Raw genomic sequence first — 56802 nt, forward strand, 5'->3', positions numbered from 1 at the left:
CGTACATGCGTGCATGCAGGAAGTATTGATTGATCGCGACCAGTTCATTGGCAAGGATTTTGTTGAGATGCTGGATGACTGTAACGTCGCCTTTCATGATGGGGTCCTGCCCTAAGTAGCTGTCAATAAGGCAGAGTCTGAGCCGCGACATTAAGAGTGTCAAACCTAAGTTATTGAAACTTAAGTGAAAATTAATCTGAATAAGAATGTTTGTGTTCCGCGTCTAGCGCGTAAGCGATTGATTTTCAGACATAAAAAAACCGGACATCAAGTCCGGTTCTTTGAAATACGTTAATTACGCGGCAGTAAATTCTACAGGGTAGGGAATCGCGGCCTGGGCCGATTGCAGTTTGGTCAGGGTTTCGCGGACCACTTCCTTGGCAAGGCAGGCACATTTACCGCATTGGCTAGCTACGCCGGTGGCCTGACGGACTTCCTTATAGCTGCAGCAACCTTCATAGATCGCTTCGCGGATTTGACCGTCGGTGACGCCAGTGCAGAGGCAAACATACATAAGTGAAAACCGTCGCTGGTTGTGACTCAATTGCGATGGATCTTAATGTTAACGAGAATGATTGTCAAAGTGGTTTCTGAAAGCTTTGATCAGGGCTGACGAACGGTTTCCTCTCAGCTTCGATCACGAGGAAAACCCGTCGACTGCATTTCCCCTGTCAAAAAAACCGTTAAGGACAGGGTAAAAACGCAGTGTATGATGGCCGGTCCTTATGAAGCGGGTTCGTGTCACAGGGCTGTCGCCTGAAGGTGGCAGGCTGGCGCAAACCCGGAACTTCACGTTTTTACACCAGGAGATATCCAATGAGCGTACTCGTAGGCAAACAAGCCCCTGACTTCACCGTACCGGCTGTACTCGGCAATGGCGAAATCGTAGACAGCTTCACCCTGTCGTCGGCCATCAAAGGCAAATACGGCCTGGTGTTCTTCTACCCACTGGACTTCACCTTCGTTTGCCCGTCCGAGCTGATCGCTCTGGACAACCGCATGTCTGACTTCAAGGCACGCAACGTTGAAGTGGTCGCCGTTTCGATCGACTCGCACTTCACCCACAACGCCTGGCGCAACACCCCGGTCAACAATGGTGGTATCGGCCAGGTCCGTTACACCATGGCTGCCGATATCAAGCAGGAAATCATGAAGGCTTACGACGTTCAGTCCGCTGACGGCGTAGCTTTCCGTGGTGCGTTCCTGATCGACGACAAAGGCGTTGTCCGCTCGCAGATCATCAACGACCTGCCGCTGGGCCGTAACATCGAAGAGCTGGTTCGTCTGGTCGACGCGCTGCAATTCCACGAAGAGCACGGTGAAGTCTGCCCTGCCAACTGGAAAAAAGGCGACAAAGGCATGACCGCTTCCACCGAAGGTGTTGCGGCTTACCTGACCGAGCACGCTGCTGCGCTGTAAGGCACGTTTGAGGCATAAAAAAAACCGGCCGTTGAGGCCGGTTTTTTTATGGGCGGGGTAAGTCCAGCGACCGGGATCAGTCGTTGAAGTCTTCCCAGCCGCCCATTTGTTTCCAGCGATTGACGATGCCGCAGAACAGCTCGGCCGTCTTCTCGGTGTCGTAGCGCGCCGAGTGAGCCTCGCGACCGTCAAAGTCGATGTCTGCTGCCTGGCAAGCCTTGGCCAGTACAGTTTGACCGTAAGCCAGACCGGCCAGGGTCGCGGTATCGAAGCTGGAGAACGGATGAAACGGGTTGCGTTTCATGTCCAGACGCGCGACAGCGGCGTTGAGGAAACCCAGGTCGAAGCTGCTGTTGTGTCCGACCAGAATCGCCCGTTTGCAGCCATTGGCTTTCAGGGCCTTGCGGATGCCGCGGAAGATATCGGTCAGGGCCGTTTCTTCGCTCACCGCCATACGCAGCGGGTGATCGAGTTTGATCCCGGTGAATTCCAGCGCGGCCGCTTCAATGTTCGCGCCTTCAAAAGGCTCGACGCGGAAGAAATAGGTGTGATCGGGATACACAAACCCTTTTTCATCCATGGCGATAGTGGTTGCGGCAATTTCCAGCAAGGCGTCAGTGGCAGAGTTGAAACCACCGGTTTCAACGTCGACAACGACTGGCAGGTATCCACGGAAGCGCTCAGCCATCGGGTGGCGCGAACCACCTCCGCCGCCTTGACCGTCCTGTTCGTCGTCGAAATGGTCTTCACTCACGCGTGTTCCTCCAGCAGGCGCCAGCGCAGTTTTTCACCGGCGCGCAGCGGGATTACGGTCAGCTCGCCAAATGGCAGGCTGGTTGGGGCGGTCCACTCATCGCGGACCAGGGTGATGCGATCGGTGTTTACCGGCAGGCCGTAGAAACGCGGGCCGTTCAGGCTGGCGAAGGCTTCGAGCTTGTCCAGCGCGTTGCGCTGTTCGAAGGCTTCGGCATACATCTCGATCGCTGCATAAGCGGTGTAGCAACCGGCACAGCCGCAAGCGGCTTCTTTGGCGTGTTGGGCATGGGGCGCCGAGTCGGTGCCGAGGAAGAACTTGTCGCTGCCGCTGGTGGCGGCGTCGAGCAGGGCTTCCTGATGGGTGTTGCGCTTGAGGATCGGCAGGCAGTAGAAGTGCGGCCGAATCCCGCCCACCAGCATGTGGTTGCGGTTGTACAGCAGGTGATGCGCGGTGATGGTCGCGCCAACATTGGCCGAAGCCTCGTTGACGAACTGCACGGCGTCGGCGGTAGTGATGTGTTCGAACACCACTTTGAGGCTCGGGAAGCGCTCGACCACACGACGCATGTGCTCATCGATAAAGATTTTTTCGCGATCGAACACGTCGACATCGCCACGGGTGACTTCACCGTGAACCAACAAGGGCATCCCGACTTCGGCCATGGCCTCAAGTGCAGGGAAAATCTTGTCGATGCTGGTGACGCCAGAGTCCGAGTTGGTGGTCGCGCCGGCCGGGTACAGCTTGGCGGCGTGAATGAAGCCGCTGGCCTTGGCCTCGCGAATTTCTTCGGGCTGGGTGCGGTCGGTCAGGTACAGCACCATCAACGGTTCAAAGCGGCTGCCAGCCGGGCGTGCAGCGAGAATCCGCTGGCGATAGCCGTCGGCTTCAGCGGTATTACGCACCGGAGGTACCAGGTTGGGCATGATGATGGCGCGACCAAAGGTGCGCGCGACATCCGCGACTGTATTGGGCAACACAGCACCATCGCGAAGATGAATATGCCAGTCGTCGGGACGCAGCAGGGTCAGGCGGTCGGACATGAGGGGATTCCAGGCGGGTCAAACTGAGGGGAATGCTACCGGAAAAGACTCTTCCAGGCACTCGCTATCAAGTTTTGCAGGAAGCTTCCGATATCCAACAGGTATGCCGTAAACATCTGTGTGTCGGTCTTTTTGTTGTAGAAGCCAGTGGAGCCTCCCGTGCGCCAGCGTTATTTAGCCTTGCTCAGCGTGTTTGCCAGCCTTCCTGCGATGGCGCTCACTTTCCAGACCCGTCTGGAGAGCATCGAGTGGACGGTCGAAGGAGACAAGTTCGAGTGCCGCCTGGCTCAGCCGATCACCGATTTTGGTTCGGGTGAATTCGTGCGTCGCGCTGGCGAGCAAGCGACGTTCCGTCTGAAGGCCTATAACTCGATGATCGGCGGCGGTTCGGCCACCTTGCTGGCGGCGGCTGCACCCTGGCAGCCGGGGCGTGGCGACATCAACCTCGGTTCTGTGCGAATCGGCAGCGGCAATGTGTTGTTCAACAGTTCGCAAGTTCAGGCGGGCCGCTTGATCAGTGGCCTGATGGATGGCCGCAGTCCGGTCGTTCGACATGACTCGGGCGATGGCCGGGTGTCGGAAGTGCGTCTGTTGCCAGTCAAGTTCAGCAAGGCATTTAACGACTATCAGGGCTGCGTGGCGAAGCTGCTGCCGAAGAATTTCGAGCAGGTCAAGCAATCGCAGATCGGCTTCCCCGGCGAAGGCATCGAACTCGACACGCAGGCCAAGGCGCAATTACAAGTAATGCTGGAGTTCATGAAGGCTGATCCGACGGTCAACCACATCGAACTCGATGGCCACTCCGATAACAGCGGCAACCGCCTGACCAACCGTGACCTGTCGCGGCGTCGGGCCCTGGCCGTCATGGAGTTCTTCAAGGCCAACGGCATTCAGGAATCGCAGATCACCGTGCGCTTTCACGGCGAGCGTTATCCATTGGTGCCCAATACCAATTCCGCCAACCGGGCAAAGAACCGTCGGGTCAATGTGCACCTCGCGCGCGTTGCGCCCACCGAAAAGCCGGTTCCTCAGGCCACTGCTTCGGCGAGCGCCGCATCGACCTCCTGAACCCGCTGTTTTCGTCGCTCACTCGACATAATCTGTCGCTTCGTCGTCATAAGCTGTCGCGCCTCTGTAAATTATCCTGCATGACCGGTAGACTTGACGGCTTTCCGTAGAACCCCGTGGAGTGATGGCATGGCGGACGTAAACAAGGTCGTTCTGGCGTATTCCGGCGGCCTGGACACTTCGGTGATCCTCAAGTGGCTGCAGGATACTTATAACTGTGAAGTCGTGACCTTCACCGCTGACCTGGGTCAGGGCGAAGAAGTCGAACCTGCACGCGCCAAGGCACAAGCCATGGGCGTGAAAGAGATCTACATCGACGACTTGCGCGAAGAATTCGTGCGCGATTTCGTTTTCCCGATGTTCCGCGCCAACACCGTTTACGAAGGCGAGTACCTGCTGGGTACTTCCATCGCTCGTCCGTTGATCGCCAAGCGCCTGATCGAAATCGCCAACGAAACCGGCGCTGACGCCATTTCCCACGGCGCCACCGGCAAGGGCAACGACCAGGTTCGTTTCGAACTGGGCGCCTACGCCTTGAAGCCAGGTGTGAAAGTGATCGCTCCGTGGCGCGAATGGGACCTGCTCTCCCGTGAAAAGCTGATGGATTATGCTGAAAAGCACAATATCCCGATCGAGCGTCACGGCAAGAAAAAATCCCCGTACTCGATGGATGCCAACCTGCTGCACATCTCCTATGAAGGCGGCGTGCTGGAAGACACCTGGACCGAGCACGAAGAAGACATGTGGAAATGGACCGTCTCCCCGGAGAAGGCTCCAGATAAAGCGCAATACCTGGAACTGACCTACCGCAACGGCGACATCGTTGCACTGGACGGCGTCGAAATGACCCCGGCTACCGTGCTGGCGACCCTGAACCGTATCGGTGGCGAACACGGTATCGGCCGTCTCGACATCGTTGAGAACCGTTACGTGGGCATGAAGTCCCGTGGCTGCTACGAAACCCCAGGCGGCACCATCATGCTGCGCGCCCACCGTGCGATCGAATCGATCACCCTGGACCGCGAAGTGGCTCACCTCAAAGACGAGCTGATGCCTAAATACGCCAGCCTGATCTACACCGGTTACTGGTGGAGCCCTGAGCGTCTGATGCTGCAACAGATGATCGACGCGTCCCAGGCCCACGTGAACGGCGTTGTGCGCCTGAAGCTGTACAAGGGCAACGTGATCGTCACCGGTCGCAAGTCCGACGAATCGTTGTTCGATGCCAACATCGCGACCTTCGAAGAAGATGGCGGCGCCTACAACCAGGCCGACGCGGCGGGCTTCATCAAGCTCAACGCGTTGCGCATGCGTATTGCGGCGAACAAAGGCCGGAAGCTTTTCTGAGATCTTTGAAACCGTAGAGTTGTGGCCTTGTCGGTGACAAGGCCACAATTTCTGAATAGGGGGAGTTTTCCTGCCGGACATCGTGTTATTAGCGCTTTTTTTGTATCTGTAATACCTTCCTACTGTTTCCTCTTCTGAATGCTCTTCAAGCGTTACCTGCTGCATGTCAGGTAAAAAGAGTGATCAAGAATCGTCAGACCGTGTGAATTCAAATTGTAAGCAATGCAAAGCGTTGGGCCGTTGCGATTCTTTGCCTGTTTTGATTGCTTGCTTGCGCTTTCCTTCAGTAGTGCCTCCGAATCGGTACAGGTGAGAAATACGATCACTTGTGCAGGGCTTCCCTGTGGGTGCCGGTTTTTTTCAATCCAGGCGCCGAACTCCATTTTCTTGTGTAGCCACCGCGCATCGACGATGTGCAGGTTTTTTAGCTGCTCGGCCATGCAAACGTGCTGTAGAGCCGAGAGGCCCGTCTGAATACTGATCCGGGCGGGAGGGTCCTTCAGGTTGTCGGGCCGCTGACCGCGTTCTGCGTTGTCCATCACTTTTATAAAATGCTTTCCCTTGCCGTAATCGGATGGCGCATACAGCGACCGGTAGTTGAAGTTGAGTGTGGCGAAGAAAAGAAAAAGCAAATAAAAAGGGAAACTAATCAGGAACCAGACATAGAGCTCCCGCTCCTTGTTGTCGAGAAAGGGCAGTGAAACGGCGGCCGATGTTTCAGAAATAGCGGCAAATATCGCAATGACGGTCATGGGGTTGATGATTTTTTTCTTTTGTTTGTTCATGTTTTTTGCTCATAAAATATTGTCTTTTCTCGAATGATTAGTGTTTTTGGTTTTGATTTTAATAACTAAGTGGTCGGTGTTTATATTGGTGTGGCACTCCTTTTTAAGTTATGGATTTTGAAGGTTTGATAGTAGCGGTATTGAGTGTGTGGCGGGTACCTCTGTTGATGAGTTTTAAGTGGTGATGGGTTGAGTTTGTTGATGAAGTGTTGCTTGGTGTGATTTTTTATTACAATCTTGATGTCCAGTGTTTGTGGTATGGGGGGTTCAAGTGGTAAATATCAGTTACTTTTAAGGGTAGCTCAATAGTCAGTATTCGTTGGATCGTCTTGCGACGATCCCTGCTATTTGGTTTTCTGGTTGTAAACAGAAACAAAAAACTGCGGATAATCGAAATGTTTTCAGGTCGATAAAATTTTTACCCCCTCGGTATTTTTGGGAGTTTTGTAAGATAATTCTCTAATGTCTGTAGGGAATGTCTCTCGGTGTGGGTGGCCGAGGGGGGCGGCATGCCATGGGTGAAACGACTAGGCTATCGTGCGGGCTCTAAAAATTCGAACAGCGAAAATTGGACTTGCCCATGAATAAAGTGCTGATCGTGGATGATCACCCCGTCATTCGTCTTGCGGTACGTATGCTAATGGAACGTCACGGCTACGAGGTTGTTGCAGAGACAGATAATGGCGTGGATGCGTTGCAACTTGCCCGTGAGCATATGCCGGATATTGTTATCCTGGATATCGGAATACCAAAACTCGATGGGCTGGAAGTCATTGCGCGCCTGACATCGACAGCAATGCCCATGAAAGTACTGATACTAACTTCTCAGGCGCCCGGGCATTTCTCTATGCGTTGCATGCAAACGGGTGCTGCAGGGTATGTTTGTAAGCAACAGGATCTCACCGAGTTGCTCAGTGCAATAAAGGCAGTATTGTCGGGCTACAGTTACTTTCCGAATCAAGCCTTGCATACCGTACGTTCCAGTTTGGGGAACGCCAGTGAAGCCGATATGGTGGATCGGCTGTCGGGACGGGAAATGATGGTCTTGCAGCAATTGGCCCGAGGCAAGACCAACAAGGAGATTGCCGATGGAATGTTCCTCAGCAATAAGACTGTCAGTACTTACAAGACGCGTCTGTTGTTGAAACTCAATGCCCGCTCCCTGGTCGACCTGATCGAATTGGCTCAACGCAATGGTCTGGTGTGACTGCCTCGGCGTTTGACGAGGCGCGATGAGCGGGGGGCGGGCATCAAGCGGCACTTAGTAAAAAGCCTCCGTTTCGGGAGGCTTTTAGGTGTCATAGGTCAAAATCGTAATCGGCCAATTGCTTTTGCAGTCGGCGCTCCTCCAGCAGATTGTCGATGGTACGGCGTTTGCTCAGGTTGGTCTTCGCCACTTCAACCACTGGTTCAGCGTCATCAGCCTCAACAGGGGTGAAGTCGTCTTCTACGTCCAATTGCTCTTTGCCAGTGCTCATAGTGTTACTCCAGGCTAAGGCTGCCTTTGGCGCTCCTTATATCGATAATCTCCCGGCGGGTAAAAAAGATTTTTTCAATCGATAAATTGAAAAACCTAATAGCGCCTCAATCGTCCGACGTTTTTTGCTTGTATTCGCACAAGTCTTCGATCCGACAGCTGCCGCAACGAGGCTTGCGGGCCAGGCAAACGTAGCGTCCGTGGAGGATCAGCCAGTGATGGGCATCCAGCAGATATTCCTTCGGCACGAACTTCATCAGTTTTTGCTCAACCTCGACCACATTTTTGCCGGGAGCAATGCCGGTACGGTTGCTGACCCGGAAAATATGCGTGTCCACGGCCATGGTCAGCTGACGGAATGCGGTATTGAGCACCACGTTGGCAGTCTTGCGGCCGACGCCGGGTAACGCTTCCAGCTCTTCACGGGTTTGCGGGACTTCGCCTCCATGACGTTCCATCAGTAAGCGACAGGTCTCGATCACGTTTTTCGCTTTGCTGTTGAACAGGCCGATGGTCTTGATGTATTCCGACAGTCCCTCGACACCCAAGGCATAAATCGCCGCCGGTGTATTGGCCACCGGATAGAGTTTCGCGGTGGCCTTGTTGACGCCGACATCGGTCGACTGCGCCGAGAGAATCACGGAGATCAGCAGTTCGAACGGCGAGGAGTAGGCCAGTTCGGTCTTCGGTTCCGGGTTGTCTTCGTGAAATCGGCGAAAAATTTCCAGACGTTTTGCGGCATTCATGGGCAGTGCATTTCCTCGAAGGCGGTCAGTGTGAGGGCGTCGAGCGGGTCCAGGCCTGACGTGCGGCGATCAGCAGTCCCAGCAGAATGAATCCACCAGGGGCCAGGGTGGCCAGGCGCAAGCCGCCGTCGGTGGTCAGCACCCAGCCTTGCCAGTCCGCTTGCGCAGTGCCAGCCAGCCATGGCAGATGGCTGCCGAATGTTCCGTTGCCGATGAATTCGCGTAGCACGCCAAGGCCCGCCATCAACGCACCGAACAGGCCACACAGGCGCAGGCGATCACGCCAGACGCTCTGTTGAAAACCGGTGTGTTCCAGCACAACACATTGCAAGGCAATCAGTCCTGCATAGAACCCTACCTGTTGGTGCCATTGCAGCGACCAGATTTGCACGGCGAGTTCCGTGCAACTGGTCAGTGTGGCCGCCAGCAGGACGCTGGCAAGCAAACGTGTCTCTGGGACAAGTCGGGATCGCAGGGCGCCCATGCTCACTCCAAAGGCACTGATCACCACGATAAACATCAGCCACAAGCCCAGAGCGGACACCAATGAATCCGTGGCACCGATCAGTGGTGCAAGCATCAGCGAATGCTGCAGCATCGATGACTTATTCATGAGCGCTGCTCCCGATCAACTGTTGCTGATGTTCGTCGAAATAGCGCAACGCGTCATGGATGGCGCTGATGACCGCTCTCGAAGTAATGGTCGCCCCCGCCATTTGATCGAATTGCCCCTGATCCTTTTTCAAGGCCCAGCCATTGTCGGCAGGTTCGGTTCGGGACTTTCCGGAAAAAGCCTGAAGCCAGGCATTGGGCCAGTCGGCGAGTCGACCGCCCAGTCCCGGAGTTTCCGATTGCTTGAGCGTTTTTACGCCCAGTACCTTGCCGTTTGCGCCGATGGCGATCAGCAATTCGATGGAACCCTCGTAACCCAGGGTCTGGCTGCGCAGCAACACGGCGCTGGTCTGGCCGGTCTTGGTTGCCAGGTAGCCACCCAGCAGCGTGCTATTGGCTAACCCAGTGTTTTCGAGGGCGAGTGGCTGTTCCAGTGGCTGATTGTCGTAGCTTTCAGCAGGAAGCAGGTCCAGCAGGTTACGACTGTCGAGCAGGCGCTGTTCGGCCGCAATGCGCGGCGCGCTGGTGTGCTGCACGAGGTAAGTCGCGCCAATCCCCAGGCTTGCCAGCACCACCAGGATCACAACGCTCGACGCTCGGCTCATGGCGTCCCCCGTTCCTGTCTGGAGCTGGCAAACCGCTCCAGCGCCGGCACACAGAGGTTCATCAACAGCACGGCAAAGGCGACGCCGTCCGGATAACCTCCCCAGGTACGAATCAAGTACGTCAGCAGCCCGACGCCTGCGCCGAACAGCAGTCGCGCGGCGGGGCTTTTTGCGCCGGACACCGGTTCCGTGACGATGAAGAATGCGCCCAGCATGCTCGCGCCAGTGAGCAGATGAAACAGCGGCGAGCCATGGGAGTCGGAGCCCGAGCCGTTCCAGCACAGCAGGCTGATGATGAACAGGCTGGCCAGCATGCCGACCGGCGCATGCCAGCTGAACACCCGCCGTTGCAGCAAAAATGCGCCGCCCGCCAGAAAGGCCAGGTTGACCCATTCCATGCCTCGGCCGCCGAAATGACCGAAGGCCGGGTTAGCGGCAAACAGTTCGTCCATGGTCAGGCTTTTGTTGATCCGCAGGCTGTCCAGCGCTGTGGCCTGGACCCAGGCATCCGGAGTCTGGCTGAGGCTGAACCCAAACACCTGCTGCAAACCGCCGAGCAGGTCCAGTCCATGGGACGACGGCCAGTGGGTCATCTGTTGGGGAAAGGTCACCAGCACCAGGGCGAAGCCCAGCATTGCCGGGTTGAACGGGTTCTTGCCAACACCGCCATACAGGTGTTTGCCGAACACCATCGCGAACGCTGCGGCACAGACCGTCAGCCACCACGGGCAATAAGGCGGCAAGGCCAGCGCCAACAGCGTCGCGCTGACCAGTGCGCTGCCGTCGCTCAAGGTCGGCTTGAGCGGTTGCTCGCGCAAGCGCAACACGGCCGCTTCAACGGCCAGTGCGGTAACACACGTCAGAATCAGGTTGATCAACACGCCCCAGCCATACAGCCAGAAAAACACCAGCATTCCCGGCACGGTGGCCAGCAATACCAGCTTCATGGCCTGCTGAAGGCGCTCGTCGACCGATTCAAGGGGCGGCATAGGCATCTACCTGACGCTCGGCTTCAATTACCGCGAGTTCCAGGGCTTCAATCTGCTCAGCCGTCGCTTCGCTGGCCTGGGCTTTCTTGAGTTCGGCGCGGCGCATGGCCAACTGGATCTTTGCCCGATTCAGCTGCGCATTTTTCGCCGGAACGACGGGTGCTGCGACTGGTGGTGCAGTGCTTTCCAGTTGCGCCAACGCCTGTTCGCAAGCCTCGAATTGCTGTTGCAAGACAATCAGTTGTGACTGCTGTTCGAAGGTCGGCGGATGCCCGAACGCCTTGAGTGACTTATTCAGTTGCGCCCGACTCATCGCCAGATCGATCTTGGCCTTTTTCAACGCCGCATCGGCATTGGCTGCCTTCTGCGCGCGGACGCGCTCAAGAGCGGCCTGAACCGGATCGAGCGTTGCGACCTCACTGTGCTGGACGGCGCGCTGGGCCCGGGCCTGACGTTCGGCGATTTTCTGTTCTTCTTCGCGATGCAGGCGAGCGTTGCGCTGTTCGAATCGGCGCCGTGCGTGATCGCGCTTGGCCGCCCGGGCGCGTTGTTCCTCAAGGCTGAACGCCAGGCCGCCGACAACCGGCAGCACAGTGTCCAGCGGCAACGGCCGCATTTCGATGCAATCCACCGGGCAGGGCGCTACGCACAAGTCGCAACCGGTGCATTCGTCGATGATCACCGTGTGCATCAGTTTCGCCGCGCCGACAATGGCATCCACCGGGCAGGCCTGGATGCACTTGGTGCAACCAATACACTCGGCTTCACGAATATAGGCGATCTGCGCCGGGGCCGAACCACGACTGAGGTCCAGTTCCAGCACCGGCACTTTCAGCAGTTCGGCCAGGGCCGCGATGGTTTCGCTGCCGCCCGGCGGGCACTTGTTGATCGGTTCGCCGCTGGCAATGCCTTCGGCGTACGGTTTGCATCCGGGGTGGCCGCACTTGCCGCATTGGGTCTGCGGCAAGAGGGCATCGATGCGTTGAATCAGACTCATGTTTTGATCAGTCCGCTGAATCCGAGAAAGGCCACTGCAATCAGTCCGGCGCCGATCAGGTCGATGGGCAGGCCGCGAAAGGGCAGGGGGATATCATTTTCGAGGGTGCGTTGGCGCAAGTCGCTGAACAGGCTCAGTACCAGCCAGAATCCCAGCCCGGCGCCCAGGCTCAGGGCCAGGGCGTGGAAGAAGCCTTTGTCGTCCTGAGCGTTGAGCAGCGTCAGCCCGAGTACGCCAGCGTTGCCCAGCAGCAGGGGCCAGAGGCCATCGAACGCAAATTTTGGAAGTAACCGGGAAAGCACTTTCAGCAGCGGGCCAATCAGCAGAACGCTTAATGGCAGGAACACGAAAAGGCGCAGCGACGTCAGCTCCAGCGGGACCAGCAACCAACGGTAGGCCGAGTAGCCCAGCGTGCCGACGATCAGCATCAAACACGTCGTCGCAAGGCCCAACGCGTGGACTTGTCGATGCTCGTTGCCCAGCAGCGGATCGACGCCCAGCGGCCAGTGCAACACGAGGTTGTTGATCAGGGCAGTGCTGATAAGCGTAAGAACAATTTCGGTCATGATCGTGCCGGCAAGAACGGGGCTTTTTAACGGAGCGGTCTAAAAAGCTTAGGCATTATCCGGCAAGGACGGAGGGTGGGCCAGACATGAAAATCCCACAGTCGTGCGAGGCACGACTGTGGGATCGGTTTACTGCAGAGCCTTACTTGATGCGCTGACCAGGCTTGGCGCCGCTGTCAGGGCTGAGCAGGTAGATTTCCTCACCGCCAGGGCCGGCCGCCATCACCATGCCTTCGGAGATGCCGAACTTCATTTTCCGTGGTTTGAGGTTGGCGATCATCATGGTCAGGCGACCATTGAGCTTGGACGGATCCGGATAAGCGCTCTTGATCCCGGAGAACACGTTGCGTTGCTCGTCACCGATATCGAGGGTCAGGCGCAGCAGTTTGTCGGCGCCTTCCACGTGTTCGGCCTTGAGGATCAGGGCGACGCGCAGGTCGACAGCGGCAAAGGCATCGAACTCGATTTCCGGCGACAGCGGATCCTTGGCCAGTTCGCCATTGCCGGCAGGTGCAGCGTCGCCGGTGTCGGTAGCGCTGGCGGTCAGGTCTTCTTTCGAGGCGTCGCTCATGGCTTGCACTTTTACCGGATCGATACGGGTCATCAACGGTTTGAACTCGTTCAGCTGATGGTTGCTGAGCAAGGTCGCGTGGTCGTTCCAGGTCAGCGGCGCGACGTTCAGGAACGCCTCGGCGTCGGCGGCCAGCAGCGGCAGCACCGGCTTGAGGAAGATCACCAGCTGGCGGAACAGGTTGACGCCCAGGGCGCAGATGGCCTGGACTTCGTCTTGCTTGCCTTCCTGTTTGTTCAGCGACCATGGGGCCTTGTCGGCGATCCAGGCATTGGCACGGTCGGCCAGGCCCATGATCTCGCGCATGGCACGGGCGAAGTCGCGAGCCTCGTAGGCTTCGGCGATGCTCGGCGCTGCGGCCAGGAACGCTTCGGTCAGTTCCGGCGCGGCATTGCCCGCCACCAGTACACCGGCGTTGCCTTTGTGGATGAAACCGGCGCAACGGCTGGCGATGTTGACGACTTTGCCGACCAGGTCGGAGTTGACCTTCTGCACGAAGTCTTCGAGGTTCAGGTCGAGGTCATCGACGCCACGGCTCAGCTTCGCCGCGTAGTAGTAGCGCAGGTATTCCGGCGACAGGTGGTCGAGATAGGTCCGGGCCTTGATGAAGGTGCCGCGGGATTTGGACATTTTCTGACCATTGACGGTCAGGTAGCCGTGTACGTTGATACCGGTCGGTTTACGGAAACCGGCACCTTCGAGCATGGCTGGCCAGAACAGAGCGTGGAAGTTGACGATGTCCTTGCCGATGAAATGGTACAGCTCGGCGGTGGAATCCTTGCCCCAGAACGCGTCGAAATCAAGTGCAGGCGTGCGGTCGCAGAGGTTCTTGAAGCTGGCCATGTAGCCGATCGGCGCGTCGAGCCAGACGTAGAAGTATTTGCCTGGCTCGTCGGGGATTTCGAAACCGAAGTACGGCGCATCGCGGGAGATGTCCCACTGTTGGAGGCCGGCGTCCAGCCATTCGGCGATTTTGTTCGCCACGGCTTCTTGCAGGGTGCCGCTGCGGGTCCAGGCTTGCAGCATTTCCTGGAAGTCCGGCAGCTTGAAGAAGAAGTGCTGGGAATCCTTGAGCACCGGCGTGGCGCCAGAGATCGCCGACTTCGGATCCTTCAGGTCGGTCGGCGCGTAGGTCGCACCGCATTTTTCGCAGTTGTCGCCGTACTGGTCTTCGGTGCCGCATTTCGGGCAGGTGCCCTTGATGAAGCGGTCGGCCAGGAACATTTTCTTTTCCGGGTCGAAATATTGCGTGATCGAGCGCTGGGCGATGTGCCCGGCGTCGCGCAGCTTCAGGTAGATCTGGCTCGACAGCTCACGGTTTTCTTCGGCGTGAGTGGAGTGGAAGTTGTCGAAGTCCACTAGGAACTCGGCAAAGTCGGCGCTGTGTTCAGCCTGGACGTTGGCGATCAGTTGTTCCGGGGTGATGCCTTCCTTTTCCGCGCGCAACATGATGGCCGAACCGTGGGCGTCGTCGGCGCAGACATAAATGCATTGATTGCCGCGGTGCTTCTGGAAGCGCACCCACATATCGGTCTGGATGTATTCCAGCATGTGGCCAAGATGGATCGAACCATTGGCATAGGGCAGGGCGCTGGTGACGAGGATCTTGCGTGGCTCGGACATGGGGCTCGGCTACTTGATGAAACGGAGGTCGGCCACTATAAAGCGCCAGCGCATATTTTTCACCCCCGCGGCCTGCAGGCTTATTGTCACAATAATTTTTTTGTGTAGAGAGGATTAATCTGTGGCGAGGGGATTTATCTGTGGCGAGGGGATTTATCCCCGTTGGGTGGCGAAGCCGCCCCCAAAATGGTCTACATCGGCATATCGGCACATTGTGTTCGATGGTTTTACGACTGCTGCGCAGTCGAACGGGGATAAATCCCCTCGCCACAGATAAATCCCCTCGCCACAGGCAAGCTCTCCAGCCACAGTAATCTGTTCGCCACAAATGTGTGTCCGGCGTAGGATACCCGCCTGATTTTCCAGTCTTGCTATCGGAGTTGCCCATGAACGCCGTCAATCGCGCAGCGGTGGAAGCCGTCCTTCGCCAATACACCGACCCTTACTTGAACCAGGACCCGGTCAGCGCCGGGTGCGTACGCGGCATCGACATTCAGGGTGATCGCGTCAGCGTCCAGCTGGAGCTGGGTTATGCCGCCGGCCTGTTCAAGAGTGGCTGGGCGCAGTTACTGCAAATGGCCATTGAAGGGCTGGACGGCGTGACCATCGCGCGCGTCGAGATCACCAGTGTCATTGCCGCGCACAAGGCTCAAGCGCAGATCCCGGGGCTGGCCAACGTCAAGAACGTGGTGGCCGTGGCGTCCGGCAAGGGTGGCGTGGGCAAATCAACCACCGCCGCCAACCTGGCCCTGGCCCTGGCCCGCGAAGGCGCCAAGGTCGGGATTCTCGACGCGGACATTTACGGACCGAGTCAGGGCATCATGTTCGGTATCCCTGAAGGCACCCGGCCCCAGGTCAAGGATCAGAAGTGGTTTATTCCGATCGAGTCCCACGGTGTCGAAGTCATGTCCATGGCGTTCCTGACCGATGACAACACGCCGATGGTCTGGCGCGGACCGATGGTTTCCGGCGCCTTGTTGCAACTGGTCACTCAAACCGCCTGGGGCGACCTGGATTACCTGGTCATCGACATGCCACCAGGCACCGGCGACATCCAGCTGACCCTGGCGCAGAAAGTCCCGGTGGCCGGCGCGGTGATCGTTACCACGCCGCAAGACCTGGCATTGCTGGACGCACGCAAGGGCGTGGAGATGTTCCGCAAGGTCAACATCCCGGTACTGGGCGTGGTGGAAAACATGGCCGTGCACATCTGCTCCAACTGCGGGCATGCCGAGCATCTGTTCGGTGAGGGCGGTGGTGTGAAGCTGGCCAACCAGTACGGCGTCGAGCTGCTGGCTTCGTTGCCGCTGGCGATGGCCATCCGCGAACAGGCCGACGGCGGCAAGCCAACGGTAATCGCCGAGCCTGACAGCCCGATTGCAATGGTTTACCAGGAACTGGCCCGCCATGTCGGCGCGCGGATCGTGTTGCAGGAAGCGGCGACACCGGCCATGCCGAACATCACCATCAGCGACGATTAATGAGCTGAAATACGATTCCCTGTGGGAGCGGCTGTGGCGAGGGGATTTAGCGAAACGTCGCACCGCCCCGTTGGGTGGCGCAGCCGCCCCCAAAAAACTGGGCCTGCTTCGCAGTCCAACGGGGATAAATCCCCTCGCCACAGCCGCTCCCACATTTGTTTTGCGGTGGATTTAGATGCGCAACCCGCCATCCAGCTCCAGAATCCGACCATTGATGTAGTCGTTCTCGAAGATGTACGCCGCCGAATGGGCAATCTCTTCAGGCGTGCCCATGCGCTTGAGTGGAATCACCGACGTTATCTTCTCCAGCGCCTCAGGCTTCATGCTCAGCGTCATTTCGGTTTCGATAAAACCCGGTGCAATGCCTGCCACACGAATACCGTAGCGTGCCAATTCCTTCGCCCAGGTCACGGTCATCGCGGCGACACCGGCCTTGGCGGCGGAGTAGTTGGTCTGGCCGGCGTTGCCAGCACGGGAGATCGACGAGATATTAATGATCGTGCCGCTGTTGTTCAGCTCGATCATTTTGGCCGCGACTTCACGGGTGCACAGGAATACGCCGGTCAGATTGACGTCGATGACCGACTGCCACTGGGCCAGACTCATCTTGGTCATCTCGCCGTCCTTGACCTTGATGAGCAAGCCATCGCGCAGGATCCCGGCGTTGTTGATCAGGCCATGGATCGCACCGAAATCTTCGGCCACCTGGGCGGCCATATGAGTCACTTGCTCCTCATTGGCGACATTGCACAGATAAGCGCGAGCCTCGACGCCTTTAGCCTTGCAAGCGGCGACGGTGTCGTCGAGCTTTTCCTGGTTCAGGTCCACCAGCGCCAGCTTCGCGCCTTTGCCGGCGAAATACTCGGCCATGGAACGGCCTAAACCCTGGCAACCGCCGGTGATAATGATTACTTTGTCAGTGAGTTGCATTCGCATGCCCCCAATAGCAGGTCAGAGGAGTGGTTTCCTTTTAGAGAGTAGCCTCTCGATCTGCACCTGATGGCCTGGCTGCACATGAGAACTGCCCCGATAGCGTGCTGGAACTTATCCCCAGGCGCCTGTCCGTTTTTTTGACGGATTCTAATAAGGAGTCATAAATTGAGCGTTGAAGCGGCCAAGAATGCCCGAGAATTGCTTCTCAAGGAATACCGTGGAGTGCTCTCGACGCACTCCAAGGCGATGCCCGGTTTCCCGTTTGGCTCCGTGGTTCCGTACTGTCTGGACGAACAGGGTTGGCCGCTGATCCTTATCAGCCGCATCGCCCAGCACACCCACAACCTGCAGAAAGATCCAAAATGCTCACTGTTTGTGGGTGAGCGCGGGGCCGAAGATGTGCAAGCCGTTGGTCGCCTGACCTACCTCGCCGAAGCAGAAAAGCTCGAGGACGAGTCAGCCATCGAAGCGGCAGCTGAGCGTTACTACCGCTATTTCCCTGATTCGCAGAGCTACCACAAGGCCCACGATTTCGATTTCTGGGTGCTCAAACCGGTACGTCACCGTTACATCGGCGGTTTCGGTGCGATTCACTGGGTCGATCAGTTAACGCTGGCCAACCCGTTCGCCGGAAAAGCCGAAGCAAGCATGGTCGAGCACATGAATGCCGATCACGCCAAAGCCATCGCCCATTACGTCGAACTGGCGGGCCTGCCGAAAACCGAGCCGGCGCAACTGGCGGGTATCGACACCGAAGGCATGCACCTGCGCATTGGTCAGGGGCTCTATTGGTTGCCGTTTCAAGCGCCGTGTAATACGCCGACACAAGTGCGCGAAGCCTTGGTTTTCCTGGCTCACGCCGAACATTGGCCGAAAAATGAAGTGGCCGACGCTTGAATTCACGAATCGGCGACGTCATCTAGGGAAGACTGGCAAGGCATTCTTGCGTTGAGGAACCATTTGATGCGCCCTTTTTTATTGCTCTTTGTACTGTTTCCGGTGTTGGAGCTGTTCGTATTCGTCAAGGTCAGCGGGGCGATCGGGTTTTTCCCGGCCCTGCTGCTGGTCATTCTCGGCTCGATGCTCGGCGTGTTCGTGCTGCGTATCGCTGGTCTGGCAACTGCATTGCGTGCGCGTGAAAGCCTGAACCGCGGCGAGTTGCCGGCCCAGACCATGCTCGAAGGTTTGATGCTGGCGCTGGCGGGTGGTCTGTTGATCCTGCCGGGCTTCGTCACTGACGTGCTGGGTCTGATCATGTTGCTGCCGATCTCTCGTCGACTGTTGGCCAATAAAATGCGCCAGCGTGCCGAAGAGGCGGCAATCCGTCAGCGTGCATTCGCCGACGACCTTCAGCCACGTGGCGGTCCTGCTCCACGCGAGCCGCTGGGCCGTGAGCCCAATGTGATCGAAGGCGAATTCGAACACCGCGATACCAAGTAGTCCGCACCACCGGCACGGCACCTTCGGGTGCCGTGTTCGTTTGTGGGGCAGCAACCTGAAAAAATTTGCTTCCTCGCCCTTGTAATAAGCTTATGCGCCCTTATGTAACGGTCACCGCAAGGTTTCTGGCGATTGCGCCAGACAGACTTCCGCGGTTCGCTCGACGAACCGCACCCGGCACCGCCGGATTTGTTAAACCCGCCGGGAATACACCGGCCGATGAAAACCACAATTAGGAGAGATCGACAATGAAGCTTCGTCCTCTGCATGACCGCGTCGTCGTCCGTCGCAGCGAAGAAGAAAAGAAAACCGCTGGCGGTATCGTCCTGCCAGGTTCGGCTGCTGAAAAGCCAAACCAGGGTGAAGTTCTCGCCGTAGGTCCAGGCAAAGCACTGGAAAACGGTGAAGTGCGTGCACTGGCTGTGAAAGTGGGTGACAAGGTTGTGTTCGGCCCGTACTCCGGCAGCAACACCGTGAAAGTCGACGGCGAAGACCTGCTGGTAATTGGCGAGAGCGAAATCCTCGCCGTTATCGAAGGCTGATTCCCCGCTCATTTTCCCGCTACTACAAAGTATTTAAGGAATATCGATCATGGCTGCTAAAGAAGTTAAATTCGGCGATTCCGCCCGCAAGAAAATGCTCGCCGGTGTCAACGTCCTGGCTGACGCAGTAAAAGCGACCCTGGGCCCTAAAGGCCGTAACGTGATCATCGAGAAGAGCTTCGGCGCTCCGACCATCACCAAGGACGGCGTGTCCGTTGCCAAAGAAATCGAGCTGAAAGATCGCTTCGAAAACATGGGCGCGCAGCTGGTCAAAGACGTTGCCTCCCGTGCCAACGATGACGCAGGCGACGGCACCACCACCGCTACCGTTCTGGCTCAATCGATCGTCAACGAAGGCCTGAAAGCCGTCGCTGCCGGCATGAACCCGATGGACCTGAAGCGCGGCATCGACAAAGCGACCATCGCTATCGTCAAAGAGCTCAAAGCCCTGTCCAAGCCTTGCGCTGACACCAAGGCCATCGCTCAGGTCGGCACCATCTCGGCCAACTCCGACAGCTCCATCGGCGACATCATTGCCGAAGCCATGGAAAAAGTCGGTAAAGAAGGCGTGATCACCGTTGAAGAAGGCTCGGGCCTGGAAAATGAACTGTCGGTTGTTGAAGGCATGCAGTTCGACCGTGGCTACCTGTCCCCGTACTTCGTCAACAAGCCAGAGACCATGACTGCCGAGCTGGACGGTCCGCTGATCCTGCTGGTCGACAAAAAGATCTCGAACATCCGCGAAATGCTGCCAGTACTGGAAGCCGTTGCCAAAGCCGGCCGTCCACTGCTGATCGTGGCCGAAGACGTTGAAGGCGAAGCCCTGGCGACTCTGGTTGTGAACAACATGCGTGGCATCGTTAAAGTCGCAGCCGTCAAGGCTCCAGGCTTCGGCGACCGTCGCAAGGCCATGCTGCAGGACATCGCTGTTCTGACTGGCGGTACCGTTATCTCCGAAGAGATCGGTCTGAGCCTGGAAAGCACTACCCTGGAACACCTGGGTAATGCCAAGCGCGTGATCCTGTCCAAAGAAAACACCACGGTGATCGACGGTGCCGGCGTTGAGGCTGACATCCAGGCTCGCGTTCTGCAGATCCGTCAGCAAGTGGCCGACACTTCGTCCGACTACGACCGTGAAAAACTGCAAGAGCGTCTGGCCAAACTGTCCGGCGGCGTTGCAGTGATCAAGGTTGGCGCTGGTTCCGAAGTTGAAATGAAAGAGAAGAAAGCCCGCGTTGAAGACGCCCTGCACGCTACCCGTGCAGCCGTTGAAGAAGGCGTGGTACCTGGCGGCGGCGTGGCACTGGTTCGCGCTCTGCAGGCTATCTCCGAGCTGAAAGGCGACAACGATGACCAGAACGTTGGCATCCAGTTGCTGCGTCGCGCTGTTGAAGCGCCACTGCGCCAGATCGTTGCCAACTCCGGTGACGAGCCAAGCGTAGTAGTCGACAAGGTCAAGCAGGGTTCGGGTAACTACGGTTACAACGCTGCTACCGGCGAATACGGCGACATGATCGAAATGGGTATCCTGGACCCGGCCAAAGTGACTCGTTCGGCTCTGCAAGCGGCTTCGTCGATTGCCAGCCTGATGATCACCACCGAAGCCATGATCGCTGAGATCAAGGAAGACGGTCCAGCTGGCGGCGGCATGCCAGACATGGGCGGTATGGGCGGCATGGGCGGCATGATGTAAGCCAGCCTTACCCCTATAAAAAAACCCCGCCTGCGCTAAGCAGGCGGGGTTTTTTATTGCCCGGAATTTACCCTGTCCCGTAGGAGCATAGCTTGCTCGCGATTCAGGCGCCGCGGTGTATCAGTTACACCGCGTTATCGTTCATCGCGAGCAAGCTTTGCTCCTACAGGTTCTTCAGGCATTGACCGGTTGGGCTTCGGACTCTCGATCAGCCTTCGAGGCTGGGCGATACAGGATGTAGTAATACGCCCCCAGACAAATCAGCCAGCAGAAAATCGCCGTCCACACGTTGTGCGAAAAGAAGTGCGCGCCCTGCATCATCCGGCTGATGGAAAACACCGTGCCCAAGGCGAAAGCGAATACAAATGCCTTGCGCGCCAGGCGCGGACGACGGTCACGCAGGACAAAGAACAGCGCAAACAGTGTGAAACCGGTTGCCGCATGACCGCCGGGCCAGCAACGGCCGGGTTTATCGGTGTGCGGGCGAGGGCTGAGCAGTTCGCTATAGGTTTCGTGACCGCCAAACTGCTCAAGGCTCCACGGGCATTGAACGGCCGTCACCGCCTTGACTGGCGTGACAAAGGAGGTTGCCAGCGCCAAAGACAGCACCAGACAGCCCAGTTCCCGTTTGATCGGTTTGAGCCGGTCCATGAAAAAGGAGGCGATGAAACCGAAGATGGCCAACACCGAGAAGGCGATGACCACCTGCTTGGCGCGGTCATGCAGGATGTCTTCCAGGAAGTAACTGTGCCGCCCGATGAATTCCCCCGTGATCGGGTCATAGAGCAGTTTGGCAAGGTCCATGTCCAGGGACGTCAGTTCGAGCAACACCAGAACGATCGCCGCGAAGACGGGAACGCCCAGGCACACCCAGAAATTGAGTGGTCGGGAGGCGGGGCGGACAGCAATTGATGACATGGAGGATCCTGAACAAAGGAAAAAGCCCCGGGGCATCAGCCCGGGGCGATTCGATTAATGTGCGCTGACTTGGTCGGTGCCCTCCATGGGCGTCTTCCAGCCAAGCAGCTGTTGCTTGAAGCCATAACTGGCGGTTTGGTAATAGGTGATCGCTCGGACAATCAATGGATCGCTGGCGGTGGCCTGGGATTCGCGGCTCTCGGTCAGTGCATCATCATGGCGCCGCAGCCCTTGGCGAGGGCTCAGGATCGCCAAATTCTTACCGTCGAACAAGCCCAGATGCTGGTAATTACCAACGACCACGCGAGGCGGCAGTGGATTGTCCTGCAGCAAGTTGCGGCCGAAGAAGGTCGATTGATAATCCAGGTTCAGCAAACCGAGCAAGGTCGGCGCCAGGTCGATCTGGCTGGCCAGTTGCGCGGTTTCCCGTGCATCGATCAGCTTCGGTGCATAGATGAACAGCGGAATCTGATAGTTGCTGATCGGCAAGTCTTCCTTGCCGGCGCTGCCGGCCGTGTGGTCGGCGACGAAGACGAAGATTGTATTGTCAAACCACGGCTTTTGGCGCGCCTGATCGAGGAACTGACCAATGGCATAGTCGGTGTACTTCACTGCACCGTCGCGACCGTTGCCGGACTTGATGTCGATCCGGTTGTCCGGGTAGGTATAAGGACGATGGTTGGAGGTGGTCATCAATTGCAGCAGAAACGGCTGCTGTTTCGCGTAGTCAGCGTCGGCCAGTTTGAGGGTTTGCTTGTAGAGGTCTTCGTCAGCCATGCCCCAGGCATTTTTAAAGTGGATCTCTGATTCATCGACGCTGCTCTGGTCCACCACCCGGTAACCGTTGCCACTGAAGAACGCGTTCATATTGTCGAAGTAACCGCGTCCGCCATAGACGAACACGCTGTCGTAACCCACGGCGCTGAGTTGCTGGCCGAGGCTGGCGAAACCGCTTTCACGCCCCACACGCTTGACGATCGAACGCCCTGGAGTTGGCGGGATCGCCAGGGTGATGGCCTCGAGGCCGCGATCGGTGCGGGTGCCGGTGGCGTAGAAGTTATTGAAGTACAGGCTCTGTTTGCGCAAGGCATCGAGATTGGGTGTCAGATTACGGGTGTCGCCGTTACTGCCCATGTACTTGGCGCTGAAGCTTTCAATCGTCACCAGCACAATGTTGGGTTTGCGCACAGTGCCCGGGTTGTCGATCATCCGGCGAATGTCCTGTGGATCCTCGCCGATGAAATGCGCGTTGGGTTCACTCAGTTCGGCACGAATCTGCTGAGCAACAATTGCCGGCGGCAGGCTGCTGTAGAACTGCGGGTAATCCAGTTCGTTGTTACGGAATGCAGCGAAGAACTGATAGGGACCATTGCTCGCCAGTTCGTTCTGATAGGCGTTACCGCCCTGGGCGCGCGGCGAATCCTGGCTGAGCAGTTGCGAGCTCAGGCCGGCGACAATCAACAGGCCCAGCGCATTCAGCAGGCGCCCGCGCAATGGCGGCAACGGTGCGTCCAGCGCGGCATTGAACGGTTTGCGCAATGCAAAGCTCAGGGCGATGGCCAACACGGCGAGGATGCTCAGCAGTGTGCCGATCGGGTAGGACTCAAGGAGGTTATTCAGCACTTCATCGGAATACACCAGGTAATCGACGGCGATGAAGTTGAATCGCACACCAAACTCATCCCAAAACAGCCATTCGGCCACGGACGTGAACAACATGGCGAACAGGCTGACGGTCAGCAGCCCCTGAAGGAGCCAGCGGTGACCACGGCGACGCCACAAGGCCGGTGGGCAGAGCAGCAAGTAGAGGCCCATCGGCAGCGCTGCATAGGCAATGAAGCCCAGGTCGTACAGCAGGCCGATGCCAAACACTGACAGAAATCCGCTACCGGCCTCGTCCAGATGGGTGAGCAGCAGCACCGTGCGGGTCAGCAAGAAAATGACCAGCCATGCGCCGGTCACGAGCAGGAGAAAGCGCATTGGCGCGGTCTTGAAGAAGTCCATTGTGTGTACATTCCTTAACAACAAATGCATGGGATTTTCGCGCCACCACTGTAGTTGGCTTGTGAATCGATAGTGAAAAACTTGTTAAGCCTAACATTTGGTTGAGCGGATTGATTCCAGGTACCGTAATCCTAGCCCTGAGCCACACTTGGCCTTAAGCTGCGCGGGCCAAGACGGCCGTTACTGTGTATGCAGGAGATAACCATGCGAATTCTATTGGTTGAAGACAACCGCGATATCCTGGCCAACCTGGCCGATTACCTGGGGCTCAAGGGTTATACCGTGGATTGCGCGCAGGACGGTTTGTCAGGCTTGCACTTGGCCGCCACCGAGCATTACGACTTGATCGTGCTCGACATCATGTTGCCAGGCATCGACGGTTACACCCTGTGCAAACGCCTGCGCGAAGACGCGCGCCGCGACACGCCGGTGATCATGCTCACCGCCCGCGATCAATTGGACGACCGGCTGCAAGGTTTCAAATCCGGCGCCGATGATTACCTGATCAAACCCTTTGCCCTGTCTGAATTGGCGGCGCGCATCGAGGCGGTCATGCGTCGTACCCAGGGCGGTGGACGCCGTACGTTGCAGGTTGGCGATCTAAACTACGACCTCGACACTCTGGAAGTCACCCGCGAAGGTCGCCTGCTCAAACTCAACCCGGTGGGCCTGAAGTTGCTGGCCGTGCTGATGCAGAAAAGTCCGCATGTCCTGCGCCGCGAGATTCTCGAAGAGGCGCTGTGGGGGGATGACTGCCCGGACAGCGACAGCCTGCGCAGCCACGTCCATCAATTGCGCCAGGTGATCGACAAGCCGTTCGCCAAACCGTTGCTGCAAACCGTGCACGGTGTGGGTTATCGCTTGGCCGAGGGCCGTGATGGAGTTTAAGCAGAGCCTTGCTCAACGGATCATCATCGCCTTTGCGTTGATGAGCGCACTGGTCGCGGGAACCTTTGCCATGGGCATTGTGGCGACTGTGCACCTGGTGGAAGAAAAACTGATTTCGGCAGGTCTGGGGGGCGATTTACAACGGCTGTTGCTCATGGACAGTGTCACGGACTGGAGCCATCGCCCTGAGCCGGACCAGCTGTTCTATTTCAGTGGCGGGCCGGGGGATTTCAATCTTCCCAAAGACTTGCGGCACCTGGACCCGGGCTTTCACGAAGTGTTTCGCGAACAGCTGTCGTATCACGCGATGGTCGAAGTCGTCGACGGCCGGCGTTATGTGCTGTTGCAGGACCAGAGCGATTTCGAAGAGCGTGAGCGGGTGCTGTTTGCCGTGGTGCTGGTGGGCTTCGTCCTGAGTCTGGCATTGGCGGTGTTTCTCGGCTGGATACTCGCGCGCAAAGTGATGGCGCCCGTGGTGCGACTGGCCCGCCAGGTCCGTCACCGTGACCAATTGTTAGGTCTGGCGCCACCCCTGGCGCCGGATTACGCCGCTGATGAGGTGGGCGAGTTGGCCGTGGCCTTCGACGCCACCCTGGGGCGCTTGCGCCAGGCGTTGACCCGCGAACGGTTGTTCACCAGTGACGTCAGCCACGAGCTGCGCACGCCATTGATGGTGCTGGCCAGTTCCTGCGAGCTGTTGCTGGAAAACCCCGGAATTGATCAGCGTGGACGTGCTCAGGTCGAGCGAATCGCCCGCGCCTGTGAAGAGATGCGCGAGCTGGTGCAAACCTTTCTGATGTTGGCCCGCGCACAACGTGAAGACGCCAGCATGTCGCCCCAGCAGACCCTGAACCAGGTCGCCGATGGACTGCTCCATCAGTGGCGCGAGCCGATCGAGACCAAGGGGCTGGCGCTGATCTTTGAACCGGGAAATCCGGCCAACACGAGCTACAACGCAACCCTTCTGCACGCGGTCATGGGCAACCTGCTGCGTAATGCGCTGCATTACACCGAGCACGGGTTTATTCGCCTGACGCTGACGGCCACCGGTTTCATGGTCGAGGACAGTGGCGTGGGCATTCCCGAGGACAAACGCGAGGCAATGTTCGAGCCCTTTGTGCGGGGCAGCGAGAAACGCGGCGAAGGCCTGGGCCTGGGGTTGTCGCTGGTGCAGCGGATCTGTGAAAACCAGGGCTGGAGCGTCAGCCTGACGAACATGGAACCCAACGGCTGTCGTTTTCAGGTGGAGTTGTCAACGAACAACTGATCGCCTTGTTGAAACGCATTTATCCGGTGCATTCGTTTTCATCTTGTAAGTCCTCGAAACAATTCGCGGTTTTACATGACATATTTTTCACAACGGTATGACCTGTCGCTGACACGGTGCTACCTATCGTGGGAGTCATCAGCAGCTCAGGAAATCTTGATGATGGACGGCCCGGTCAAACTTGAATTTTCCGAAAAATACGACGATCAACACGCTCAACAATACCTGCGTAAACACAAGGATGGCCTTGGCCGCCGCCTGTCCCACTGGCGTGACGAGCAACTGGCACGCAAGGCGCTGGCACTGGCCGGTGACCCGGGGCTGATCCTCGATTTGCCCTGTGGTGCGGGACGTTTCTGGCCATTGCTGGCGGAAAAAACCAATCGTGCGATCATTGGCGCCGACAACTCCGAATCCATGCTGAAGATTGCCATGAAGGCGCAACCTGCCGAGGTGGTGAAACGGGTACAACCCTTGCACACTTCTGCATTCGACATCGCCTTGCCTGATAACGCCGTCGACAACATTTTCTGCATGCGTTTGCTCCATCACGTCGGTGAAGCCGAGCATCGACTGGCCATTTTGCGTGAATTCGAGCGCGTCACACGTGATAGCGTGATCCTTTCCCTATGGGTGGACGGCAATTTCAAAGCGTGGAAACGCAAGCGCCTCGAGAAAACCCGTGCGCAGGGAGGTTACCAAAATCGCTTTGTGTTACCGGCTGCTACGGTTGAAAAGGAATTTGAGCAGGCGGGTTTTCTCATTCAGGAACAACTGGACTTTTTACCGCTCTATGCCATGTGGCGGGTCTACGTATTACGCAAGAGGTAACAGAATGGCAGTGCAGTGTGCAGCAGAAACGGACGTCGCTCCTCAGGATCGCTTCGACTATTTCTGGAATCAGCGCGGTGAATGGGTCGAAGAACCCAACGTCCGTCGCGGTGGAGAAAGCGGCGTGCAGCGCGTCGTGAGCAGCAGTGGACAGCTGCTTTACGTTAAACGTCAGACCGGGCATATCTATCGCAGCTTGCTGCATCCATTCGGTCGGCCGACAGTATTGCGCGAGCGCGATGCGCTCATCGGCCTGAACCTGCTCGACGTTCGCGTTCCGGAACTCGTTTTCTGCGGTGCACAGCGCGATCCGGTGCATAAATGGCGCGCATTGCTGATCACCAAGGCGCTGGACGGCTTCGAGGAAATCGAACACTGGTACGCTGGCGGCGGTCGCGAGCGTCACGGTGAGGCTGTGCATGATCGCGTGTTGAAGGAACTGGCCGAGAGCCTGGCCCGGATGCACAAGGGCCGCTGGCAGCACGGCTGCCTCTACTTCAAGCACGTATTCGTGGGCATCACCGGCGAAGGCGAGGCTTGCAAAGTTGAAGTGGCCTTGATCGATCTGGAGAAAGGCCGCCAGCGTTTGACCGCCCGGCAAGCGGCGACTCATGACATGAAGCAATTGCGTCGCCACTCGTCGTTCAGCACGACGGACTGGCAGAAACTCGTCTACTTTTATAGGACGGCGTTTGGCAGCGCTATCAAGGGTTTATAGCAATGAAACTCGAAATTGCACGAGGTGTATTTTTATTAGGTGCCTTGGCAGTTGCTTCTCTGGCGGTGGCGGCTTGGGAGCAGCCCCGCACGCAAGTCCTCAGTTCAGTGAATGGCGACGCGCACTGTCCGTTGCCACGCGTTGCGAAGGCATCCGTGGCATCCCAACCCGATCATGATTTATTGCTGTTCATGTTCGGACTTTCTCAAGGATTGAGGCCACAAAGTTGAACAGATTGAAGCCCAAATAAAAGGCCTCGCTAATGCGAGGCCTTTTTTATTCCCACCTACAGAGCTCCGATCGTTCCCACGCTCTTAGCGTGAGGGTTTATCGGGTTTTGCCAAAAGCGTGTACACACACGGCAGCACAAACAACGTAAACAACGTCCCGATCGACATCCCCGTGGCGATCACCATGCCGATGTCGAACCGGCTGACGGCGCCCGCCCCCGTGGCGATGATCAACGGCACCATACCGAACACCATCGCAGCGGTGGTCATCAACACCGGACGCAGACGAATGGCCGCCGCTTCCTCCACGGCTTCGCGCGGCGTCAGGCCTTTGTCCTTGCGTAACTGGTTGGCAAATTCGACGATCAGGATTCCGTGTTTGCTGATCAGCCCGATCAACGTCACCAGGCCGACCTGGGTGTAGATGTTCATGCTCGACCAACCCAGGAACAGCGGGATCAGCGCGCCACAGATTGATAGCGGCACGGTGACCAGAATCACCAGTGGATCGCGGAAGCTTTCGAACTGGGCCGCCAGGACGAGGAAAATGATCGCCAGCGCCAGGGCGAAGGTAACCCACAGCGCACTGCCTTCCTGGACGTATTGCCGTGATGCGCCGGCATAGTCGAACGCATAACCCACCGGCGCCTCTTCCCGGGCGATCTGGCGCACGGTGTCGATGGCTTCCCCCATGCTGACCAACGGCACCCCGGACAGGATGGCCGAGTTGAGTTGCTGGAACTGGTTCAACTGCCGTGGACGCGCCCGGTCGGTCACGGTGATCAGGGTCGACAGGGCCAGCAGTTCGCCTTTGGTGTTCTTGACGTAATAATTGTTCAGCCAGTCGGGGTTGTCCCGGAAGGGCCGTTCGACCTGCGCAATGACTTTGTAGCTGCGACCTTCAATGGTGAAACGGTTGATCTCCGACTCACCCAGCAATGTCGCGAGCGTCCCGCCCAGGTCCTGCATGGAAACACCCATCTGTGCGGCCTTGGCGCGATCGATATCGACCACCACTTCCGGTTTGTCGAAGGCCAGGTCGACGTCGACGAAGGCGAACTTGCCGGATTCCATTGCCCGCTTTTTCACCCGGTCGGTCACTTGCAGCAGCGACTCGTAATCCTTGGCGGAGTTGATGACGAACTGAAACGGCAGCCCCTCGCCGGTACCGGGCAGGGAAGGCAGGTTGAAGCCGAAGATTTGCAAACCGGAAATGCTCTCCAGTTTGGCCTGTACCTCGGGCAGGATCTGCATTTGCGTGCGGCTGCGTTCGTTCCACGGCTTGAGCAGGAAGCCGCCGATCCCCGATTGCACGCCGTTGAAGCCATTGATCTGGAACGACGAGTAGTACTCGGGAAACGTTTTGAAGATCGTGACGAACTCGTCAGTGTAGGCGCTCAGGTAGTCGAGGTTGGCCGGTTGCGGGGCATTGGCCATCATGAAAATGATGCCCTGGTCCTCATCCGGCGCCAGTTCCGACTTGGTGAATTTGAGCAGCACCGGAATCAGGCACAGCACGATCACCGCGAACACCAGCACCACCGGCCGGGTGTTGAGGGTACCGTGGAGTATGCTTTGGTAACGGCGCTTGAGGCCTTCGAAAATCAGGTCCAGGCGATGGGCCAGACCGCTGGGATTTTCGTCGTGACGCAGCAGGAGGGCGCACATCATTGGCGACAGGGTCAGGGCGACGATGCCGGAGATCACTACCGCGCCGGCCAGGGTCAGGGCGAACTCCTTGAACAGCGCCCCGGTGAGCCCCGTCAGGAAGCCGATCGGCGCATAGACCGCCGCCAGGGTGATGGTCATCGAGACCACCGGCATGGCGATTTCCCGGGCGCCTTCGATGGCCGCATCCAGCGGCGTCTTGCCTTCTTCGATGTGCCGGTGGATGTTTTCCACCACCACAATGGCATCGTCCACCACCAGACCGATGGCCAATACCATCGCCAGCAACGTCAACAGATTGATCGAGTAGCCCATCATCTGCATGAAGAACATCACGCCGATCATCGACAGCGGGATGGTGACGACCGGGATCACCACCGAACGCAGTGCGCCGAGGAACAGGAACACCACCACGATGACGATCAGCACCGCTTCGAACAATGTTTTGATCACCTCGTTGATCGAGGCCTGGATAAACAGCGTGGCGTCGTAGGCGATTTCACCTTTGAGGTTCGGCGGCAGCTGGGCTTCCAGGTCCGGCATGATCTTGCGCACTTCCTTGATCACGTCCAGCGGGTTGGCGCCGGGTGTGGCCTTGATGCCGATGTACACCGAAGGGGTGCCGCCGAAGGAGCTGATCGAATTGTAGTTTTCCGCCCCCATTTCAACCCGCGCCACATCGCTGAGCAGCACGCGACTGTCGCCCTCGACCTTGAGCGGAATCGCGGCAAAGGCTTCGGCGGACTTGAGCTCGGTATTGGCGTTGATGCTGGTGACGACGTACTCGCCTTTCACTTCGCCGGCGGCGGAGAGGAAGTTGTATTTGCGCACGGCATCGGTCACGTCGCTGGCACTCAGGCCGAAACCGGCCAGCTTGACCGGGTCCAGCCACAGGCGCATGGCAAATACCTGGTTGCCGAGAATCTCGGCTTCAGCCATGCCCGGCAGGGTCGCCAGTTTCGGCTGGATCACCCGCGACAGGTAGTCGGTAATTTGCGGGTTGCTCAGCTCCTTGCTGAAGAAGCTGATGTACATCAGTGCCGAGGCGTCGGCGGCTTCCTTGCTCAGCACCGGGTCTTCGGCGTCCTGAGGCAGCTGGTTTTTTACCTCGTTGGCTTTGGCCAGCAGTTCGGTGAACAAGCGGTCGCTGTTGGAGCCGATGCGCGCGTAGATCGAGATCACCGAGAAGTTCTGGCGACTGACCGAGGTCATGTAGTCGATGCCCTCGGCGCTGGCCAGACTTTGCTGCATCGGTTGGGTGATATAGCCCTGAATGGTTTCGGCGTTGGCCCCGGGATAAGCGGTGGTCACCGTGATCAGGGCGTTTTCCATTTGTGGATATTGGCGCAGCGGCAATTTGCTCCAGGCCTGGAAGCCCAGCAGCACAATCAACAGGCTGACCACGGTGGCGAGCACCGGGCGGCGGATGAACGGGTCGGTAAAAGCCATGGGGATTCCTTGATCAGTCCGCGCGCGGCGGGCTGTTCTTCTCGGCTAAGGTCTTGTCGTCGCTGATCGCAATGTGTACGCCGTTGTCCAGTTTGATCTGGCCGGCGGTGACCACTTTTTCGCCGTTCTGCACACCTTTGGTGATCATCACTTGCCCATCGCGGCGCTCGCCGGTTTCGATGAAACGCCGTTCGGCGATCAGGATCGGTTGGCCCTTGTCGTCTTTTTCCAGGCTGCCGTCTTCGGCTTTTTTCTGCGCGACGACATAGACCGAGTTGCCGTACAGCGTGTAAGTGATCGCGCTTTCCGGCACGACGATGCGCGGCTGCGGGTCGGGTAATAACACTTGCAGGCTGGCGAACATCCCCGGCAGCAGTTTGCCGTCGGGGTTGGCCAGAGTCGCGCGGACCTGGACGTTACGCGTGCTGTTTTCGACTTTTGGGTTGATCGCGCTGATGGTGCCGGGAAAGGTTTGTGTCGGGTAGGCCGCGACAACGATCTGCACCGGTTGCCCGAGGGCGATCTTCGGTACCGACTGCTCGGGCACGAAGAAGTCTACATAGAGGCTGCTGAGGTCTTGCAGGGTGGCAATCATGGTGCCGCTGGCGAGATAGTCACCGATGTCCACCTGACGAATGCCGATGGTCCCGCTGAACGGTGCGAGCAAGCGTTTTTTGGCCAGCGCCGCCTTGAGCTGATTCACCGTGGCCCGGCTCTTTTTCAACACGGCAGAGAGCCGGTCGAATTCGCCTTTGGAAATGGCCTGGCTACCCACCAGTTGACTGCCGCGACCGTAATCGAGCTGCGCCAGCCCCAGGTCGGCCTCCGCGGTTTCGAGCAGGGCGGTTTCTACCACGCTATCAAGCACAAGCAGCGGTTGGCCGACCTTGACCTTCTGCCCTGACTCGAACTGCAAATCGATGACGGTGCCGTCGGTCTCCAGGCTCAGGTCCACGCCTTGAAACGCCTTCAGGGTGCCGACGGTGGGCAGGCGGGCTTGCCACGGCCGTTCGGTGGCAGTGGCCACGGCGACACTGATCGCTGGTTTCGGCACAGCAAAACCCTGAATCATCGTATAGATGGAGAAGGCTTTGTAACCGGCCAGGACCAGCACGATCAGCAAAACAACACCCAACATGATCAGCATGCGGCGACGCAGCATATTTCCACTTCCTTGGAGAAAATCAGGTGACTCAGTCGGGCACATTACTCCGAGTGGGAGCTTGATTCCAACTGGCAGAACTTACAGGGAGGCCAGCATGTCTGCGCGGAATGGATTGAACACAAACCTGTGGCGTGGGGGCTTGCCCCCGTTCGGCTGCGAAGCAGTCGTAAAACCATTGCATGCGGTGTGTCTGATTCACCGGTGTTGCAGGTTTTGGGGCCGCTTCGCGACCCAACGGGGGCAAGCCCCCTCGCCACAGGGAGCATAGAAGTCAGATGAGATGAAGGTGGTTGTCCCAGAGCCCTGCGGGTAGGTCGAGGGGTTTTGCAACAAGGCTTGTCTGGCGGCAGTCGTAGAACCGGCAGCGCCCCTGACCCGAGGTCACGACAAAGCCGTCGGCTACCGCGCCGACCCCGGCGCAATCGGGAAGCGGCGCGTCCAGTCGCACTTCACCGCTGTCCAGGTCCCAGATGAAAAAGCGGTTGCCCCGTGGCGCGGTCAACGCCACCAGGCGCAGTTCGCTGTGCACCGCGACGCTGGCGGTGTAATGCCCCATGGCCTGCAACTGATGTTCAGGCACCGGGAAGGCCACGAACGGCTGGCCGGGACGCTTGATCGCCAGCAGCTCCGACGACTCGTGAGACGGCCCCATGAACTGCTGACCGGCGACGATGGTGCCGTCGCTGGCAATCCCCAAATGACGCACGCTGTTCATCTGCTGGGCGAGGGTTTCCTTGCTCAGCAGGGTGCCGTCGCGTTGCATCAGCACCAGGCTCGGTTCCATGGCGTTGAGGTTCATCTCGACGCGGCTTTCGGCCTCGGTGCGAATGCCGCCGTTGGCCACTACCAGGGTTTCGCCATCGGGCATCCACGACACCTGATGCGGGCCGACGCCATGGGTGGAAATCTCGCCGCTGTGCACCAGCCGCTCGCCTTCGAACTTATACACACCGAGCAAGCCGCGACCCGGATCGGAGGTGTCGTTCTCGGTGGCGTACAGCCAGTCGCCGCTCTTGTGAATCACCGCGTGACCGTAGAAGTGCCGGTTCGGCAGCGAGGTCACGGTTTGCAGCAGCGTGCCGTCGCGCAGGTCGATCAGGTAACTCTCGGTGCCAGGACGACGGGCGACGAACAGCGCAATCGGCAGCGTCGGGTGGTTGATGATGTCGTGGCAGCGCTGGCCGACCTGGGTGGCAAACACCCGGGTGCCGTCCAGCCGGTAACCGACGGCGTAATGCTTGCCATCGGTATCGTCCCGCGCAGAGAGCAGTAGCGGGCTTTTGTCCTTCTGCTTGAACAGCGTCCAGCCGCCCAGTGTCACCGCACCGAGCAGCAAACTACCTAACGTCAGAGCCTGGCGTCGCAGCATGGAACTTGCCCTCATCAGTCACCGTCGTTGGCGTTGAAGCCCAGTTGGATGCCCAGCGCCTTGGCCAGGTCGCCTTCGTGCAGGCGGTGGACGGCGTTGAGGCTGTCGTAGAGGTCATTGAGTTGCTGGCGACCGGCATCGTCGTTGAGCATCTCGGTCAGCGAGCGCTGGTTGCTGGCGAACAGCGTCAGGGACGCGGCGTAAGCGGCGTCGATCTTGTCGGCCAATGGTTTCTGCTCTTTCGGCAACAGACCACGCAGGCCTTTGTTGTCGACGCCTTCCCACACTGTTTTGGCGGCGGCGAGGCTGGCTTCCAGGCCAGTCAGGGACGACTGGCTGCGCCATGCATCGGCCTGGAACGGTTGCGGCACACCCTTCGTCTGACGGCCCATCGGCGTGCCGAGTTTTTTCTTCAGGCTGTCGAGGGCGGTGACTTGCACACGCAGCAGATCGGCGATGGCTTCGTGGGAATCGGCGTAGCGCTGGTTCGGGAATTTGCTCATCTGCGCGAGCATGCCGTCGGTGTTGTTCCAGCTTTTCAGAATCTCTTCGGCCAGTTGTTTCTGACGCTCGCCGATCGCGATCAGCAGCGGGCAGTACTTGGCTTTCTGTTCGGCGTTGGCCACATCAGGCTTGCTGTCGAACAGGATGTATTCGTAGGCGGAAAGGCCTTGAACCACAACGCTGGATTTGGCCAGAGCGGCGGCATCGATCTGCGGTTGTGGGGTGACCAGTTGCTCGACCTGACGGCCGACGAGGTTTTTCTTGTCAGGCCAGAACTGCACCTGCCAGGCGCGATTGCCTTCGGCCAGCGGCCCGATCAGCAATGGTTGCAGCTCGGCCCAGGCTTTCTGCGCATGCAGGAAGTCGGCGCGGGCGGTGTCGAGGTTTTCCTTGCCTTCGCAGTAGGCCAGGGCGCTGACGGCCAGTTGGCGGTCGGCTTCAACCCAGCGTGTGTAGGTCGGCAGGATCACCGACTTGGCGATGGCTGCTGACGTCACGGCCTGCGGATCCTGAGGCGAACAGGCGCCCAAGGCTAGTGCGGCGAGGCTGGTGAACAACAATTTGGGACGGAACATGTCGGGCTCCCGCTATGGAATACGTATTAAAGGGAATTCAAGAACGCCAGCAACGCAGCGCGCTGCTCGGCATTGAAAGACAAAACCTGTTGCTGCGCCGCTGCGGCTTCGCCGCCATGCCAGAGCACGGCTTCGAGCAGATTGCGGGCACGGCCATCGTGCAAAAACTGGGTGTGGCCACTGACCGCCTGCGTCAGGCCGATGCCCCACAACGGCGGGGTGCGCCAGTCGCGGCCACTGGCCTGGAATTCGCTACGGTGGTCGGCCAAGCCGTCGCCCATGTCATGCAGCAGCAGATCGCTGTAAGGGCGAATCACTTGATTGGCCAGTTCAGGTTCTGCGGCGTTGGCGGCGGTGGTGTATTTCGGGGTGTGGCAGGACTGGCATCCGGCCTGGAAAAACAGAGTCTTGCCGGCCAGCACCTCGGGGGCGCTGACATCGCGGCGAGCCGGGACGGCGAGGTTACGGCTGTAGAACAGCACCAGACGCAGGATGTTGTCGCTGACTTCCGGTTCGCCCTGCGCGCCATTGCCGTTGGGCGCTTGCTTGCAAGCGGTTTGCGCGGCGGTGCAGTCATCGACGGGGCGCAGACGGGTGGTGAGGCCCATGTCGCCGGAGAACGCATGAACGTTCTGTTGATTGAGGTTGGGTTGGCCGGCCTTCCAGCCGAATCGCCCGAGAACGGTTTTTTGCTGCGCGTCATCCCAGACCCGGTTCGGGCGTCCGGCGATCCCGTTCTTCGCTTTTGCCTGAGCCTCGGCATTGGCCAGGACCGCCTCGTCGGGGATCGCTTCAAGCAGGCCCAGGCCAATCATTGGCGGCGCGACCCTGGCCGAGAAGCGCGTGTCAGGGTGCATCGGGCCGTAGCCGAGCTGGGTGATCTGCAACGTCGGCTTGCGCAACTCGACTTCGGTGCCGTCCTTGAAGCGAATCGGAACGGGCGTGTAATCGACGCGCACTTTGCCTTCCGGCACGACACCCGGCACGGACATGTCCTGCAATTGTCCGCCGTAGACCGGTTCCGGGACGACACCGAGCTGCTCGATGACCTTGGCATAGGTCGGCGCATTGGGAATCGACAGGCGTACCAGCATCGACACGGCGTTCTGCGCATCAGGCGCGGGCGGATGACCGCGGCCGTCCTTGATGTGGCAGCCCTGGCACGCGTTGGTGTTGAACAACGGCCCGAGGCCATCCCGGGCGGTGGTGGTCGACGGGGCGATCACCCAGGGACTACGGAAAAAGCTGTTGCCGACACTGAAGTCCACGCGCCGTGACGGCGGCAGGTTGGCGGACGGCAGGGAAAATGCGTTCTGATCGGTCTTGCGCACGGTTGCGCTGCCACCGGACCGGGCTTCACCGGGTTCGGCTTGGGTAAAACGCGGGGCGTCATCGCAGGCACTCAGGCCCAGGGCCAGAAACAGTGCGGACAAGCGAAGAAGCAGCGAGGGCATCAGACATCCTGCAAGACGAGCAAAACAAGGGCGCAAAGTCTAACAGGGCAGGGGAGATTGAATAAGAGGAATTATCGTTTGGTTGATGCAGCGCATTTTTCCTGGACACCCACACCCCCTGTGGGAGCGAGCCTGCTCGCGATGGCGTCATCACAGTCGACATTGATGTTGAATGTACGACCGCTATCGCGAGCAGGCTCGCTCCCACAGGGGACCGCATCAGGCAGGCATGAAAAAGGCGACCCGAAGGTCGCCTTTTATTCAGCCAGCGTTGATCAGAACTCGTGATCAGCGTTGTCCGGGTTCAGGTCGCTGATGCCCAGTTTGCCAGCGGCGGCTTCGATCGAACCGGTCTGCTTGACCAGCGAAGCGATAGCGTCACGGACGATCTGGTTGCCAGCGGTGTTGCCGGCGGCGATCAATTGGTCGTAGTGCTCACCCTTGTTGGCGTGATCGACCATGATCTGGATTTTGGCTTCGGTGGCGGCCAGGTCGGCTTTGAGCGCGGTGTCGGCAGCCGGGTCGGCCTTGGCCACCAGGGACGACAGGCTGGCGCCGGTCATTTTGGTGCCGTCGACGCGGGTGTATTCGCCCAGGTACACGTTACGAATGCCTTTGGCATCGTAGAAGTGCGAGTTGTGGGTGTTGTCGCTGAAGCAATCCTGTTCGTCTTCCGGGGAGTTCGCTTCCAGGGAAACCTTCATGCGCTCGCCCGCCAGTTCGCCCAGGGACAGGCTGCCCATGCCGAACAGCATTTTGCGCAGGCCGGATTCAGCTGGCTCGGCTTCCAGGGTGGCGCGGTAGTTGTCGGCCACGTTCGGCTTCCAGTTACCGACCATTTCTTCCAGGTCGCTGACCAGCAGTTGGGTCACGGACTTCAGATAAGCGCGACGACGATCGTTATGACCGCCGGTGGCGCCTTTGCCTTCCAGGTAGTCGGAAGCTGGACGGTTGCCGGCGCCAGGGCCGGTACCGTTCAAGTCCTGGCCCCAGAGCAGGAATTCGATAGCGTGGTAGCCGGTGGCGACGTTGGCCTCGGAACCACCCAGCTCGTTCAGGCTGGCAAGTTTTGCCGGGGTAATGTCTTTCACGTCGACCTTGTCTTCGCCGACCTGAACCTGGGTGTTGGCGATGATGTTGGCCGTGGCGCCCGGGTTACCCAGTGCGTGTTCGTAGGATTTGTCGACGTAGTCGATCAGGCCTTCGTCCAGCGGCCAAGAGTTCACCTGACCTTCCCAGTCGTCGATGATGGTGTTGCCGAAGCGGAACACTTCGCTTTGCAGGTAAGGAACGCGGGCAGCGACCCAGGCAGCTTTGGCCGCTTTCAGGGTGTCGGCGTTCGGCTTGGCGAGGAAGGCGTCGACGGCGGTTTGCAGGGTCTTCGCGGTAGATTCGGCATCGCTGTAGACGGCGAAGACGATGTCGGCGTAATGCGCGACAACGGCTTTGGCGGCGGCCTCGTCGACTTTGCTGGCAGCGGCGGGTGCAACAGCCGGGGCCGTGGTGCTGGTGGCCGGCGTCGGTGCTTGCGCAGCGACAGCTTTGTCTTTGCCTTCGCCACAACCGGCGAGGGAAATAGCGATGGCCAACAGACTGGCGGTAGCCAGAGGCATACGAATCATGGCGAACATCCTGCTTCGAGAGGGGTGGAAAGGCGCAGCAAGCGCGCAAAACTGCGACATAATGCAAATCTTTCGCATTATCTGTAAAGGGTTGTACCTGGAAATATTTCTTATTCAGGGGGAGTTGTGTCGTGGATCAAGAGCACGCAGCCTCGTTTCACTCGACAGCTGCTACAGAGTGAAACGAGGCTGCGATCTTTTGATTTTTTACAAAATAGCCGCGTTACTGCGCTGGGCCTGTTTCAGATACGCGCTCAATTCCCGCGCCGGCAGCGGCTTGCTGTAGAGATAGCCCTGACCTTCGTGGCAGCCCTCGGAAATGATGTAGGCCTCTTGCTCGGGGGTTTCCACGCCTTCGGCAATCACCTGCATGCCCAGGCTCTTGCCCAGCTGGATGATGGCCCGAACGATGGTCGCGTCGTCGTCGTCATCGAGCAGGTCCTGAACGAAGCTCTTGTCGATCTTGATCTTGTCCAGCGGCAGGCTTTTCAGATAGCTCAATGACGAGTAACCGGTGCCGAAGTCGTCGATCGCGATCAGCGCACCGGAGCGGCGTAGGCTCAGCAGGTGCTGGGCGGCCGTGCTGATGTCTTCCATCAAGCCGGTTTCGGTGACTTCCAGCTCCAGGCTGCGCGGTGGCAGGCGGTACATCTGCAGCAGGTTGTTAACCACCCGTGGCAACTCGGCGTGGTGCAACTGCACCGTGGACAGATTCACCGCCATGCGCAGGTCGACGAAACCCAGGTCATGCCACTCGCGCAATTGCTTGCACGCCTGATCCAGCACCCATTCGCCGATGGCGATGATGGTGCCGTTCTGCTCCGCCAGGGGGATGAACAAGTCCGGCGGAACCAGCCCGTGCTCGGGATGCTGCCAGCGAATCAGCGCCTCGACACCCACCACCCGGTGATCGCGATAGCTGATCTGCGGCTGGTAGACGAGGTAGAACTGACCACGGACCAGAGCGTCGCGCAGGTCTTTTTCCAGCTCGCGACGGCGGCGCATCTCGGTGTCGACGCTGGCGATATAGAACTGATAACGGTTGCGCGAGCGAGTCTTGGCCAGGGTCATGGTCTGCTCGGCTTTTTGCAGCAGTTTCTCGGTGCTGTCACCGTCCTCGGGGAACAGGGTGATGCCGATGGTGGCGCGCAGGCGAATCTCCTGATGATCGAGAGCAAAGGCCGCTTCCAGGTCATCGAGAATGCTTTGGGCCAGTTCGGCCGCTTCGTAGGGTTGTTCGATGTCGGCCTGGACCAGGGCGAACTGGTCGCCGCCGAGGCGGGCGAGGGCGCCAAGGCGTCCGCTGTGAGCTCGCAGGCGATCGGCCAGAGCCAGCAGCAGTTGGTCGCCGGTCTGGTAGCTGAATTGTTCGTTGATGCCCTTGAAGTCGTCCAGGCCGACCACCAATACCGCGACCCGACGTTGCAACTTGCCGGCGTCTACCAGGATTTTGTCCAGTTGCTGCTGTAATTGCTGGCGGTTCGGCAGGCCGGTGAGGAAGTCGTACTGGGCCATGCGTAGCAGGCTGTTTTCCGCTTCGTGGCGCAAATGGGTGTTGCGCTCGATGGACTCGAGCAACTGGTTGGCGGTGTTGATCCAGATTCCCAGTTCGTTCTTTTCGTGCCCCTTGAGCAGCGGGATTTTGTGTGCGCTGGGGCGATCCGGATTGATTTCAGTGAGGTGTTCGATGATCCGCGACAGCGGCTTGGTCAGCAGCCAGTGATAGACCAGGTACAGCACCAGCCCCATGGCCATCGCACGCAACACGCCGGAGATGAAGATGATCACCGAACTGACGATGAAACCCTGGCCGTAGGTGGCGGTGTCGAGGGTGATGCTCAGGTCGCCGTAATATTCGCTGTAAGGGCCGCGACCCACCAGCTGGGTGGTGAAGGTGCGTTCCTTGCCGAGGATCAGGTCGGTCAGCCAGCGACTGTCGGAATGCTGCAACTCGCGGGTCTTTTGCGCGAGCATGGCTTCGTTGGGATGGCCAATGGAGGCCTTGCGCACAGCGTCGTCCTGAAACAGGCCTTCGATCACTTGCATACCCATTTCCCGGTCCAGGCTGTAGACGGCCTGGGTCGAGGGGTCGCGGAACATGTCGAGGATGCGTTGGGCATCGCTGGCCACGGCCTGGCGTGTTTTATAGGCATCGAAAACGATCTGCGCGCAGCTCAAGACCACGCCAACGATCAATGCCGACAGGAGCACGACCCGGAGCAACTTCACCGACAAGCTGTTCTTGAGTTCCAGCTTCAAAGAGTCATTCCTTGTTCCGTGCGGGTAGCGTCAAGTTGCCTGAGTATTGGCAATCCGGTGATGGCAGTCAAAGGGACAATCAATCACATGGGGTTTTGCCTGTAGCTTGGCCCGAAATGCTGGCGTTTTGACTATTTGGACTATTTGCGCCATTTGTACTGTGTCGGTTGTTGGGGCCTTCAACTTGAGGGGAATTTGGACATATTTTCCGTTTGATTGATGTTAGACGGCTGTGGCGTTGGGGCAAGGGCTGAAGGCTGGTTTCATCGTGGGAAATCGGCCTGGTTTTTGCGGATGTACCTGTTGAGTGGTAAGGGGCGAAAGGCGAACGCCGATCCCCCTTGTGGGAGCGGGCTTGCTCGCGAAGGCGGCCTGACAGCCGACCAATCTTTCCTGCCAAACATCCAATCCCTGTGGGAGCGAGCCTGCTCGCGATGGCGGACGCACAGGCAACGGATGCGTTCGTTTAAACAGCGGTAAAAAAACCAGACCTTTCCCACGAGGTTTTCAGGTTGCCCGTAGGAAGCGGGTTCAATTACCTTTTGGCTGTCGCTGAAAAAATCAGCGATCGGGTGTGAGAACCCGGCAAGTCATAGTCATCCAGCGCCAGTATCCGCATAATTGCCGCCAGTTTATCTGCTGCATATGCGTTATGGCGGCTGTGTGCGGGCAGACTTCGGTCTGGCCGGGTGTCTATGACCGGTTTCTCACCTCGCACATAGCTGCCACCTCTTCGTCGCGTGAGAAACGGCGAGGGAATGGCACCCAACGTCATAGGCATTCCCTTGGATAAATTAATCCCCGATCCCCCCTTCAACACCACCAAACCCTACAGTCCCAACACCATGTTCATGATCGCCCCCGACATGGATACCGAATCCCTCCTGGCCCACGCCTGTGAGTCATTGGCTTCGGCAAGTGTTCTGGCCAGTGATTTCGCCACCTACCTGACCGGCTCACAGCGCAGTACGGCGTTGGCCATTGCGCAGATCGTCATGTTGGCGGACTTAGCCGTTAATCGGGCACTGGATATCGTCGACCCGCAGTAGTCCGTAGGCTGACCGCGTTATCGTTCATCGCGAGCAGGCTCGCTCCCACAGGTACAGTGGTGTCCTTGTGGGAGCGAGCCTGCTCGCGAAGGCAGTCCAACTGCCGCCCCAAGACTTTCCCCCGCCCATAAAAAAACCCGGCAAAGCCGGGTTTTTTTGACTGGCGTCGATCTTAAGCGGTGAAGGTTTTGCCTTCGAACTGCTCAGCCACGAATTTCCAGTTGACCAGGTTCCAGAACGCTTCGACGTATTTTGGACGAAGGTTGCGGTAGTCGATGTAGTAAGCGTGTTCCCAGACGTCGCAGGTCAACAGCGGGGTGTCGCCGTTGGTCAGCGGGTTGCCGGCGCCGATGGTGCTGGCCAGGGCCAGGGAACCGTCAGCCTTTTTCACCAGCCAGCCCCAACCGGAACCGAAGGTGCCGATGGAAGTCTTGCTGAATTCTTCCTTGAACTTGTCGAACGAACCGAAGGCTGCGTTGATAGCTTCAGCCAGTGCGCCGGTTGGTTGACCGCCGGCGTTTGGCGCCAGGCAGTTCCAGTAGAAGGTGTGGTTCCAGACCTGAGCGGCGTTGTTGAAGATACCGCCCGAGGAAGATTTGACGATTTCTTCCAGAGTCTTGCCTTCGAACTCGGTGCCTGGCACCAGGTTGTTCAGGTTCACGACATAGGTGTTGTGGTGCTTGTCGTGGTGGTATTCCAGAGTTTCCTTGGAAATGTGCGGCTGCAGGGCATCGTGTGCGTAAGGCAGCGGCGGCAATTCGAAAGCCATGATGATTCTCCTAATCAGGTCAGTTGCGGTGAGCGCAAGGCCGATCACGGGCGGCCAGACAAGCGCCGGGGAGTTTGTACTCTTTGCGGCGCATCGGACCGGATCATAGCACCGGGGGTGCGGCATAACCACGCAACAACTGTGTGGGATAGAGGTTCCAGAGCCTTTTGGAATAAATCAGGCGCTGGTGATTAGTTGGGCCGCCACTGTGAACATCATTACGGCCACGAGCAGGTCGAGAATTCTCCAGGTGCTCGGCCGCGCCAACCATGGCGCCAACCACGCCGCGCCGAGCGCCAGGGTGAAAAACCACAGCAGCGACGCACTGGCCGCGCCCACGACATAGGCGCCGGGCTCGGTTTGTTGGGCGCCGAGGGAGCCAATCAGCAACACGGTATCCAGATAAACGTGCGGGTTAAGCAGCGTTACGGCCAACGCACTGAGCAGCACCGCGCGCAATGAGCGCACGGTCTGGTTTTCACCTTGTTGCAGGCTCTGTTTCGAGCAGGCCCGGCGCAGTGCCTGGCTGCCATACCAAATCAGAAATACGGCGCCACCCCAACGGGCAACCGCTAAAAGCGTCGGGTTCTGCGCCAGCACCGTCGCCAGGCCGAATACGCCGGCAGCGACCAATAATGCATCGCAGGTAACGCAGAGCGCCGCCACCGGCAGGTGATGTTCACGTCTCAGACTCTGAGCCAACACGAACGCATTTTGAGTACCGATCGCCATGATCAGCCCCGCGGCCACCAACAGGCCGTTCACATAGCTTTGCCACATAAGATGTTTACTCCGCGTTGGCCGCCAGATCCCGCAATACGTGCAGGGCGCGTTCAGCATCGGCCTGGCCGACGAATAAATGGTCGTGGTAATAGCCAGCGATCACATTGCAACTGATGCCGGCCTGGCCTAATTCCGTGGCGAACGCGGCGGTCAGGCCGACGGCTTCGAGGGCCGAATGCACGTTCAAGGTGATCCAGGCCGCGACGTAATCGAAACTGAAACCGGCCTTCTCGGCGTGGGAACGTTCCAGAATCACCGTCAGACCTTCCTGTTCGCGGAAACTGCCGACGATCTCCAGGCCTGCCGGCAACTTGCCGTCGCGCAGGGTGCAGAACACGTATTCGCCGACATTGAGTTGCGGGCTCATGCTGCGCAGCAGGGTTGCCAATGAAGTTTCGCCAGCCATGTCGATGATCCTTGTTGAAGAGTTCTTGCTGGCCATTCTCCGGTGTCAGGCTGTATAAGAAAAACCAATCATGCTGATCGCTCATTAGGAAAACTGATGTTCGACTATAAATTGCTTTCTGCTCTGGCCGCGGTGGTTGAGCAGGCCGGGTTCGAACGTGCGGCTCAGGTGCTTGGCTTGTCGCAATCGGCGATCTCCCAGCGCATCAAATTATTGGAGGCGCGGGTCGGCCAACCGGTGCTGGTGCGGGTGACTCCGCCGGCCCCGACCGAAATCGGCCGACGGCTGCTCAACCATGTGCAGCAGGTGCGTTTACTTGAACGGGACCTGCAAACACTGGTGCCGGCACTCGATGAAGAAGGTCTGCCGGAACGTCTGCGCATCGCCTTGAATGCCGACAGCCTCGCCACGTGGTGGGCCGCAGCCGTCAGTGATTTCTGCGCCGAGCAACACCTGCTGCTGGATCTGGTCGTCGAAGACCAGACGGTGGGCCTCAAACGCATGCGCGCTGGCGAAGTGGCCGCGTGCATCTGCGCCAGCGAGCGACCGGTGGCCGGCGCACGCAGCGTTTTGCTGGGGGCCATGCGCTACCGTGCGTTGGCCAGCCCGGCATTTATCGCCCGGCATTTTCCTGAAGGTGTGCGCGCCGATCTGTTGTCGAAAACGCCCGCGTTGGTGTTTGGCCCGGATGATTTCCTACAGCATCGCTACCTGGCGTCCCTCGGCGTCGATGGCGGATTCGAACACCATCTATGCCCCTCGTCCGAAGGCTTCATCCGTCTCACGGAAGCGGGACTCGGTTGGGGCCTGGTGCCAGAACTGCAGGTGCGCGAGCAACTGGAGCGTGGTGTATTGGTAGAGCTTTTGCCCGATAAGCCGATCGATGTGCCGCTGTACTGGCATCATTGGCGCAATGGCGGTCAGTTGCTGGGGTTACTCACCGATCAGTTGGTGCGTTCGTCGAAGCAATGGCTGGTGCCGTTGGACTGACGGGCAGCGTCAAGACCTCACGCAAAATGCAAAACGCAAAACGAAATATTCGGAGCAATTCATGAAGATTCTGGTTACCGGCGCAAGCGGCTTCATCGGCGGGCGCTTTGCGCGTTTTGCCCTGGAGCAGGGCCTGGACGTGCGGGTCAACGGTCGCCGGGCCGAAAGTGTGGAGCATCTGGTGCGTCGTGGCGCCGAGTTCATCCAGGGTGACTTGAGCGACCCGGAACTGGCACGTGACCTGTGCTCAGACGTTGAAGCCGTGGTGCATTGCGCCGGTGCGGTCGGTTTGTGGGGGCGTTATCAGGATTTCCATCAAGGCAACGTGCAGGTCACGGAAAACGTGGTCGAGGCCTGTCTGAAACAGCGGGTTCGGCGACTGGTGCATTTGTCGTCGCCGTCGATCTACTTTGATGGCCGCGATCACCTGGGGCTGACCGAAGAACAGGTGCCCAAGCGCTTCAAGCATCCCTACGCCGCGACCAAATACCTGGCCGAGCAAAAGGTTTTCGGCGCTCAGGAGTTCGGCCTCGAAACCCTGGCCCTGCGCCCGCGTTTCGTGACGGGGGCTGGCGACATGAGCATTTTTCCGCGGCTGCTGAAAATGCAGCGCAAAGGACGGCTCGCGATCATCGGCAACGGCCTGAACAAGGTTGATTTCACCAGCGTGCAAAACCTCAATGAAGCATTGCTCAGCAGTTTGCTGGCCAGCGGTTCGGCGTTGGGCAAGGCCTACAACATCAGCAACGGCACGCCGGTGCCGTTGTGGGACGTGGTCAATTACGTGATGCGCAAGATGGATGTCCCACAGGTCACGCGCCACCGTTCCTACGGTTTGGCCTACACCGTGGCGGCGCTCAATGAGGGTGTGTGCAAACTGTGGCCAGGTCGTCCCGAGCCGACCCTGTCGCGCCTGGGCATGCAGGTGATGAACAAAAATTTCACCCTGGACATCAGCCGCGCCCGGCATTATCTGGACTACGATCCAAAAGTCAGTCTCTGGACCGCCCTCGATGAATTCTGCGGCTGGTGGAAGGCCCAGGACATCCGCTGACGCACGGGTTAGCGCCGCCACACTGAACCGAGTTCGGGGTTGAGGGTCAATCGATGCGGCAGTGGGGGTTATACTGCGCCGCATCAAGCCATCACCGCGTTCCACAAAGGTTGACTCAATGTCCATGCGTAACGATGCCAACGACGACTTCGATCTGCCGAGCCTGCGTGCCGACAGCCTCGACGACGATGATTTTCCGACCACCGCTCGCACCTCCGTGCATTCGCGGACCACGCCAGTCGTCAAAGTCAAAAGTCCGAGCACCGGCCCGCTGTGGGCGCTGGTTGGCGCCTTGTTCTTCGCGTTTGCAGGTCTGGCCTGGTGGAGCTTTCAGCAGCTCTCGCTGATGGAACAGCAATTGGTGGCGACCCAGGAAAGTTTCGCGCGTATCAGTGAAGAAGCGGCGGGGCGCTTGCAGGACATTTCCGGCAAGGTTGTCGCCAGTCAGACCAACGTCAACAGCGACAGCGAAGCCTTGAAGCTGCAAATCAAACAGCTGGAAAGCAAACTCCAGGATCAAAGCAAACAACAGCAGGGCGTTGTCGGCCAGACCACCGATCTGGACAAGCGCCTGGCGCAGATGAGTGCACAGACCACCGAGCTGGATAAGCGCCTGGCGCAGATAACCGGGCAAGGCAGCGAACAACAGACTGCCACCATTCAATTGCAGGCTCAGGTCAAAGTCTTGAACAGCGATGTAGCCGTGCTGAAAAGTAACCTGACGGACACCGACAAATTCGACGCGCAACTTAAAAGCCTTGGCTCCGACATCGTTGCCCTGAAGAAACAAGGCAACCCGAGCGCCGCCATCGAGCGCCTGGAGCAGGAAGTCATTATCCTCAAAAGCCAACAGGACAATCGCTCGGCCGCGACGTCAGGCGGGACCAATACCGCCGAATTCGACGCCTTCCGTAGCCAGGTCACCCGCACCATCAACTCCCTTCAGGCGCAGATCCAGAATCTGCAGCAGCAGCTGCGCGCAAGGCCGTAAGAACCAACCAGCTACACCAAGCTGCTTTAGCAGCTGGTGCAGCTGGCGAGGTGAGGTGAGGTGAGAAGAGGGGATTGTGGCGAGGGGATTTATCCCCGTTAGGCGGCGAAGCCGTCGTAGTCCATTGGACGCGGGGTGGCTGGAAAAACAGGGGCCGCTTCGCAGCCCAACGGGGATAAATCCCCTCGCCACAATCACCTCACCTCGCCTCGCCACACCTCACCCCGCAGGCTGCATGATCGTGTTCTGTGCTTTCCTGAATATTCATACATATCCCCAAGCCGGCTACGCTCTTGAAACACCAACAAGAACGAGGGATGCGCAATGGGGTTTTTGCATAGGTTGGCCTTGCTGGGCGTGATGCTTTTGCTGTGTCTGGGCCAGGTTCAAGCCGCCGGCACGGAAAAGGACGACAGCCAGGCGGCCAAAGCCTTGCTGGAAAAAGCCCTGGCGTACTACCACGACCATGGCGACAAGGCCTTCGCTGCTTTCAGCCGTCAGGGCGAGTTTGTCGACAAGGATCGTTACGTGTTCGTGGTCGACACCAAAGGCGTGATGCTCGCCAGCGGCGGGCCGTCTTCGGCGTTGATTGGCCGTGATGTGTCCGATGTGCTCGGGCCGGATTTGCAGAAAGCCTTCAAAGACGCCTTGAAAGTGCCGGAGGGCAATGGCATCCAGCAAGCCGAATATCGCTGGCAGAACTGGTCCGACGGCAAGGTCGAACGCAAGCATGTGTTCTACCAGCGCGTCGGTCAGCGGATCCTGGCGGTCGGTTACTACTTGCCACGGGCCTCAGCGGAACAGGCGATGGCGTTGCTGAACAAAGCAGCGGCCGATCTGGCCAAGGACGAGAAGGGCACGCTCACGGCCATCAACTCCCTCAAGGGCGGTTACTTGCAGGATGACCTGTACGTCTTCGTCGTCGACCTGGATAACCAGCGTTATGTCGCCCATGGCACCAACCTGCGGTTGATCAATACCGATTTCAGCAAGATCAAGGATCCGGAAGGCAAGCCGGTTGGAGAGCCGATCCTGGCGCTGATGGCCAGGCAGGACGATGGCGAATACGAGTACCGCTGGAAAAACCCGGTGACTGGCAAGGTCGAGGACAAACATGCCTACCTGAAAAAGGTCGGGCATTTTCTGGTGGCTGTCGGGTATTACAGCCCTTGAATAGTGGTGCCTGACACACCGTAATCGCGAGCAGGCTCGCTCCCACAGTAGATCTCCAGTGATCACAGCATTTGTGTATGACGCAGATCCAATGTGGGAGCGAGCCTGCTCGCGATTGCAGCCGACTCGGTCCTTCTACCGAACCTTATCCTCTCGCCCACGCAAGACCCTATCCGGCATGGCAACCGCCGCCGCCAGCCCCAGCAGCGACACCGCCGCACTGACCATCAGCAAATGCCGGAACGTCAGCAGCAGCTCAGCGCGCAAGGCGTTCTGCGCATCCCCCGGCGCAGCGTTTAAACCATCGAGCAAGACATTCCCAGAACTGCCCTCGGCAATCATCGAAGAGCCGGCCAGGTGGGCGAAACTTGAGTCCTGCAACAACGCCAGCAGCAGTGCCGACATCAACGCCACGCCCACCGCACCGCCCAGTGAGCGGAACAGGTTGGTGGTGCTGGTGGCGACACCGATGTCCCGTTGTGCCACCGCGTTCTGCGTTCCGACCAGGGACGTCGGGAACTGCATGCCGCTGGCGATCCCGCTGAGCAACATGAACAGACTACTGAGCACAAATGCCTGGGGAGGGCTGAACGCCATGCCGAGAATCGAGATCGGCATGAGCAGGGCGCCGGTCAGGATCATGGGCTTGTAGCGCCCGGTCACCGAGGTCCGGCGGCCGGCGAAATACGCGCCAATCGGCAAACCCATCGCCAGCGGCAACAGGTGCAACGCGGCGCTGTCGGCCCCGGCGCCGGTCACGCTCTGGAAACGCAGCGGCATCAACACAATCAGCGAGATCGCCTGGAAACTGGTGAAGAAGATCGTGCACCAGCACAGGATCGCATTGCGATTGGCGAACAAATGCATCGGCAGCAGCGGCTCCCGCGCCCGGCGTTCATGCCAGACGAACAGCGCCAATACCAACACTGCACAACCGAGCAGGCCCAGCACGTCGGCACTGCGCCATGAATGGCCCTGGCCGACTTGAGTGATGCCCAGCAACAAGGCGGTCAAGCCGATGATCATCAGCACCGTGCCGAGGTAATCGATGATTGGTTTGCGTTGCGGCACTGGCAAACCCACCAGCGTTCGATTGGCCACCAGCCAGGCACCGAGGCCCAACGGCAGGTTGATCAAGAACACCCAGCGCCATGACAGGTACTCGGTCATGTAACCGCCGAGTACCGGGCCGGCCACGCTGGCCACGGCGTACATGCTGCTGAAATAGCCTTGATAGCGGCCACGTTCCCGGGGCGGCACGATGTCGCCAATGATCGCCTGGCTGACCGAAATCATCCCGCCAGCACCGATGCCCTGAAGAATCCGCGCCAGCACCAGCTGCTCCATGCTCTGGGCCATGCCGCAGAAAAACGATGCGACCGTGAACAACCCCATGCCAAACAGCATCAACGTGCGGCGACCGTACAGATCGCCCAGTTTGCCGTAGATCGGCACGGCCACCGTCATCGCCACCATGTAGCCGGAAATTACCCAGGCCAGCAGGCTGACGTCCTTGAATTGTGCGGAAATGGCCGGCATCGACACGGCGACGATGGTCTGGTCCAGCGCGCCCAGAAAGATTGCCAGCATCAGGGCGATCAACACGCTGCGAATGGCCGGTTTGGGCGTTTCAGGCTGGTTGAGATTGGTCACGGGTTTGAACCTGCGGACAGTGATTGACCCGCAAGGAGCAAGGCGAGCGGGGATGCTCGCCAGTGTAAGTCGGTAGCAGGCTATTCGATAGCCTCGTATGGAAGGCCGACGTAATTTTCTGCAATGGTTTTTCGACCGGCCTCGGAGTCGACGAAGTACTCCAGTTCTGACTCGGCAATCCGCTGGCTGAAGGCGTCGTGTTCATCGAAACGGTGCAGCATCGAGGTCATCCACCAGGAAAACCGTTCGGCTTTCCATACCCGACGCAGGCAGACCTCGGAGTATTTCTCCAGCAAATCCACACGGCCTTCCCGGTAAACCTTCAGCAGAATGTTGAACAGCGTACTGACGTCGCTGGCCGCCAGGTTCAGGCCCTTGGCGCCGGTGGGCGGGACGATGTGCGCGGCGTCGCCGACCAGAAACATCCGCCCGTACTGCATCGGTTCGACGACAAAACTGCGTAACGGCGCGATGCTTTTTTCGATAGAAGGCCCAGTGACCAACGATGCTGCCAAGGCGCCAGGCAGACGGGATTTGAGTTCATCCCAGAAGCGCTGATCAGACCAGTTCTCGACGTGCTCGTCGGCCGGTACCTGGAGGTAATAGCGAGTGCGGGTGGCCGAACGCATGCTGCACAGGGCAAAACCGCGCTCATGCCGGGCGTAAACCAGCTCTTCGTGGACTGGCGGCGTGTCAGCGAGGATGCCTAGCCAGCCAAACGGATAGACCCGCTCGAACACGTTCAGGCACTCGGCAGGAATCGACTGCCGGGCCACGCCATGGAAACCGTCGCACCCGGCGATGTAGTCGCAATCGAGTCGATACAGCTCGCCGTCCTTCTCAAAAGTCACGAACGGCTCTTCGGTTTTCATCCCGTGAGGAACGACGTTGCGTGCCTCGTAAATCGTCTGCGCACCGGCCTCCCGACGAGCGGCCATCAGGTCGCGGGTGACCTCGGTCTGACCGTAGATCATCACCGTTTTGCCTCCGGTCAGGGCGTGCAGATCGATGTGTACGCGGCGTCCGTCGAGGGCCAGTTCGAAGCCTGTGTGGACCAGCCCTTCGGCGTCCATGCGCTGACCCACCCCGGCCTGGCGCAACAGCTCTACCATGCCTTGTTCGAGGACGCCGGCACGGATTCGTCCGAGGACATAATCCGGGGTCTGGCGTTCGAGAATGAGGGTGTCGATGCCGGCGTTGTGCAGCAATTGGCCGAGCAATAAACCGGACGGACCGGCGCCGATGATGGCGATTTGGGTTTTCAGCATTTTCATTGTTTTTATGACTCGCAAGCTTCACACGACCAGGGCCGGTGAATAATTTTTATGGATCGAGTGCTTGCATTTTTCTCTCGCGAGTCTGTCAATTGAAGGGGAAAACTGAGCCGATACCTGTACATTTTGCCAATCGGTGCGATTATCGCCCGCCTACCCCCGAGGCCTGGATTGAAGTGATGAACAAGCCTGACCTACCTTCGATTCCAGTGTTCAAGCTCTACGGTGAAAGCCTGGATTGGCCGACCCCGGACTTGCTGCACTGTGAAACCATTTCCAAACGCAGCCGCGAACACCAATGGGAAATCAAACCCCACCGCCACGCCGACTTGTGCCAGTTGCTCTTCGTATTCAAAGGTCAGGCAGAGCTTGAAATCGAAGGCAAACGTACGCAGTTGACCGAGCCGGCGATTCTGGTTTTGCCGCCGTTATCGGTGCATGGCTATCGGTTTTCCGAGGACGTCGAAGGGTTTGTCGTGACCCTTGCCGCACCGCTGGTTGCTCATCTTCAGGCGCAACTGGGCAACTCGGTGAACGCACTGGCCCAGGCCGAGAGTTATCCGGCGGGCAAGGAAGGCGAATACCTCAACAGTCTGTTTTCAGCGCTGCAAGACGAATACACCGGCCACCAGCCAGCTCGCGAAATGCTCATGCATTCGCTGGTCAGCGTGATCATGGTGTGGATCAGCCGCCAGGTGATTTCCCGCCGCAACGCCAGCCAGCGTCCGCAGCGTGCCCGGGAATACCTCAACGGTTTTATCCAGCTGGTGGAAGAGACCTATCGCCAGCACGTCAAGGTCGAGGACCTGGCGCATCGGCTGGGGATTTCCGTGTCCCACCTCAACGGCACCTGCCGTGAGCTGGCGGGACAACCGGCGTTGCAGATCATGCACGAACGTCAATTGCTGGAGGCCAAGCGCTTGCTGACCTACACCAGCATGACCATTTATGAAATGTCCGACGTGTTGGGGTTCTCTGATCCGACCAACTTCACGCGCCTGTTCCGGCGTCGAGTGGGGATCTCGCCCAAGGCATTTCGCGACCGCTTGAAGGCCGATCAGGATAACGAGGCCTGATCCCCTTCGTTACTTGAGGGCGTTGAGGGTCGCGTTGTGGGGAATGCAGCGTTCGAAGTTGCAGCTTGCGTATTCACGGGGTACTTGTCGCAACTGCTCAACGCGCCAGGCCGCGGTGCCATACAGCGCGAGCGTGGCCGCGCAGGTGATGAAAATCGCGAGGTATCTTCTTGTTTTGATGTTCATGGCGTTGACCTCTGAACGAATACCCTTCGGTACTACTTTCAGCATAGGTCAGCGCCAGTGAGTTGCCAGCAACGCGGCTTGCGTATGTACCCCGACATTCAGAGCGCTGATACCCCCTGTGGGAGCGAGCCTGCTCGCGATAGCGGTGGGTCAGTCGCCATCATTGTTGAATGATCGACCGCTTTCGCGAGCAAGTCGGATCGCCGCACCGCCGCTCCCACAGGGGTTCACAGTGTTTTTTGATTCGGTTACAGGCCGATATCCCACTCCGGCTCCTCGGGGAATCTGAGCACCAGAAAATCCAGCATGCTGCGCAACGCCGCTGGCATGTGTTTGCGTGAGGCATACACCGCGTAAATGTTCATCTGCCGGGGTTCGGCGCGGGGCAGCAGGCGGATCAGTTCGCCGCTGTGGATATGCACGCCGGCCTGATAACTGGGGAGCATCGCCACCCCGGCGCCGGCCATCGCCGCGCGCGCCAACGTGCTGGCTTCGTTGGCGCTGATGTTGCCCTGCACGGGCACTGACACCTGCTCACCGTCCTCCTCGAAATGCCAGAGGCTTTTGCCGAAGTAGGAGTGGGTCAGGCAATTGTGCTGGCTCAGGTCTTCGACCCGCAGCGGTGTCGGGTGTTCGAGCAGATAAGCGGGGGAGGCGCAGATCACCGAGCGGCAGACCGTCAGCCGTCGCGCGATCAGGTTCGGGTCCAGGTCGTTGCTGGTGCGGATCGCCAGATCGATGCGCTCATCCACCAGGTTCACCGTGCGGTCGAGCATCTGCAGGTCGATGCTGACGCCGGGATAACGTTTGACGTAAGCGGCCATGGCATCCGCCAGCTGTGCCTGACCGAACGAAGTGCTGACGCTGATCCGCAGCAGCCCGCGCGGCGCTTCGTCCGGCTCGCTGACGGCGGCCTGCATGTCTGTGGACAGGTCGAGCATCTGCCGACATCGAGGCAGGATTTCACTGCCGGCGGCGGTCAGGCTCAGCTTGCGCGTGGTGCGATGCATCAGGCGTGCGCCGACCCAATCCTCCAGCTCCGCCAGATAGCGCGAAACCACTGGCCGTGACAGGTCCAGGTGATCGGCGGCGGCCGACTGGCTGCCGAGGTCAACCACCGTGACGAACACCCGCATTGCTTGTAGACGATCCATGATTTGCCCGCTTTCAGAAACAAACTATGTTCCAGCATCGCATTTTTTGTACTGAGTCATGCAACTAAGCTCTGTCCCATCGCCAAGCACGGCATTCGGACACCGGAGCAACAGATGATCGGCTTCACCTCGCTTAAACGTATTTTGCTGGCCACCGCCACCCTCGGTTTCGCCGCCCACGCAGCGGCTGCATCGACCCTGACCCTGGACGTCTACAACCCGGGCGACAAGGCGATCTTCCCGGTGACCTCGGTGTTGGTCAGCGGCGAGAAAGACGCGATTTTGGTGGACGCACAATTTGGCAAATCCCAGGCCGAGCAAGTGGTCGAAAAGATCCGCGCCAGCGGCAAGCAACTGACCACCATCTACATCAGCCACGGTGACCCGGATTACTACTTCGGCCTCGACACCCTGACCGCCGCATTCCCCAACGCCAAAGTGTTTGCCTCGCAGCCGACCGTGGACCACATCCAGAAAACCGTCGACGGCAAACTGGCGTTCTGGGGGCCGAAAATGGGCGCCGACGTGCCAGCCAAAACCATCGTGCCGGATGTACTCAAGGGCGACACCCTGATGCTTGAAGGGCAGAAGTTGCAGGTGGTGGGGCTGGATGGCAAGCAGCCGGATCGCAGCTTCGTCTGGATTCCGTCGATCAAGGCTGTGGTCGGTGGCGTTGTCGTCGCAGAAAACATTCACGTGTGGATGGCCGACACCCAGACGCCGCAGTCCCATGCCGATTGGCTGACTACGCTGCATTCCATCGAAACCCTGAAACCGAAAACCATCGTGCCGGGTCATTACCTCGGTGAGAGCGCCCGTTCGCTGGCCGCCGTGCAGTTCACCGCCGATTACATCAAGGCCTTCGACGAAGAAACCGCCAAGGCAAAAGACACTGCCGCGCTGATCGCCGCGATGAAAAAACGCTACCCGACGCTGGGTGAAGAAAGCTCGCTTGAACTGAGCGCCAAAGTCGCCAAGGGCGAGATGAAGTGGTAACCCGCCGTACCTGATCGTTCCCACGCTCTGCGTGGGAATGCCTCAACGGACGCTCTGCGTTCGGCTCTGGAAGGGACGCGGAGCGTCCCGGGCTGCATTCCCACGCAGAGCGTGGGAACGATCAGATTCAACTACGCCAACTGGAGAATGTCATGAGCAAAATCGCAATCATTGGTGCCACCGGTCGTGCCGGTAGCCAACTGCTGGAAGAAGCCCTGCGTCGTGGTCACAGCGTTACCGCGATCGCCCGCGACACTTCGAAGATCGGTCAGCGTGCCGGTGTGGTCGCCAAGAATGTCGATGCCCTCGATGCCGAAGCGTTGCAAGCGGCAGTCGCTGGTCATGACGTGGTGATCAGCGCTGCGCACTTCGCGACCCTTCCTGCCAGCGCCGTGATCGGGCCGGTGAAACAGGCCGGCGTCAAACGCCTACTGGTGGTGGGCGGTGCCGGTTCGCTGTTGCTGCCGGACGGAACCCGCGTCATCGACAGCGAAGGTTTTCCGCAGGCGTACAAGGCTGAGGCCAGTGCCGGTGCGCTGTTCCTGGAAAACCTGCGGCAGGAAAAACAGCTGGACTGGACCTTTGTGTCGCCGTCGGCAGAGTTTGTCGAAGGTGAGCGCACCGGGACGTTTCGGGTTGGCAAAGATGATTTGCTGGTGAGTAGCGAAGGGCGGAGCTGGATCACTTTTGCCGATTATGCGATTGCGATGATCGATGAAGTGGAAGCGCCGAAGCATTCCCGCCAGCGGTTCACAGTCGGCTATTGAGTTCACTGATCGTTCCCACGCTCTGCGTGGGAATGCCTCAAGGGAGGCTCCGCGTCCAGTGACGCGGAGCGTCACGGGCTGCATTCCCACGCAGAGCGTGGGAACGATCAGCGAGAACTGGCTTGCTCCACCAACCATCCCATCAATTCGCGCAACTTCGGCGAAGGCCCGGGTTTCTCGGGGAAAACCAGGTAATACGCCAACCCGGTTTTCACCTTCAATTCAAACGGCATGACCAGCCGCCCGGCACTCAAATCATCGCCGATCAACGACCAATCCCCGATCGCTACGCCTGTCCCTTGGGACGCCATCGACATCGCCAGGTCCAGCGTTTCGAAATGCTGACCCTTGCCGACATTGCTCAAGCGAATATCCGCAGTGGCCAGCCAGGCCTTCCAGTCCCGTTCATCCCGTGTCGGGTGCAGCAGCATGTGCTGTTCCAGATCCTGCGGCGTCATCAGCGGCACGGGACCTTCCAGCAGAGGTTTGGAGCAGACCGGCGTCAATTGCTCATCGAACAAATGAAAAGAGGCCAGCGCGCTGTCCGGTGGTGCGCCGTACATCACCGCCGCATCGAACTGCTCGCGATGAAAATCCACACCGTGCTTGACCGTGGTGGTCAATTGCACCGGCACATCCGGGCGCTCCCGTTGCCACTGCACCAGCCGTGGCAACAGCCAGCGCATGACACACGTCGGGGCCTTGAGTTGCAGGGTTTCGCGCTTCTCGCCGATCTGCTCCACGGCTTCGTCGATCAAGCCGAAAATCTGCTGGACCCGTGGCAGCCATTCCCGTCCTTCGGCCGTCAGGTCAAGGCCGCGGGCCTGGCGAATGAACAGTTCATAACCCAGATGTTCTTCCAGCCCGGCGATCTGCCGACTCACCGCACCTTGGGTGATGTACAGCTGTTCGGCAGCACGGGTGAAGTTGCAGCACTGCGCGGTAATCAGAAAAGTGTGCAGCGCCGGCAGGGGAGGCAATCGTTTCATTGGGATCCAAGGTATGACGTGAGGACATGGCTAGTATGACTTTTTATCCATTGTTGCGGCTACGTGTCGCCCGTTCCAATGAGGCCATCCCTGGACCTGCCCACTCATCATAAACACTGCGCAGGTCCGGCGTCTCAAACGAACAAAAAGGGCAAAGACATGGCGACGTGCGGCGAAGTATTGGTCAAGTTACTCGAAGATTACGGAGTTGAGCAGGTGTTCGGCATTCCCGGGGTTCACACCGTGGAGCTGTATCGCGGGCTGGCCCGTTCGAGCATCAACCACGTCACTCCGCGTCACGAACAGGGCGCCGGTTTCATGGCCGACGGTTACGCTCGCACCAGCGGCAAACCGGGTGTGTGTTTCATCATCACCGGCCCTGGCATGACCAACATCACCACCGCCATGGGCCAGGCCTACGCCGATTCGATCCCGATGCTGGTGATCTCCAGCGTGCAATCGCGCAGCCAGTTGGGCGGCGGTCGCGGCAAGCTGCACGAGCTGCCGAACCAGAGCGCATTGGTCGGCGGTGTTGCGGCGTTCTCCCACACCTTGATGTCGGCGGCTGAATTGCCGGGCGTCCTGGCTCGCGCTTTTGCCCTGTTCCAGGCCGGCCGTCCGCGTCCTGTGCATATCGAAATTCCGTTGGACGTGCTGGTAGAAGAGGCCGATGACCTGCTCGCCAGCGTACCCGTGAACATCGACCGCGCCGGTGCCTCGCCGAGCGCCATCAGCCGCATGACCGCGTTGCTGGCCGGTGCCAAGCGCCCACTGATTCTTGCCGGTGGCGGCGCCATCGATGCGGCCGCCGAATTGACTGAACTGGCCGAACGGCTGGACGCCCCGGTGGCCCTGACTATCAACGCCAAAGGCATGCTCGAATCCAATCACCCGTTGCTGATCGGCTCGACCCAAAGTCTGGTCGCGACTCGCGCTTTGGTGGCTGAAGCCGACGTGGTGCTGGCGATCGGCACCGAACTGGCCGAAACCGATTACGACATCACCTTCGCCGGCGGTTTCGAGATTCCTGGCGTGCTGCTGCGTGTGGACATCGACCCCGACCAGACCGTGCGCAACTACCCGCCGAAAGTCGCATTGGTAGCCGACTCGCGCAACGCCGCCCAAGCCTTGCTGAGCGAACTGTCCCACCACTCGCTGGCCGAGCGCCGCAACGATTGGGGCCAGGTCCGTGCCGCACGCTTGCGCGACGAACTGGCCGCCACTTGGGACGCGCCGACCCTGGCCCAGACCCGTTTCCTGGAAACCGTCTTGCACGAACTGCCAAACGCAGTCTTCGTCGGTGATTCGACACAACCGGTGTACACCGGCAACCTGACGTTCAACCCGGAGCGCCCGCGTCGCTGGTTCAACTCGTCCACCGGTTACGGCACCCTCGGTTACGCCTTGCCGGCAGCGATTGGCGCCTGGCTCGGCGGCAGCGTTGAAAACGGCGCACGTCCTCCGGTGGTGTGCCTGATCGGCGACGGCGGCCTGCAATTTACCTTGCCGGAACTGGCCAGCGCTGTTGAAGCGCGCACCCCGGTGATCGTCCTGCTGTGGAACAACCAGGGCTACGAAGAGATCAAGAAATACATGGTCAACCGCGCCATCGAGCCGGTTGGCGTGGACATCTACACCCCGGACTTCATCGGCGTGGCCAAGGCGCTGGGCTGTGCCGCCGAAGCCATCTGCGGTGTCGAGCAACTGCGCAGCGCACTGCGCGCCGCCACCGATCGCCAGGGTCCGACCCTGATTGAAATCGATCAGACTGTTTGGATGAAGGCGGTGTCGAAATGAGTTTCCCTACGACTCTGGATGGCCTGTACATCAACGGCCAATGGTCCGCCGGCAACGAACACCTGCGTGTGATCAACCCGGCG

At 59.0% G+C, this 56802-nt stretch carries 55 protein-coding genes (2 of these 55 running past the window's edge); 24 read left to right on the forward strand and 31 right to left on the reverse strand.

What is annotated here, in order from left to right; genetic code table 11:
* Both bfr and IB252_RS22475 read right to left on the reverse strand, forming a co-directional pair.
* On the reverse strand, positions 1-97 hold the 5' portion of the coding sequence (bfr, locus tag IB252_RS22470) for a bacterioferritin (protein WP_008155586.1). The gene continues 377 nt to the left of window position 1, outside the view; 97 of the gene's 474 nt are visible here — the first part of the coding sequence; it begins with the start codon at positions 95-97; its stop codon lies beyond the left edge, outside the window.
* A gap of 198 nt (positions 98-295) precedes the next feature.
* Positions 296-514 carry a bacterioferritin-associated ferredoxin gene (locus tag IB252_RS22475; RefSeq protein WP_008155585.1) on the reverse strand — a complete coding sequence of 73 codons (219 nt, stop codon included), beginning with the start codon at positions 512-514 and terminating at the stop codon, positions 296-298.
* 302 nt (positions 515-816) lie between these two features.
* Between IB252_RS22475 and IB252_RS22480 the strand changes: the two genes are divergently transcribed.
* Positions 817-1419 (forward strand): peroxiredoxin, encoded by a 603-nt coding sequence (locus tag IB252_RS22480; protein ID WP_111451990.1) that lies wholly within the window; start codon positions 817-819, stop codon positions 1417-1419.
* Between the two features lie 76 nt (positions 1420-1495).
* Here the strand turns inward: IB252_RS22480 and rnt are convergent, their stop codons facing one another.
* Together rnt and pyrC are read right to left on the reverse strand one after the other, a co-directional pair.
* Entirely contained in the window at positions 1496-2173 is a 678-nt protein-coding gene (gene rnt / locus IB252_RS22485) for a ribonuclease T (RefSeq protein ID WP_008155580.1), read from the reverse strand.
* Positions 2170-3216 (reverse strand): dihydroorotase, encoded by a 1047-nt coding sequence (gene pyrC / locus IB252_RS22490; RefSeq protein ID WP_111451989.1) that lies wholly within the window; start codon positions 3214-3216, stop codon positions 2170-2172. The genes rnt and pyrC overlap by 4 nt, the downstream gene beginning before the upstream one ends.
* Positions 3217-3375: 159 nt before the next feature.
* Here pyrC and IB252_RS22495 point away from each other — a divergent pair, with 159 nt between their 5' ends.
* Positions 3376-4284, forward strand: a complete 909-nt coding sequence (locus IB252_RS22495) for a flagellar protein MotY (protein WP_192410297.1) — start codon at positions 3376-3378, stop codon at positions 4282-4284.
* A 129-nt stretch (positions 4285-4413) separates the two neighbouring features.
* Positions 4414-5631 carry an argininosuccinate synthase gene (locus tag IB252_RS22500; protein WP_007898502.1) on the forward strand — a complete coding sequence of 406 codons (1218 nt, stop codon included), beginning with the start codon at positions 4414-4416 and terminating at the stop codon, positions 5629-5631.
* A gap of 152 nt (positions 5632-5783) precedes the next feature.
* Here the strand turns inward: IB252_RS22500 and IB252_RS22505 are convergent, their stop codons facing one another.
* Positions 5784-6416, reverse strand: coding sequence for a hypothetical protein (locus IB252_RS22505; protein ID WP_192410298.1), 633 nt, complete (start codon positions 6414-6416; stop codon positions 5784-5786).
* A 580-nt stretch (positions 6417-6996) separates the two neighbouring features.
* Here IB252_RS22505 and IB252_RS22510 point away from each other — a divergent pair.
* Positions 6997-7623, forward strand: a complete 627-nt coding sequence (locus tag IB252_RS22510; protein WP_111451986.1) for a response regulator transcription factor — start codon at positions 6997-6999, stop codon at positions 7621-7623.
* 91 nt (positions 7624-7714) lie between these two features.
* Here IB252_RS22510 and IB252_RS22515 read toward each other — a convergent pair whose 3' ends face one another.
* The 8 genes from IB252_RS22515 to metG all read right to left on the reverse strand — a co-directional run bounded on the left by IB252_RS22515 (position 7715) and on the right by metG (position 14602).
* Positions 7715-7894: a PA3496 family putative envelope integrity protein gene (locus tag IB252_RS22515; protein ID WP_007898493.1), complete on the reverse strand. Its 180-nt coding sequence runs from the start codon at positions 7892-7894 to the stop codon at positions 7715-7717.
* A 106-nt stretch (positions 7895-8000) separates the two neighbouring features.
* On the reverse strand, positions 8001-8639 hold the full coding sequence (gene nth / locus IB252_RS22520) for an endonuclease III (RefSeq protein ID WP_192410299.1): 639 nt from the start codon (positions 8637-8639) through the stop codon (positions 8001-8003).
* Positions 8640-8664: 25 nt separating this feature from the next.
* Positions 8665-9252 carry an Rnf-Nqr domain containing protein gene (locus IB252_RS22525; protein ID WP_192410300.1) on the reverse strand — a complete coding sequence of 196 codons (588 nt, stop codon included), beginning with the start codon at positions 9250-9252 and terminating at the stop codon, positions 8665-8667.
* Entirely contained in the window at positions 9245-9856 is a 612-nt protein-coding gene (locus tag IB252_RS22530; protein WP_192410301.1) for an RnfABCDGE type electron transport complex subunit G, read from the reverse strand. Before IB252_RS22530 ends, IB252_RS22525 begins: the two co-directional genes overlap by 8 nt.
* The gene (locus IB252_RS22535; RefSeq protein WP_192410302.1) at positions 9853-10845 is read right to left on the reverse strand and encodes an RnfABCDGE type electron transport complex subunit D; all 993 of its coding nucleotides are present in this window, start codon (positions 10843-10845) and stop codon (positions 9853-9855) included. Before IB252_RS22535 ends, IB252_RS22530 begins: the two co-directional genes overlap by 4 nt.
* Positions 10832-11842: an electron transport complex subunit RsxB gene (rsxB, locus tag IB252_RS22540; RefSeq protein WP_192410303.1), complete on the reverse strand. Its 1011-nt coding sequence runs from the start codon at positions 11840-11842 to the stop codon at positions 10832-10834. The genes IB252_RS22535 and rsxB overlap by 14 nt, the downstream gene beginning before the upstream one ends.
* Positions 11839-12408 (reverse strand): electron transport complex protein RnfA, encoded by a 570-nt coding sequence (locus IB252_RS22545; RefSeq protein ID WP_192410304.1) that lies wholly within the window; start codon positions 12406-12408, stop codon positions 11839-11841. The genes rsxB and IB252_RS22545 overlap by 4 nt, the downstream gene beginning before the upstream one ends.
* A gap of 142 nt (positions 12409-12550) precedes the next feature.
* Positions 12551-14602 carry a methionine--tRNA ligase gene (gene metG / locus IB252_RS22550; RefSeq protein ID WP_192410305.1) on the reverse strand — a complete coding sequence of 684 codons (2052 nt, stop codon included), beginning with the start codon at positions 14600-14602 and terminating at the stop codon, positions 12551-12553.
* A gap of 386 nt (positions 14603-14988) precedes the next feature.
* Between metG and apbC the strand changes: the two genes are divergently transcribed.
* The gene (apbC, locus tag IB252_RS22555; protein ID WP_192410306.1) at positions 14989-16083 is read left to right on the forward strand and encodes an iron-sulfur cluster carrier protein ApbC; all 1095 of its coding nucleotides are present in this window, start codon (positions 14989-14991) and stop codon (positions 16081-16083) included.
* Positions 16084-16254: 171 nt separating this feature from the next.
* On the opposite strand, the gene IB252_RS22560 is transcribed toward apbC, so the two are convergent.
* Positions 16255-17013 carry an SDR family oxidoreductase gene (locus IB252_RS22560; protein WP_111451978.1) on the reverse strand — a complete coding sequence of 253 codons (759 nt, stop codon included), beginning with the start codon at positions 17011-17013 and terminating at the stop codon, positions 16255-16257.
* 168 nt (positions 17014-17181) lie between these two features.
* Here IB252_RS22560 and IB252_RS22565 point away from each other — a divergent pair, with 168 nt between their 5' ends.
* The 4 genes from IB252_RS22565 (at position 17182) to groL (ending at position 20691) form a co-directional block, all read left to right on the forward strand.
* Complete coding sequence (locus IB252_RS22565) at positions 17182-17913, forward strand: HugZ family protein (protein ID WP_192410307.1); 732 nt, start codon at positions 17182-17184, stop codon at positions 17911-17913.
* A 66-nt stretch (positions 17914-17979) separates the two neighbouring features.
* Positions 17980-18456 (forward strand): FxsA family protein, encoded by a 477-nt coding sequence (locus IB252_RS22570; protein ID WP_008155548.1) that lies wholly within the window; start codon positions 17980-17982, stop codon positions 18454-18456.
* Between the two features lie 248 nt (positions 18457-18704).
* Complete coding sequence (locus tag IB252_RS22575) at positions 18705-18998, forward strand: co-chaperone GroES (RefSeq protein WP_008155545.1); 294 nt, start codon at positions 18705-18707, stop codon at positions 18996-18998.
* A gap of 49 nt (positions 18999-19047) precedes the next feature.
* The gene (gene groL / locus IB252_RS22580; RefSeq protein ID WP_008155543.1) at positions 19048-20691 is read left to right on the forward strand and encodes a chaperonin GroEL; all 1644 of its coding nucleotides are present in this window, start codon (positions 19048-19050) and stop codon (positions 20689-20691) included.
* Between the two features lie 174 nt (positions 20692-20865).
* Here the strand turns inward: groL and IB252_RS22585 are convergent, their stop codons facing one another.
* Both IB252_RS22585 and IB252_RS22590 read right to left on the reverse strand, forming a co-directional pair.
* A complete protein-coding gene (locus IB252_RS22585; RefSeq protein ID WP_111451977.1) occupies positions 20866-21609 on the reverse strand; it encodes a phosphatase PAP2 family protein in 744 nt (247 codons plus the stop codon).
* Between the two features lie 54 nt (positions 21610-21663).
* Positions 21664-23613 carry an LTA synthase family protein gene (locus tag IB252_RS22590; protein WP_192410308.1) on the reverse strand — a complete coding sequence of 650 codons (1950 nt, stop codon included), beginning with the start codon at positions 23611-23613 and terminating at the stop codon, positions 21664-21666.
* A 204-nt stretch (positions 23614-23817) separates the two neighbouring features.
* On the opposite strand from IB252_RS22590, the gene colR reads away from it, so the two are divergent.
* The 5 genes from colR (at position 23818) to IB252_RS22615 (ending at position 27547) form a co-directional block, all read left to right on the forward strand.
* Positions 23818-24501, forward strand: coding sequence for a two-component system response regulator ColR (gene colR / locus IB252_RS22595; protein ID WP_008155536.1), 684 nt, complete (start codon positions 23818-23820; stop codon positions 24499-24501).
* On the forward strand, positions 24491-25768 hold the full coding sequence (locus IB252_RS22600) for a sensor histidine kinase (protein WP_192410309.1): 1278 nt from the start codon (positions 24491-24493) through the stop codon (positions 25766-25768). The genes colR and IB252_RS22600 overlap by 11 nt, the downstream gene beginning before the upstream one ends.
* 162 nt (positions 25769-25930) lie before the next feature.
* A complete protein-coding gene (locus tag IB252_RS22605) occupies positions 25931-26599 on the forward strand; it encodes a class I SAM-dependent methyltransferase (protein ID WP_192410377.1) in 669 nt (222 codons plus the stop codon).
* 4 nt (positions 26600-26603) lie between these two features.
* Positions 26604-27317, forward strand: coding sequence for a lipopolysaccharide kinase InaA family protein (locus IB252_RS22610; RefSeq protein WP_192410310.1), 714 nt, complete (start codon positions 26604-26606; stop codon positions 27315-27317).
* 2 nt (positions 27318-27319) lie between these two features.
* Positions 27320-27547: a hypothetical protein gene (locus tag IB252_RS22615; RefSeq protein WP_111451973.1), complete on the forward strand. Its 228-nt coding sequence runs from the start codon at positions 27320-27322 to the stop codon at positions 27545-27547.
* An 84-nt stretch (positions 27548-27631) separates the two neighbouring features.
* Here the strand turns inward: IB252_RS22615 and IB252_RS22620 are convergent, their stop codons facing one another.
* The 7 genes from IB252_RS22620 to IB252_RS22650 form a co-directional block, all read right to left on the reverse strand.
* Positions 27632-30664, reverse strand: coding sequence for a multidrug efflux RND transporter permease subunit (locus IB252_RS22620; protein WP_192410311.1), 3033 nt, complete (start codon positions 30662-30664; stop codon positions 27632-27634).
* A 13-nt stretch (positions 30665-30677) separates the two neighbouring features.
* Positions 30678-31826, reverse strand: coding sequence for an efflux RND transporter periplasmic adaptor subunit (locus IB252_RS22625; RefSeq protein WP_192410312.1), 1149 nt, complete (start codon positions 31824-31826; stop codon positions 30678-30680).
* 274 nt (positions 31827-32100) lie between these two features.
* A complete protein-coding gene (locus tag IB252_RS22630; RefSeq protein ID WP_056741997.1) occupies positions 32101-33198 on the reverse strand; it encodes a DUF1513 domain-containing protein in 1098 nt (365 codons plus the stop codon).
* Between the two features lie 14 nt (positions 33199-33212).
* Complete coding sequence (locus IB252_RS22635; protein WP_192410313.1) at positions 33213-34277, reverse strand: imelysin family protein; 1065 nt, start codon at positions 34275-34277, stop codon at positions 33213-33215.
* Positions 34278-34303: 26 nt separating this feature from the next.
* The gene (locus tag IB252_RS22640) at positions 34304-35731 is read right to left on the reverse strand and encodes a di-heme oxidoredictase family protein (RefSeq protein WP_192410314.1); all 1428 of its coding nucleotides are present in this window, start codon (positions 35729-35731) and stop codon (positions 34304-34306) included.
* A 275-nt stretch (positions 35732-36006) separates the two neighbouring features.
* On the reverse strand, positions 36007-37353 hold the full coding sequence (locus tag IB252_RS22645; RefSeq protein WP_111451967.1) for an imelysin family protein: 1347 nt from the start codon (positions 37351-37353) through the stop codon (positions 36007-36009).
* Positions 37354-37560: 207 nt separating this feature from the next.
* Entirely contained in the window at positions 37561-39612 is a 2052-nt protein-coding gene (locus tag IB252_RS22650) for a putative bifunctional diguanylate cyclase/phosphodiesterase (protein ID WP_111451966.1), read from the reverse strand.
* A 785-nt stretch (positions 39613-40397) separates the two neighbouring features.
* Here IB252_RS22650 and IB252_RS22655 point away from each other — a divergent pair.
* On the forward strand, positions 40398-40661 hold the full coding sequence (locus IB252_RS22655) for a DUF6124 family protein (protein WP_008156086.1): 264 nt from the start codon (positions 40398-40400) through the stop codon (positions 40659-40661).
* A gap of 172 nt (positions 40662-40833) precedes the next feature.
* On the opposite strand, the gene IB252_RS22660 is transcribed toward IB252_RS22655, so the two are convergent.
* The 3 genes from IB252_RS22660 to IB252_RS22670 all read right to left on the reverse strand — a co-directional run bounded on the left by IB252_RS22660 (position 40834) and on the right by IB252_RS22670 (position 42619).
* Positions 40834-41430 carry a superoxide dismutase gene (locus tag IB252_RS22660; protein WP_008156084.1) on the reverse strand — a complete coding sequence of 199 codons (597 nt, stop codon included), beginning with the start codon at positions 41428-41430 and terminating at the stop codon, positions 40834-40836.
* A 177-nt stretch (positions 41431-41607) separates the two neighbouring features.
* A complete protein-coding gene (locus IB252_RS22665; RefSeq protein WP_111451963.1) occupies positions 41608-42210 on the reverse strand; it encodes a LysE/ArgO family amino acid transporter in 603 nt (200 codons plus the stop codon).
* A 7-nt stretch (positions 42211-42217) separates the two neighbouring features.
* Positions 42218-42619, reverse strand: a complete 402-nt coding sequence (locus IB252_RS22670) for an ACT domain-containing protein (RefSeq protein WP_192410315.1) — start codon at positions 42617-42619, stop codon at positions 42218-42220.
* A 96-nt stretch (positions 42620-42715) separates the two neighbouring features.
* On the opposite strand from IB252_RS22670, the gene IB252_RS22675 reads away from it, so the two are divergent.
* The 4 genes from IB252_RS22675 to IB252_RS22690 all read left to right on the forward strand — a co-directional run bounded on the left by IB252_RS22675 (position 42716) and on the right by IB252_RS22690 (position 46827).
* Positions 42716-43609 carry a LysR family transcriptional regulator ArgP gene (locus tag IB252_RS22675; RefSeq protein WP_076028448.1) on the forward strand — a complete coding sequence of 298 codons (894 nt, stop codon included), beginning with the start codon at positions 42716-42718 and terminating at the stop codon, positions 43607-43609.
* A 61-nt stretch (positions 43610-43670) separates the two neighbouring features.
* Positions 43671-44663, forward strand: coding sequence for an NAD-dependent epimerase/dehydratase family protein (locus IB252_RS22680; RefSeq protein WP_008156077.1), 993 nt, complete (start codon positions 43671-43673; stop codon positions 44661-44663).
* Positions 44664-44781: 118 nt separating this feature from the next.
* Positions 44782-45654, forward strand: coding sequence for an ATPase (locus IB252_RS22685; protein ID WP_111451961.1), 873 nt, complete (start codon positions 44782-44784; stop codon positions 45652-45654).
* Between the two features lie 324 nt (positions 45655-45978).
* Positions 45979-46827, forward strand: coding sequence for a cache domain-containing protein (locus tag IB252_RS22690; protein WP_111451960.1), 849 nt, complete (start codon positions 45979-45981; stop codon positions 46825-46827).
* A 135-nt stretch (positions 46828-46962) separates the two neighbouring features.
* Here IB252_RS22690 and IB252_RS22695 read toward each other — a convergent pair whose 3' ends face one another.
* Positions 46963-48480, reverse strand: a complete 1518-nt coding sequence (locus IB252_RS22695; RefSeq protein WP_192410316.1) for an MDR family MFS transporter — start codon at positions 48478-48480, stop codon at positions 46963-46965.
* Between the two features lie 80 nt (positions 48481-48560).
* Positions 48561-49745, reverse strand: coding sequence for a 4-hydroxybenzoate 3-monooxygenase (gene pobA, locus IB252_RS22700; RefSeq protein ID WP_192410378.1), 1185 nt, complete (start codon positions 49743-49745; stop codon positions 48561-48563).
* 188 nt (positions 49746-49933) lie between these two features.
* Between pobA and IB252_RS22705 the strand changes: the two genes are divergently transcribed.
* Positions 49934-50830 carry a helix-turn-helix domain-containing protein gene (locus tag IB252_RS22705; RefSeq protein WP_111451957.1) on the forward strand — a complete coding sequence of 299 codons (897 nt, stop codon included), beginning with the start codon at positions 49934-49936 and terminating at the stop codon, positions 50828-50830.
* A 9-nt stretch (positions 50831-50839) separates the two neighbouring features.
* Here IB252_RS22705 and IB252_RS22710 read toward each other — a convergent pair whose 3' ends face one another.
* A complete protein-coding gene (locus IB252_RS22710; RefSeq protein ID WP_033053702.1) occupies positions 50840-51061 on the reverse strand; it encodes a hypothetical protein in 222 nt (73 codons plus the stop codon).
* A gap of 203 nt (positions 51062-51264) precedes the next feature.
* Complete coding sequence (locus IB252_RS22715; RefSeq protein ID WP_225607538.1) at positions 51265-52170, reverse strand: LysR family transcriptional regulator; 906 nt, start codon at positions 52168-52170, stop codon at positions 51265-51267.
* Between the two features lie 114 nt (positions 52171-52284).
* Between IB252_RS22715 and IB252_RS22720 the strand changes: the two genes are divergently transcribed.
* Positions 52285-53166 carry an MBL fold metallo-hydrolase gene (locus IB252_RS22720; protein ID WP_192410317.1) on the forward strand — a complete coding sequence of 294 codons (882 nt, stop codon included), beginning with the start codon at positions 52285-52287 and terminating at the stop codon, positions 53164-53166.
* 152 nt (positions 53167-53318) lie between these two features.
* Positions 53319-53933 (forward strand): NAD(P)-dependent oxidoreductase, encoded by a 615-nt coding sequence (locus IB252_RS22725; protein ID WP_192410318.1) that lies wholly within the window; start codon positions 53319-53321, stop codon positions 53931-53933.
* 107 nt (positions 53934-54040) lie between these two features.
* Here the strand turns inward: IB252_RS22725 and IB252_RS22730 are convergent, their stop codons facing one another.
* Positions 54041-54922, reverse strand: a complete 882-nt coding sequence (locus IB252_RS22730) for a LysR substrate-binding domain-containing protein (RefSeq protein WP_192410319.1) — start codon at positions 54920-54922, stop codon at positions 54041-54043.
* A gap of 159 nt (positions 54923-55081) precedes the next feature.
* Here IB252_RS22730 and IB252_RS22735 point away from each other — a divergent pair, with 159 nt between their 5' ends.
* Together IB252_RS22735 and IB252_RS22740 are read left to right on the forward strand one after the other, a co-directional pair.
* Positions 55082-56719: a 5-guanidino-2-oxopentanoate decarboxylase gene (locus tag IB252_RS22735; RefSeq protein WP_192410320.1), complete on the forward strand. Its 1638-nt coding sequence runs from the start codon at positions 55082-55084 to the stop codon at positions 56717-56719.
* Positions 56716-56802, forward strand: the beginning of a protein-coding gene (locus IB252_RS22740) for an aldehyde dehydrogenase family protein (protein WP_192410321.1). It continues 1362 nt past the right edge of the window; only the first 87 of its 1449 coding nucleotides appear in the window; its start codon is at positions 56716-56718; the stop codon falls past the right edge of the window. Before IB252_RS22735 ends, IB252_RS22740 begins: the two co-directional genes overlap by 4 nt.

Source organism: Pseudomonas sp. PDM10 (assembly GCF_014852295.1).
GTDB lineage: Bacteria > Pseudomonadota > Gammaproteobacteria > Pseudomonadales > Pseudomonadaceae > Aquipseudomonas.

Bases quoted from the DNA above. Each gene is read 5' to 3' on its own strand.
- IB252_RS22475 (WP_008155585.1), bottom strand. From the start codon at position 514: ATGTATGTTTGCCTCTGCACTGGCGTCACCGACGGTCAAATCCGCGAA.
- IB252_RS22480 (WP_111451990.1), top strand. From the start codon at position 817: ATGAGCGTACTCGTAGGCAAACAAGCCCCTGACTTCACCGTACCGGCT.
- pyrC (WP_111451989.1), bottom strand. From the start codon at position 3,216: ATGTCCGACCGCCTGACCCTGCTGCGTCCCGACGACTGGCATATTCAT.
- IB252_RS22500 (WP_007898502.1), top strand. From the start codon at position 4,414: ATGGCGGACGTAAACAAGGTCGTTCTGGCGTATTCCGGCGGCCTGGAC.
- IB252_RS22505 (WP_192410298.1), bottom strand. From the start codon at position 6,416: ATGAACAAACAAAAGAAAAAAATCATCAACCCCATGACCGTCATTGCG.
- IB252_RS22510 (WP_111451986.1), top strand. From the start codon at position 6,997: ATGAATAAAGTGCTGATCGTGGATGATCACCCCGTCATTCGTCTTGCG.
- IB252_RS22515 (WP_007898493.1), bottom strand. From the start codon at position 7,894: ATGAGCACTGGCAAAGAGCAATTGGACGTAGAAGACGACTTCACCCCT.
- nth (WP_192410299.1), bottom strand. From the start codon at position 8,639: ATGAATGCCGCAAAACGTCTGGAAATTTTTCGCCGATTTCACGAAGAC.
- IB252_RS22525 (WP_192410300.1), bottom strand. From the start codon at position 9,252: ATGAATAAGTCATCGATGCTGCAGCATTCGCTGATGCTTGCACCACTG.
- IB252_RS22530 (WP_192410301.1), bottom strand. From the start codon at position 9,856: ATGAGCCGAGCGTCGAGCGTTGTGATCCTGGTGGTGCTGGCAAGCCTG.
- IB252_RS22535 (WP_192410302.1), bottom strand. From the start codon at position 10,845: ATGCCGCCCCTTGAATCGGTCGACGAGCGCCTTCAGCAGGCCATGAAG.
- rsxB (WP_192410303.1), bottom strand. From the start codon at position 11,842: ATGAGTCTGATTCAACGCATCGATGCCCTCTTGCCGCAGACCCAATGC.
- IB252_RS22545 (WP_192410304.1), bottom strand. From the start codon at position 12,408: ATGACCGAAATTGTTCTTACGCTTATCAGCACTGCCCTGATCAACAAC.
- metG (WP_192410305.1), bottom strand. From the start codon at position 14,602: ATGTCCGAGCCACGCAAGATCCTCGTCACCAGCGCCCTGCCCTATGCC.
- apbC (WP_192410306.1), top strand. From the start codon at position 14,989: ATGAACGCCGTCAATCGCGCAGCGGTGGAAGCCGTCCTTCGCCAATAC.
- IB252_RS22560 (WP_111451978.1), bottom strand. From the start codon at position 17,013: ATGCAACTCACTGACAAAGTAATCATTATCACCGGCGGTTGCCAGGGT.
- IB252_RS22570 (WP_008155548.1), top strand. From the start codon at position 17,980: ATGCGCCCTTTTTTATTGCTCTTTGTACTGTTTCCGGTGTTGGAGCTG.
- IB252_RS22575 (WP_008155545.1), top strand. From the start codon at position 18,705: ATGAAGCTTCGTCCTCTGCATGACCGCGTCGTCGTCCGTCGCAGCGAA.
- groL (WP_008155543.1), top strand. From the start codon at position 19,048: ATGGCTGCTAAAGAAGTTAAATTCGGCGATTCCGCCCGCAAGAAAATG.
- IB252_RS22585 (WP_111451977.1), bottom strand. From the start codon at position 21,609: ATGTCATCAATTGCTGTCCGCCCCGCCTCCCGACCACTCAATTTCTGG.
- IB252_RS22590 (WP_192410308.1), bottom strand. From the start codon at position 23,613: ATGGACTTCTTCAAGACCGCGCCAATGCGCTTTCTCCTGCTCGTGACC.
- colR (WP_008155536.1), top strand. From the start codon at position 23,818: ATGCGAATTCTATTGGTTGAAGACAACCGCGATATCCTGGCCAACCTG.
- IB252_RS22600 (WP_192410309.1), top strand. From the start codon at position 24,491: ATGGAGTTTAAGCAGAGCCTTGCTCAACGGATCATCATCGCCTTTGCG.
- IB252_RS22605 (WP_192410377.1), top strand. From the start codon at position 25,931: ATGGACGGCCCGGTCAAACTTGAATTTTCCGAAAAATACGACGATCAA.
- IB252_RS22610 (WP_192410310.1), top strand. From the start codon at position 26,604: ATGGCAGTGCAGTGTGCAGCAGAAACGGACGTCGCTCCTCAGGATCGC.
- IB252_RS22615 (WP_111451973.1), top strand. From the start codon at position 27,320: ATGAAACTCGAAATTGCACGAGGTGTATTTTTATTAGGTGCCTTGGCA.
- IB252_RS22620 (WP_192410311.1), bottom strand. From the start codon at position 30,664: ATGGCTTTTACCGACCCGTTCATCCGCCGCCCGGTGCTCGCCACCGTG.
- IB252_RS22625 (WP_192410312.1), bottom strand. From the start codon at position 31,826: ATGCTGCGTCGCCGCATGCTGATCATGTTGGGTGTTGTTTTGCTGATC.
- IB252_RS22630 (WP_056741997.1), bottom strand. From the start codon at position 33,198: ATGCTGCGACGCCAGGCTCTGACGTTAGGTAGTTTGCTGCTCGGTGCG.
- IB252_RS22635 (WP_192410313.1), bottom strand. From the start codon at position 34,277: ATGTTCCGTCCCAAATTGTTGTTCACCAGCCTCGCCGCACTAGCCTTG.
- IB252_RS22640 (WP_192410314.1), bottom strand. From the start codon at position 35,731: ATGCCCTCGCTGCTTCTTCGCTTGTCCGCACTGTTTCTGGCCCTGGGC.
- IB252_RS22645 (WP_111451967.1), bottom strand. From the start codon at position 37,353: ATGATTCGTATGCCTCTGGCTACCGCCAGTCTGTTGGCCATCGCTATT.
- IB252_RS22660 (WP_008156084.1), bottom strand. From the start codon at position 41,430: ATGGCTTTCGAATTGCCGCCGCTGCCTTACGCACACGATGCCCTGCAG.
- IB252_RS22665 (WP_111451963.1), bottom strand. From the start codon at position 42,210: ATGTGGCAAAGCTATGTGAACGGCCTGTTGGTGGCCGCGGGGCTGATC.
- IB252_RS22670 (WP_192410315.1), bottom strand. From the start codon at position 42,619: ATGGCTGGCGAAACTTCATTGGCAACCCTGCTGCGCAGCATGAGCCCG.
- IB252_RS22675 (WP_076028448.1), top strand. From the start codon at position 42,716: ATGTTCGACTATAAATTGCTTTCTGCTCTGGCCGCGGTGGTTGAGCAG.
- IB252_RS22680 (WP_008156077.1), top strand. From the start codon at position 43,671: ATGAAGATTCTGGTTACCGGCGCAAGCGGCTTCATCGGCGGGCGCTTT.
- IB252_RS22685 (WP_111451961.1), top strand. From the start codon at position 44,782: ATGTCCATGCGTAACGATGCCAACGACGACTTCGATCTGCCGAGCCTG.
- IB252_RS22690 (WP_111451960.1), top strand. From the start codon at position 45,979: ATGGGGTTTTTGCATAGGTTGGCCTTGCTGGGCGTGATGCTTTTGCTG.
- IB252_RS22705 (WP_111451957.1), top strand. From the start codon at position 49,934: ATGAACAAGCCTGACCTACCTTCGATTCCAGTGTTCAAGCTCTACGGT.
- IB252_RS22710 (WP_033053702.1), bottom strand. From the start codon at position 51,061: ATGCTGAAAGTAGTACCGAAGGGTATTCGTTCAGAGGTCAACGCCATG.
- IB252_RS22715 (WP_225607538.1), bottom strand. From the start codon at position 52,170: ATGGATCGTCTACAAGCAATGCGGGTGTTCGTCACGGTGGTTGACCTC.
- IB252_RS22720 (WP_192410317.1), top strand. From the start codon at position 52,285: ATGATCGGCTTCACCTCGCTTAAACGTATTTTGCTGGCCACCGCCACC.
- IB252_RS22725 (WP_192410318.1), top strand. From the start codon at position 53,319: ATGAGCAAAATCGCAATCATTGGTGCCACCGGTCGTGCCGGTAGCCAA.
- IB252_RS22730 (WP_192410319.1), bottom strand. From the start codon at position 54,922: ATGAAACGATTGCCTCCCCTGCCGGCGCTGCACACTTTTCTGATTACC.
- IB252_RS22735 (WP_192410320.1), top strand. From the start codon at position 55,082: ATGGCGACGTGCGGCGAAGTATTGGTCAAGTTACTCGAAGATTACGGA.